The organism is Halalkalibacter suaedae (assembly GCF_017939705.1).
In the GTDB taxonomy this organism is placed as follows: domain Bacteria; phylum Bacillota; class Bacilli; order Bacillales; family Bacillaceae_D; genus Halalkalibacter; species Halalkalibacter suaedae.
This window is the reverse complement of the sequence record NZ_JAGKSQ010000003.1, coordinates 173,014-228,230: the sequence shown is the minus strand read 5'-3', so window position 1 is coordinate 228,230 and position 55,217 is coordinate 173,014. Positions and strand designations below refer to the sequence as shown.

72 protein-coding genes, 2 pseudogenes and 1 other annotated feature (2 of these 75 only partly in view) are annotated in these 55,217 nt (G+C 37.6%); of the genes and pseudogenes, 54 read left to right on the top strand and 20 right to left on the bottom strand.

Annotated features, from left to right (window positions below):
* A protein-coding gene (namA, locus tag J7W16_RS08595) for an NADPH dehydrogenase NamA (protein WP_210596889.1) crosses the window boundary here: on the bottom strand, window positions 1-122 show its 5' end (the start). The gene continues 898 nt to the left of window position 1, outside the view; 122 of the gene's 1,020 nt are visible here — the first part of the coding sequence; its start codon is at window positions 120-122; its stop codon lies beyond the left edge, outside the window.
* 110 nt (window positions 123-232) lie between these two features.
* Here namA and J7W16_RS08590 point away from each other — a divergent pair, with 110 nt between their 5' ends.
* The 5 genes from J7W16_RS08590 (at window position 233) to cysC (ending at window position 4,009) form a co-directional block, all read left to right on the top strand.
* Window positions 233-484, top strand: a complete 252-nt coding sequence (locus J7W16_RS08590; protein WP_210596888.1) for a hypothetical protein — start codon at window positions 233-235, stop codon at window positions 482-484.
* Between the two features lie 74 nt (window positions 485-558).
* A complete protein-coding gene (locus J7W16_RS08585; protein ID WP_210596887.1) occupies window positions 559-1,326 on the top strand; it encodes a DUF4097 family beta strand repeat-containing protein in 768 nt (255 codons plus the stop codon).
* Window positions 1,327-1,502: 176 nt separating this feature from the next.
* Window positions 1,503-2,225, top strand: a complete 723-nt coding sequence (locus J7W16_RS08580) for a phosphoadenylyl-sulfate reductase (protein ID WP_210596886.1) — start codon at window positions 1,503-1,505, stop codon at window positions 2,223-2,225.
* A gap of 30 nt (window positions 2,226-2,255) precedes the next feature.
* The gene (gene sat / locus J7W16_RS08575) at window positions 2,256-3,401 is read left to right on the top strand and encodes a sulfate adenylyltransferase (protein WP_210596885.1); all 1,146 of its coding nucleotides are present in this window, start codon (window positions 2,256-2,258) and stop codon (window positions 3,399-3,401) included.
* A 14-nt stretch (window positions 3,402-3,415) separates the two neighbouring features.
* The gene (gene cysC, locus J7W16_RS08570; protein ID WP_210596884.1) at window positions 3,416-4,009 is read left to right on the top strand and encodes an adenylyl-sulfate kinase; all 594 of its coding nucleotides are present in this window, start codon (window positions 3,416-3,418) and stop codon (window positions 4,007-4,009) included.
* A 746-nt stretch (window positions 4,010-4,755) separates the two neighbouring features.
* Here the strand turns inward: cysC and J7W16_RS08565 are convergent.
* From J7W16_RS08565 to J7W16_RS08550, 4 genes are all read right to left on the bottom strand, one after another.
* Window positions 4,756-6,582 carry a S8 family peptidase gene (locus J7W16_RS08565; protein WP_210596883.1) on the bottom strand — a complete coding sequence of 609 codons (1,827 nt, stop codon included), beginning with the start codon at window positions 6,580-6,582 and terminating at the stop codon, window positions 4,756-4,758.
* Window positions 6,579-7,145 carry a GNAT family N-acetyltransferase gene (locus tag J7W16_RS08560; RefSeq protein WP_210596882.1) on the bottom strand — a complete coding sequence of 189 codons (567 nt, stop codon included), beginning with the start codon at window positions 7,143-7,145 and terminating at the stop codon, window positions 6,579-6,581. The genes J7W16_RS08565 and J7W16_RS08560 overlap by 4 nt, the downstream gene beginning before the upstream one ends.
* A gap of 15 nt (window positions 7,146-7,160) precedes the next feature.
* Window positions 7,161-7,967: a divergent polysaccharide deacetylase family protein gene (locus tag J7W16_RS08555; RefSeq protein ID WP_210596881.1), complete on the bottom strand. Its 807-nt coding sequence runs from the start codon at window positions 7,965-7,967 to the stop codon at window positions 7,161-7,163.
* A gap of 122 nt (window positions 7,968-8,089) precedes the next feature.
* Entirely contained in the window at window positions 8,090-8,395 is a 306-nt protein-coding gene (locus J7W16_RS08550; RefSeq protein WP_210596880.1) for a MerR family transcriptional regulator, read from the bottom strand.
* Between the two features lie 272 nt (window positions 8,396-8,667).
* Here J7W16_RS08550 and cobA point away from each other — a divergent pair, with 272 nt between their 5' ends.
* From cobA to J7W16_RS08530, 4 genes are all read left to right on the top strand, one after another.
* Window positions 8,668-10,128, top strand: coding sequence for a uroporphyrinogen-III C-methyltransferase (gene cobA / locus J7W16_RS08545; protein WP_210596879.1), 1,461 nt, complete (start codon window positions 8,668-8,670; stop codon window positions 10,126-10,128).
* 4 nt (window positions 10,129-10,132) lie between these two features.
* The gene (locus J7W16_RS08540) at window positions 10,133-10,966 is read left to right on the top strand and encodes a sirohydrochlorin chelatase (protein WP_210596878.1); all 834 of its coding nucleotides are present in this window, start codon (window positions 10,133-10,135) and stop codon (window positions 10,964-10,966) included.
* Window positions 10,967-11,587: a precorrin-2 dehydrogenase/sirohydrochlorin ferrochelatase family protein gene (locus J7W16_RS08535; RefSeq protein ID WP_210596877.1), complete on the top strand. Its 621-nt coding sequence runs from the start codon at window positions 10,967-10,969 to the stop codon at window positions 11,585-11,587.
* A 179-nt stretch (window positions 11,588-11,766) separates the two neighbouring features.
* Entirely contained in the window at window positions 11,767-12,333 is a 567-nt protein-coding gene (locus J7W16_RS08530) for an MOSC domain-containing protein (protein WP_246879921.1), read from the top strand.
* 55 nt (window positions 12,334-12,388) lie between these two features.
* Here the strand turns inward: J7W16_RS08530 and J7W16_RS08525 are convergent, their stop codons facing one another.
* The 3 genes from J7W16_RS08525 to folE2 all read right to left on the bottom strand — a co-directional run bounded on the left by J7W16_RS08525 (window position 12,389) and on the right by folE2 (window position 14,307).
* Window positions 12,389-12,748 (bottom strand): DnaJ family domain-containing protein, encoded by a 360-nt coding sequence (locus J7W16_RS08525; protein WP_210596876.1) that lies wholly within the window; start codon window positions 12,746-12,748, stop codon window positions 12,389-12,391.
* Between the two features lie 204 nt (window positions 12,749-12,952).
* Window positions 12,953-13,087, bottom strand: coding sequence for a hypothetical protein (locus J7W16_RS22170; RefSeq protein ID WP_283246034.1), 135 nt, complete (start codon window positions 13,085-13,087; stop codon window positions 12,953-12,955).
* A 338-nt stretch (window positions 13,088-13,425) separates the two neighbouring features.
* Window positions 13,426-14,307: a GTP cyclohydrolase FolE2 gene (gene folE2, locus J7W16_RS08520; RefSeq protein ID WP_210596875.1), complete on the bottom strand. Its 882-nt coding sequence runs from the start codon at window positions 14,305-14,307 to the stop codon at window positions 13,426-13,428.
* A gap of 214 nt (window positions 14,308-14,521) precedes the next feature.
* On the opposite strand from folE2, the gene J7W16_RS08515 reads away from it, so the two are divergent.
* From J7W16_RS08515 to J7W16_RS08500, 4 genes are all read left to right on the top strand, one after another.
* A complete protein-coding gene (locus J7W16_RS08515) occupies window positions 14,522-14,809 on the top strand; it encodes a hypothetical protein (protein ID WP_210596874.1) in 288 nt (95 codons plus the stop codon).
* Window positions 14,810-15,161: 352 nt separating this feature from the next.
* Window positions 15,162-16,532 (top strand): aspartate kinase, encoded by a 1,371-nt coding sequence (locus J7W16_RS08510; RefSeq protein WP_210596873.1) that lies wholly within the window; start codon window positions 15,162-15,164, stop codon window positions 16,530-16,532.
* A 125-nt stretch (window positions 16,533-16,657) separates the two neighbouring features.
* Window positions 16,658-16,885 carry a hypothetical protein gene (locus J7W16_RS08505; RefSeq protein ID WP_210596872.1) on the top strand — a complete coding sequence of 76 codons (228 nt, stop codon included), beginning with the start codon at window positions 16,658-16,660 and terminating at the stop codon, window positions 16,883-16,885.
* 41 nt (window positions 16,886-16,926) lie between these two features.
* The gene (locus tag J7W16_RS08500) at window positions 16,927-17,919 is read left to right on the top strand and encodes an NAD(P)/FAD-dependent oxidoreductase (protein ID WP_210596871.1); all 993 of its coding nucleotides are present in this window, start codon (window positions 16,927-16,929) and stop codon (window positions 17,917-17,919) included.
* Between the two features lie 70 nt (window positions 17,920-17,989).
* Here the strand turns inward: J7W16_RS08500 and proC are convergent, their stop codons facing one another.
* Genes proC through proB form a run of 3 tightly spaced genes read right to left on the bottom strand, consistent with a single transcriptional unit; the run spans window position 17,990 to window position 21,185 of the window.
* Window positions 17,990-18,826: a pyrroline-5-carboxylate reductase gene (proC, locus tag J7W16_RS08495; protein WP_210596870.1), complete on the bottom strand. Its 837-nt coding sequence runs from the start codon at window positions 18,824-18,826 to the stop codon at window positions 17,990-17,992.
* A complete protein-coding gene (locus J7W16_RS08490; RefSeq protein WP_210596869.1) occupies window positions 18,826-20,070 on the bottom strand; it encodes a glutamate-5-semialdehyde dehydrogenase in 1,245 nt (414 codons plus the stop codon). The genes proC and J7W16_RS08490 overlap by 1 nt, the downstream gene beginning before the upstream one ends.
* Window positions 20,067-21,185, bottom strand: a complete 1,119-nt coding sequence (gene proB / locus J7W16_RS08485; RefSeq protein WP_210596868.1) for a glutamate 5-kinase — start codon at window positions 21,183-21,185, stop codon at window positions 20,067-20,069. The genes J7W16_RS08490 and proB overlap by 4 nt, the downstream gene beginning before the upstream one ends.
* A 46-nt stretch (window positions 21,186-21,231) precedes the next feature.
* Window positions 21,232-21,430 (bottom strand) — a binding site (T-box leader).
* Window positions 21,431-21,541: 111 nt separating this feature from the next.
* On the opposite strand from proB, the gene J7W16_RS08480 reads away from it, so the two are divergent.
* From J7W16_RS08480 to J7W16_RS08470, 3 genes are all read left to right on the top strand, one after another.
* Window positions 21,542-22,321, top strand: a complete 780-nt coding sequence (locus J7W16_RS08480; RefSeq protein WP_210596867.1) for an SDR family NAD(P)-dependent oxidoreductase — start codon at window positions 21,542-21,544, stop codon at window positions 22,319-22,321.
* 11 nt (window positions 22,322-22,332) lie between these two features.
* Window positions 22,333-22,521, top strand: a complete 189-nt coding sequence (locus J7W16_RS08475; protein ID WP_210596866.1) for a hypothetical protein — start codon at window positions 22,333-22,335, stop codon at window positions 22,519-22,521.
* A gap of 246 nt (window positions 22,522-22,767) precedes the next feature.
* A complete protein-coding gene (locus J7W16_RS08470; protein WP_210596865.1) occupies window positions 22,768-23,676 on the top strand; it encodes an EamA family transporter in 909 nt (302 codons plus the stop codon).
* A 649-nt stretch (window positions 23,677-24,325) separates the two neighbouring features.
* Here J7W16_RS08470 and J7W16_RS08465 read toward each other — a convergent pair.
* Window positions 24,326-25,012 carry a polyphosphate kinase 2 family protein gene (locus tag J7W16_RS08465; RefSeq protein WP_210596864.1) on the bottom strand — a complete coding sequence of 229 codons (687 nt, stop codon included), beginning with the start codon at window positions 25,010-25,012 and terminating at the stop codon, window positions 24,326-24,328.
* A 203-nt stretch (window positions 25,013-25,215) separates the two neighbouring features.
* Between J7W16_RS08465 and asnB the strand changes: the two are divergent.
* Window positions 25,216-26,439: pseudogene (gene asnB / locus J7W16_RS08460) on the top strand (asparagine synthase (glutamine-hydrolyzing)); the annotation flags it as partial.
* On the opposite strand, the gene J7W16_RS08455 reads toward asnB, so the two are convergent.
* The 7 genes and pseudogenes from J7W16_RS08455 to J7W16_RS22420 form a co-directional block, all read right to left on the bottom strand.
* A complete protein-coding gene (locus tag J7W16_RS08455) occupies window positions 26,430-27,818 on the bottom strand; it encodes a recombinase family protein (RefSeq protein ID WP_210596863.1) in 1,389 nt (462 codons plus the stop codon). The pseudogene asnB and the gene J7W16_RS08455 sit on opposite strands and share 10 nt — an antisense overlap.
* A 99-nt stretch (window positions 27,819-27,917) precedes the next feature.
* Window positions 27,918-28,280 carry a hypothetical protein gene (locus tag J7W16_RS08450; protein WP_210596862.1) on the bottom strand — a complete coding sequence of 121 codons (363 nt, stop codon included), beginning with the start codon at window positions 28,278-28,280 and terminating at the stop codon, window positions 27,918-27,920.
* On the bottom strand, window positions 28,258-28,863 hold the full coding sequence (locus J7W16_RS08445) for an ImmA/IrrE family metallo-endopeptidase (RefSeq protein ID WP_246879942.1): 606 nt from the start codon (window positions 28,861-28,863) through the stop codon (window positions 28,258-28,260). The genes J7W16_RS08450 and J7W16_RS08445 overlap by 23 nt, the downstream gene beginning before the upstream one ends.
* Before the next feature lie 98 nt (window positions 28,864-28,961).
* Window positions 28,962-30,053 carry a hypothetical protein gene (locus J7W16_RS08440; RefSeq protein WP_210596860.1) on the bottom strand — a complete coding sequence of 364 codons (1,092 nt, stop codon included), beginning with the start codon at window positions 30,051-30,053 and terminating at the stop codon, window positions 28,962-28,964.
* Window positions 30,043-30,675, bottom strand: a complete 633-nt coding sequence (locus tag J7W16_RS08435) for a hypothetical protein (RefSeq protein WP_210596859.1) — start codon at window positions 30,673-30,675, stop codon at window positions 30,043-30,045. The genes J7W16_RS08440 and J7W16_RS08435 overlap by 11 nt, the downstream gene beginning before the upstream one ends.
* Before the next feature lie 19 nt (window positions 30,676-30,694).
* Window positions 30,695-32,044: a hypothetical protein gene (locus tag J7W16_RS08430; protein WP_210596858.1), complete on the bottom strand. Its 1,350-nt coding sequence runs from the start codon at window positions 32,042-32,044 to the stop codon at window positions 30,695-30,697.
* Between the two features lie 256 nt (window positions 32,045-32,300).
* Window positions 32,301-32,493: pseudogene (locus J7W16_RS22420) on the bottom strand (helix-turn-helix domain-containing protein); the annotation flags it as partial.
* 132 nt (window positions 32,494-32,625) lie between these two features.
* Here J7W16_RS22420 and J7W16_RS08420 point away from each other — a divergent pair.
* The 16 genes from J7W16_RS08420 to J7W16_RS08350 all read left to right on the top strand — a co-directional run bounded on the left by J7W16_RS08420 (window position 32,626) and on the right by J7W16_RS08350 (window position 39,098).
* Window positions 32,626-32,859, top strand: a complete 234-nt coding sequence (locus tag J7W16_RS08420; protein WP_210596856.1) for a helix-turn-helix transcriptional regulator — start codon at window positions 32,626-32,628, stop codon at window positions 32,857-32,859.
* Window positions 32,860-32,873: 14 nt separating this feature from the next.
* Complete coding sequence (locus J7W16_RS08415) at window positions 32,874-33,029, top strand: hypothetical protein (RefSeq protein ID WP_210596855.1); 156 nt, start codon at window positions 32,874-32,876, stop codon at window positions 33,027-33,029.
* A gap of 78 nt (window positions 33,030-33,107) precedes the next feature.
* Complete coding sequence (locus tag J7W16_RS08410; protein WP_210596854.1) at window positions 33,108-33,269, top strand: hypothetical protein; 162 nt, start codon at window positions 33,108-33,110, stop codon at window positions 33,267-33,269.
* A gap of 84 nt (window positions 33,270-33,353) precedes the next feature.
* A complete protein-coding gene (locus J7W16_RS08405) occupies window positions 33,354-33,884 on the top strand; it encodes a helix-turn-helix domain-containing protein (RefSeq protein WP_210596853.1) in 531 nt (176 codons plus the stop codon).
* Window positions 33,884-34,195: a hypothetical protein gene (locus J7W16_RS08400; RefSeq protein WP_210596852.1), complete on the top strand. Its 312-nt coding sequence runs from the start codon at window positions 33,884-33,886 to the stop codon at window positions 34,193-34,195. Before J7W16_RS08405 ends, J7W16_RS08400 begins: the two co-directional genes overlap by 1 nt.
* Before the next feature lie 17 nt (window positions 34,196-34,212).
* Window positions 34,213-34,590 carry a hypothetical protein gene (locus tag J7W16_RS08395; protein WP_210596851.1) on the top strand — a complete coding sequence of 126 codons (378 nt, stop codon included), beginning with the start codon at window positions 34,213-34,215 and terminating at the stop codon, window positions 34,588-34,590.
* A 174-nt stretch (window positions 34,591-34,764) separates the two neighbouring features.
* Complete coding sequence (locus J7W16_RS08390) at window positions 34,765-35,124, top strand: zinc-finger domain-containing protein (protein ID WP_210596850.1); 360 nt, start codon at window positions 34,765-34,767, stop codon at window positions 35,122-35,124.
* A 60-nt stretch (window positions 35,125-35,184) separates the two neighbouring features.
* On the top strand, window positions 35,185-35,394 hold the full coding sequence (locus J7W16_RS08385; protein ID WP_210596849.1) for a hypothetical protein: 210 nt from the start codon (window positions 35,185-35,187) through the stop codon (window positions 35,392-35,394).
* Between the two features lie 14 nt (window positions 35,395-35,408).
* Window positions 35,409-35,984: a Rha family transcriptional regulator gene (locus J7W16_RS08380; protein WP_210596848.1), complete on the top strand. Its 576-nt coding sequence runs from the start codon at window positions 35,409-35,411 to the stop codon at window positions 35,982-35,984.
* Window positions 35,981-36,856 carry a hypothetical protein gene (locus J7W16_RS21910; RefSeq protein WP_246879920.1) on the top strand — a complete coding sequence of 292 codons (876 nt, stop codon included), beginning with the start codon at window positions 35,981-35,983 and terminating at the stop codon, window positions 36,854-36,856. Before J7W16_RS08380 ends, J7W16_RS21910 begins: the two co-directional genes overlap by 4 nt.
* Window positions 36,777-37,673, top strand: coding sequence for an ATP-binding protein (locus tag J7W16_RS08375; protein ID WP_346726918.1), 897 nt, complete (start codon window positions 36,777-36,779; stop codon window positions 37,671-37,673). Before J7W16_RS21910 ends, J7W16_RS08375 begins: the two co-directional genes overlap by 80 nt.
* Window positions 37,674-37,684: 11 nt before the next feature.
* Complete coding sequence (locus tag J7W16_RS08370; RefSeq protein ID WP_210596846.1) at window positions 37,685-37,876, top strand: hypothetical protein; 192 nt, start codon at window positions 37,685-37,687, stop codon at window positions 37,874-37,876.
* Complete coding sequence (gene fbpA / locus J7W16_RS08365; protein WP_210596845.1) at window positions 37,845-38,024, top strand: Fur-regulated basic protein FbpA; 180 nt, start codon at window positions 37,845-37,847, stop codon at window positions 38,022-38,024. The genes J7W16_RS08370 and fbpA overlap by 32 nt, the downstream gene beginning before the upstream one ends.
* A 146-nt stretch (window positions 38,025-38,170) precedes the next feature.
* Complete coding sequence (locus J7W16_RS08360; protein ID WP_210596844.1) at window positions 38,171-38,671, top strand: dUTP diphosphatase; 501 nt, start codon at window positions 38,171-38,173, stop codon at window positions 38,669-38,671.
* Window positions 38,671-38,826 (top strand): hypothetical protein, encoded by a 156-nt coding sequence (locus J7W16_RS08355; protein WP_210596843.1) that lies wholly within the window; start codon window positions 38,671-38,673, stop codon window positions 38,824-38,826. The genes J7W16_RS08360 and J7W16_RS08355 overlap by 1 nt, the downstream gene beginning before the upstream one ends.
* A gap of 74 nt (window positions 38,827-38,900) precedes the next feature.
* Window positions 38,901-39,098 carry a DUF3954 domain-containing protein gene (locus tag J7W16_RS08350; protein ID WP_419095822.1) on the top strand — a complete coding sequence of 66 codons (198 nt, stop codon included), beginning with the start codon at window positions 38,901-38,903 and terminating at the stop codon, window positions 39,096-39,098.
* A 77-nt stretch (window positions 39,099-39,175) separates the two neighbouring features.
* Here J7W16_RS08350 and J7W16_RS08345 read toward each other — a convergent pair whose 3' ends face one another.
* On the bottom strand, window positions 39,176-39,634 hold the full coding sequence (locus J7W16_RS08345) for a hypothetical protein (RefSeq protein WP_210596842.1): 459 nt from the start codon (window positions 39,632-39,634) through the stop codon (window positions 39,176-39,178).
* Between the two features lie 270 nt (window positions 39,635-39,904).
* Here J7W16_RS08345 and J7W16_RS08340 point away from each other — a divergent pair, with 270 nt between their 5' ends.
* The 21 genes from J7W16_RS08340 to J7W16_RS08240 form a co-directional block, all read left to right on the top strand.
* On the top strand, window positions 39,905-40,054 hold the full coding sequence (locus J7W16_RS08340; protein WP_210597242.1) for a hypothetical protein: 150 nt from the start codon (window positions 39,905-39,907) through the stop codon (window positions 40,052-40,054).
* A 14-nt stretch (window positions 40,055-40,068) separates the two neighbouring features.
* Window positions 40,069-40,551, top strand: coding sequence for a sigma factor-like helix-turn-helix DNA-binding protein (locus J7W16_RS08335; protein WP_210596841.1), 483 nt, complete (start codon window positions 40,069-40,071; stop codon window positions 40,549-40,551).
* 76 nt (window positions 40,552-40,627) lie between these two features.
* The gene (locus J7W16_RS08330; protein WP_210596840.1) at window positions 40,628-41,173 is read left to right on the top strand and encodes a site-specific integrase; all 546 of its coding nucleotides are present in this window, start codon (window positions 40,628-40,630) and stop codon (window positions 41,171-41,173) included.
* A gap of 224 nt (window positions 41,174-41,397) precedes the next feature.
* The gene (locus tag J7W16_RS08325; RefSeq protein WP_210596839.1) at window positions 41,398-42,141 is read left to right on the top strand and encodes a coiled-coil domain-containing protein; all 744 of its coding nucleotides are present in this window, start codon (window positions 41,398-41,400) and stop codon (window positions 42,139-42,141) included.
* Between the two features lie 154 nt (window positions 42,142-42,295).
* Window positions 42,296-42,835: an Ltp family lipoprotein gene (locus J7W16_RS08320; protein ID WP_210596838.1), complete on the top strand. Its 540-nt coding sequence runs from the start codon at window positions 42,296-42,298 to the stop codon at window positions 42,833-42,835.
* 130 nt (window positions 42,836-42,965) lie between these two features.
* Complete coding sequence (locus J7W16_RS08315) at window positions 42,966-43,622, top strand: hypothetical protein (RefSeq protein WP_210596837.1); 657 nt, start codon at window positions 42,966-42,968, stop codon at window positions 43,620-43,622.
* A 56-nt stretch (window positions 43,623-43,678) separates the two neighbouring features.
* A complete protein-coding gene (locus J7W16_RS08310; protein WP_210596836.1) occupies window positions 43,679-43,987 on the top strand; it encodes an HNH endonuclease in 309 nt (102 codons plus the stop codon).
* 200 nt (window positions 43,988-44,187) lie between these two features.
* The gene (locus J7W16_RS08305; protein ID WP_210596835.1) at window positions 44,188-44,709 is read left to right on the top strand and encodes a P27 family phage terminase small subunit; all 522 of its coding nucleotides are present in this window, start codon (window positions 44,188-44,190) and stop codon (window positions 44,707-44,709) included.
* Window positions 44,693-46,357 (top strand): terminase TerL endonuclease subunit, encoded by a 1,665-nt coding sequence (locus J7W16_RS08300; RefSeq protein ID WP_419095821.1) that lies wholly within the window; start codon window positions 44,693-44,695, stop codon window positions 46,355-46,357. The genes J7W16_RS08305 and J7W16_RS08300 overlap by 17 nt, the downstream gene beginning before the upstream one ends.
* Window positions 46,358-46,376: 19 nt before the next feature.
* Entirely contained in the window at window positions 46,377-47,534 is a 1,158-nt protein-coding gene (locus J7W16_RS08295; RefSeq protein ID WP_210596834.1) for a phage portal protein, read from the top strand.
* Window positions 47,531-48,238: a head maturation protease, ClpP-related gene (locus J7W16_RS08290; protein WP_210596833.1), complete on the top strand. Its 708-nt coding sequence runs from the start codon at window positions 47,531-47,533 to the stop codon at window positions 48,236-48,238. The genes J7W16_RS08295 and J7W16_RS08290 overlap by 4 nt, the downstream gene beginning before the upstream one ends.
* A gap of 34 nt (window positions 48,239-48,272) precedes the next feature.
* Entirely contained in the window at window positions 48,273-49,508 is a 1,236-nt protein-coding gene (locus J7W16_RS08285) for a phage major capsid protein (RefSeq protein ID WP_246879919.1), read from the top strand.
* 31 nt (window positions 49,509-49,539) lie between these two features.
* Window positions 49,540-49,869 carry a hypothetical protein gene (locus J7W16_RS08280; RefSeq protein ID WP_210596832.1) on the top strand — a complete coding sequence of 110 codons (330 nt, stop codon included), beginning with the start codon at window positions 49,540-49,542 and terminating at the stop codon, window positions 49,867-49,869.
* A 1-nt stretch (window position 49,870) separates the two neighbouring features.
* On the top strand, window positions 49,871-50,188 hold the full coding sequence (locus J7W16_RS08275; protein ID WP_210596831.1) for a hypothetical protein: 318 nt from the start codon (window positions 49,871-49,873) through the stop codon (window positions 50,186-50,188).
* Window positions 50,163-50,504 (top strand): head-tail adaptor protein, encoded by a 342-nt coding sequence (locus J7W16_RS08270; protein WP_210596830.1) that lies wholly within the window; start codon window positions 50,163-50,165, stop codon window positions 50,502-50,504. The genes J7W16_RS08275 and J7W16_RS08270 overlap by 26 nt, the downstream gene beginning before the upstream one ends.
* A complete protein-coding gene (locus tag J7W16_RS08265) occupies window positions 50,505-50,900 on the top strand; it encodes a hypothetical protein (protein WP_210596829.1) in 396 nt (131 codons plus the stop codon). It abuts the gene before it with no gap.
* Window positions 50,884-51,285 carry a hypothetical protein gene (locus tag J7W16_RS08260; RefSeq protein ID WP_210596828.1) on the top strand — a complete coding sequence of 134 codons (402 nt, stop codon included), beginning with the start codon at window positions 50,884-50,886 and terminating at the stop codon, window positions 51,283-51,285. The genes J7W16_RS08265 and J7W16_RS08260 overlap by 17 nt, the downstream gene beginning before the upstream one ends.
* Window positions 51,285-51,872 carry a phage tail protein gene (locus J7W16_RS08255; RefSeq protein ID WP_210596827.1) on the top strand — a complete coding sequence of 196 codons (588 nt, stop codon included), beginning with the start codon at window positions 51,285-51,287 and terminating at the stop codon, window positions 51,870-51,872. The genes J7W16_RS08260 and J7W16_RS08255 overlap by 1 nt, the downstream gene beginning before the upstream one ends.
* A gap of 52 nt (window positions 51,873-51,924) precedes the next feature.
* Window positions 51,925-52,413, top strand: coding sequence for a hypothetical protein (locus J7W16_RS08250; protein WP_210596826.1), 489 nt, complete (start codon window positions 51,925-51,927; stop codon window positions 52,411-52,413).
* A 185-nt stretch (window positions 52,414-52,598) separates the two neighbouring features.
* Window positions 52,599-55,055 carry a phage tail tape measure protein gene (locus J7W16_RS08245; RefSeq protein ID WP_210596825.1) on the top strand — a complete coding sequence of 819 codons (2,457 nt, stop codon included), beginning with the start codon at window positions 52,599-52,601 and terminating at the stop codon, window positions 55,053-55,055.
* Between the two features lie 5 nt (window positions 55,056-55,060).
* Window positions 55,061-55,217: the 5' portion of a phage distal tail protein gene (locus J7W16_RS08240; protein ID WP_246879939.1), read on the top strand. Its footprint extends 1,298 nt past the window's final position; only the first 157 of its 1,455 coding nucleotides appear in the window; its start codon is at window positions 55,061-55,063; the stop codon falls past the right edge of the window.

The window sequence follows — 55,217 nt, the reverse complement described above, 5'->3', positions numbered from 1 at the left end:
TGGAAAGGACGGACTGTTCCATCTTTTGTCTCAGAGGAGTACATACACATTGGCGACATGACAATGCGGTTCTTTAAGGTGACCCCTTTAACGGTGTATGGTGAAAATAGTTTATTTGTCATCGAAATACCTCCCTTATTTTCTTAGTTAATAGTTTACCATGCTTATTTTTTAATCTCGAATTTTAGGATTTGTGAAAGACGGAAAGGATAAGGAGGAAAGGAGTTTTTTTATGCATTCAAAACAGACAGTGAAATATATATGTCATTTGTATTCTTCCGGAAACCAGTATTTTTATAAGACTGAGTTAATTACATACGATTCTTGGGAGGATATTGATTCACTTGGATGGACTACACCAAGACCGATCTCGGAAATGACTTTTCGCAAAAGGGAAAAGGAAGGATACAAAGTGGAATACAAAACCTTGAAAAAAGAACCAGCAGAAGTAATTCCATTCGTAAAAAAGCAATTGTCACAATAATGGCATGCATTCTGGTTGCTTCTTGATAGACATTCTGTAAACTAGACTTAGACAGATGGACAGGAGCGGAGAATATGAAAACTAAATGGTTGATAGGATTTTTATTAATGATGCTGACGGTTTTAAGTGGGTGTAATATTCTGACAGTCGAAGAAACAGAAACAATACAATTAGAAGCAAGCGGTCTTGAAACATTTTTCATTCAACATGATGAAGGTGATGTCACAATTACTGGTGTTGAAGGACTTGACCAGATTGAGGTTGAGGCAACACTCTCAGTAATGAGTGAAGAAGAAGAGCAAGCGAGGACCTTTTTAGAAGAGCATTTAAGTATGAGTTTGACAGAAGTAGATGAAGGTGCACTTTTAACAACAGCAGTCACAAGAGGTGCAGAGATTGAGCAAGGCAATATTCATTTAGAGATTAAAGTACCGAATGATTTAAAAATTGACTACAAACAGAATGAAGGACAATTGAAAGTTAATTCAATGGCTAGTGATCTGGTTATTGAACATGGTTCAGATCATTTGTTTCTTGATCAAATTAATGGAACAGTCAAAATTACAGATGGTGCTGGAAAAGTAATGTTAACAAATGTATCTGGGGATACAACAATAAATAATGCATCAGGAGAGACTAGTGTAACTAAGTCATCGGGGAATTTATTTAGTACTAATGGATCTGGTGCTCTGACGATTGAGGATTATCAAGGTGAGGTTACAGTTAGGAATGGATATGGAAATATTAAAATAACAGGTGTTAATGGTAATGTAACAGTCGTTGAAAGCCAGCAAGGATCCGTCACAATTGAAGATGTAAGTGGTCAAATTACTCAACCATAAATCATCATATTTAAGGTATCTCGAAAATATTCCATTTTTGAGATACCTTTTCTAGGTAAATGAGTATATTGACATCATGGATGGTGTTGGATTACTATTAAACTAATAAATCATATAAAAATACAAGGGATTAAAAATCATTCATATGAAAAAGTAATAAAAGGGGTGAAATCATCATGACTGTGACATTTGAGTCAGTCCTAGAAAAGGACTATGAGCATTACAATAAATTATTGGAACGAAAAGATACACTTGAGGTACTAAAATGGGCGTACGCTACATTTGAAGATAAACTAGTTTATTCCTGTAGTTTTGGTGCTGAAGGAATGGTTTTAATTGATTTAATTAGTAAGGTCAAAAAGGATGCCACAATTGTTTTTTTGGATACTGATTTTCATTTCAAAGAAACCTATGAATTGATTGATAAGGTCAAAGCTAGATATCCGACATTGAACATTGAGATTGCAAAGCCCGAAATTACTCCTGAAGAACAAGCTGAGAAGTATGGAGATAAGCTTTGGGAAAAACAACCGGATGCTTGCTGTGGTGTTCGTAAACTCGTTCCTTTGCAACGGGAATTAGATAAGTATGACGCATGGATTTCAGGGCTTCGTCGTGAGCAATCACCTACACGAGCTAATACGCAGTTTGTGAATAAGGATAACCGTTTCAAATCAATTAAGATATGCCCATTAATTCATTGGACAGAAGAAGAAATCTGGATGTATATTCGACTTCATAAACTTGATTATAATGAATTACATGACAAAAACTACCCAAGTATTGGTTGCGAGTACTGTACCAAGCCCGTCGCTGAAGGCGAAGATCCTCGAAGTGGCAGATGGGCAAACACATCGAAAACAGAGTGTGGATTGCATATCAACGGAAGTGGCATTTAATTAACTATTATCTAGGAGGATTTAAAAACAATGACAACAATTAAAGCACACGGTGGCACATTGATTCAACGCTTCGAACCAACTTATGATGTATCAGGAATTAACAAGGAAATTGAACTAGACGCGTTTGCATTATCAGACCTTGAATTGATTGGGATTGGTGCATTTAGTCCTTTAACAGGTTTCCTTGGCAAGAATGATTATGAATCTGTTGTTAAAAATATGCGATTAGCTGATGGGACGATTTGGAGCATTCCAATTACATTACCTGTAGATGGAGACATTGCAAACTCACTTGAAACAGGTGAAAAGGTGAAACTTGTTCATCAAGGTGATGTGTATGGTGTGATTGAGGTTACTGAAGTATTTGAACCAAATAAAGAAGAAGAAGCTGCAAATGTTTATCGAACTACAGATCAAGCCCATCCTGGGGTAAATAAGTTATTTGAGCGTGCAATTGTATATGTTGCCGGTCCAATTACTTTAACAAAGCGTTTAGAGCGTGATCGTTTTGCTGAATATCATTTAGATCCTGCCGAAACTCGTGCGAAATTCGAGGAGCTTGGCTGGAAGAGAATTGTTGGATTCCAAACACGTAATCCTGTTCACCGTGCACATGAATATATTCAAAAATCAGCATTAGAAATTGTTGATGGATTATTTTTAAATCCGCTAGTTGGAGAAACGAAATCGGATGATATCCCGGCTGACGTGAGAATGGAAAGCTATGAAGTATTACTTGATAAATATTACCCGAAAGATCGTGTCTTCTTAGCAGTATTCCCAGCAGCAATGCGCTATGCCGGTCCACGTGAAGCTGTTTTCCACGCAATCGTTCGCCAAAACTTTGGTTGTACTCACTTTATAGTTGGACGCGATCATGCCGGTGTTGGTGATTATTATGGAACGTACGATGCTCAACTTATTTTCTCGGAATTCGAGAAGGATGAACTTGGAATTGAACCATTGTTTTTTGAACACAGCTTTTTCTGTAAGGCTTGTGGAAACATGGCTTCAACGAAAACATGCCCACATAGTAAAGAAGATCGTGTGATTTTATCTGGAACTAAGGTTCGTCAAATGCTTTCTGAAGGTGTTACACCACCACCTGAGTTTAGCCGTAAAGAAGTAGTAGAAGTACTTATTCGTGGCATGAAACAAAAAGTTCAATCGTAAGAGGGGGATTTAATGTGGCAGAGAACCTAGTCTGGCATGAAACAACAATCAAAAAAGAAGAGCGTCAAAAGCGAAATGGACATCGTAGTTGCATCCTATGGTTTACAGGATTATCTGGTGCGGGGAAATCTACACTAGCGAATGCCCTTGAGCATCGATTATTCGAACAAGGAACTAAAAGCTATATCCTTGATGGAGACAATGTCCGTCTTGGTTTAAATAAAGGTCTCGGTTTTAGTGATGATGACCGTAAAGAAAATATTAGACGAATTGGCGAAGTTGCAAAGTTATTTGTCGACTCAGGTACAGTGGTTTGTACAGCGTTTATTTCACCATTTAAAGAAGATCGCGATCGTGTTCGTGAGCTTGTTGAAGAGGGAGAATTTATTGAGGTATATGTTCGATGTTCTCTAGAGGCATGCGAACAGAGAGATCCAAAAGGTCTTTATAAAAAGGCTAGATCAGGCGAGATCCCTGCTTTTACGGGAATTAGTTCCCCGTACGAAGAACCAGAGGCTCCTGAGATCGTTGTTGATTCTGATAAGCAAACTGTTGAAGAATCAGTTGAGACGATTTTGGCATATTTAAAAGAGAAGAATATTTTATAAAAAAAAGGAAAAACGTTGATGAGGCGTTTTTCCTTTTTCCTTGTCGACAAAGTCATTATGTGGTTAGTCGACAAGCTTTTTTAGTGATTCTGGTCATGAAAAGACGCTTCGCATTCGCTACCGGGATGGGGGGCAGCACCCGCCGGAGGGCGTTGAACTAACCGGCTATGCCGGTGGATTTCAACCTGCCCTTTTCTTCCTGCAGGAGTCGGCCCTCCCATCCCGTCCGCTTAAATAGAGGAAAATGGAATATTACTTACTTCTTAAAACCGATTTAAAAGACATCAAATAACTCGACCTTCCTATTTTTAGATATCATAAAGTTTTCTATTAAATATTAAGAATGTTACATCTGTCGAAATGCTCAACCTCTTCGGTATGGAACCATGAGCTGAGAAGGCTAATGAGTACTCGTAAATGTTGGAGTAGATAGGCCCCCACAATGAGACAAATAACGGACAATGATATTGAAATCATTGTCCGTTAGACTTTTGGAGCCTCTGAAGTTTACCTTTGTGGTTTGAGAAAAGGCTGGGAACTAAAGTTACTAACTGATATACCGAACAACGTAATCACGTAGCGGATGAAATATACGTAGACTCCTGCGGGACACAAAAGCCAAAGGTGAGACCCCACAGTGCCGAGGCACGAGGAGGCTCACCGGCTTCCCGCGGAAAGCGAAGTATATTTCAGTAGCGGTGTTCATCCACTATCTGGCCTTTTCCATTTATTCACTTTTGAAAATTTTACTTTAATGAGCGTAGTGCAGCTTCAACATCGATTTCACCAAAGCCATAGTAGGGATCATAGCCTCTTGTACCTAAATCAGTTGCTGTTGAAGTGATCACTTCATATACTTGTTTATTTGTTAATTCAGGACTAAATGAGCGAATCAACCCGGCTAGTCCAGCAACATGGGGAGCTGCCATTGATGTTCCAGACATAACGACGTAGTTATTATCAGGAAATAGACTAGGAATATGCTCGCCAGGTGCCGCAACATCAACATGATTACCGAAATTAGAGAAGAAGGCACGGTTCCTAGCGTCATTCACAGCAGACACGGTCAGTACTTCCTTATAGTTAGAAGGGTACATTGGATCTGCAACATTGTCATTTCCTGATGCGGCTATTAGAACGACATCTTCTTCATATGCATAGCGGATGGCATCATATAGGATGTCTGATGAATGATAATCACCGAGACTCATGTTAATGACATCAGCTCCATGTTGAACGGCCCAGTAGATTCCTTTTGCAACTTCATAAGATGATCCCTCACCATTTTCATTCAGAACTTTTACAGGGAGAATACGGCTTTGTGCCGATACACCGGCAATACCAGTCACATTATTTGTTAGAGCAGCGGCGATGCCAGCGACATGTGTTCCATGTCCATGTTGATCGGTGAAATCTAAAGAATCATCAAACGCATTATAACCATGGACAAGCTTTCCTTTTAAGTCTAAGTGGTTTGGATCAACACCGGTATCAAGTACAGCAATAACCACATCATCACCACTAGATAAACTCCAGCCCTTATCTGTTTCAATTTGATTTAAATTCCATTGATATGGCCGGAAAAATTCATCGTTAGGTTTGATAGAACTTAAAGGTGTCATGTCTTTTTGTTTTTCCTGTTCTTGTTTTGGAACAGTTGTTAGAAAACCAACTTGTTTACTAAGAGTATAGTTCGGTTCAACAATGGCTAGATCATAATCTCTTTTCAACCGCTGAATGAGCTCAATTGTATTTTCATTTGCTGACTCAACGAGAAACAAAGGACTTTTGTTTTCGATAATGGTTAAATCAGGCTGGTCGGCAAACCAAACAGACGCTGTCTCAGGGTGCTTAAATTTTATTACAGCTTGTTTTTCAATATATTCACGGTCCAATGATTGGATAGATTGCCCTTCTGAATGGACAACAATTTGCCATCCGAGTTCTGGAACGACCTCAGATTCAAGATTTTCGGGAAGGTCATCGGTTGTTTTCCAATTCACACTTGGATAATCTCCAGAGACGAAAAATGTCCCATTCGCGTCAGCAACAGAGGCAAGTCCTTTTACAAAATCTTTAACAAATGATAGTTTTACTTCTCCTAGAACAACAAGTCCATTGTCAAGGCGTTCACCCATTAACATATATTGATGACCATCAATTTGGTATGGATCAGAAAACTGACTGTTCATATGTCGATGTGTTAGGTTATCAGGATTAATTTCTTTTATATGACCTGCTTCAACAATCACTTTGTCATTTTTCAATATGGCAAAGCCGTTGAAATGAGCATGTTCTTTCAGCTCTTCTTCAAATTCTTCTTGTAATTGTCCTGTACTTAGGTCACGTTCAGCCCAGCGTTGCATTTGAACGGAAAGTTGCTTTAAGAACATTGAAGTTGTCATTGATAAATCTTCAGCCATTAAGTGATCCATAGCTGATACTTCCAAATTCTTTGGAATATCAACGTTTTGGACGGCAAATTGATTGTCATCAATTAAGGTTTCTCCAATTAATAATAGACCTAAACCAACGATCGCTATGAAGAGAGCAACTTTTATTCCACGAATCATCTAATTTCACCTTCTTTTTTAAAGAAATAAGCCATCCATATTTCATCAGCAAACTGAGTGTTGAAGATAACTTGGTCCTTTTGAACACCTTCAATAATAAACCCAGCTCGCTCGTACAGCTTTAGAGCAATGTCATTCGTTGAAAAGACGGTTAAACAGAGCTTATGGAGTCCTTCACTTTGGCACCAATCAAGGGTGTACTTCATGATCTGTTTCCCGATCCCCTTGCCTTGAGCATCTTCATGAAGCCATGTTCTAAAAAGACCTGTATGTCTTTTCATATTTAAATCCCCTCGAAGAACTCTAGCTATACCGCGTACAATACCATTCACCTCAGCTACGATATACATATGACCATTATCGATCATGTCTCTTATAAATTGCTGTTCCTCGGTTACACTACGAACCTTTTTCTTTTGAATGAACACACCTTTGTCGATAATACTTTTGGCTGCTTCGACAATTTCGCTAGCGTCTTCTATCCTTACAGGTCGCAACCTGATGGGAGTACCATCCTTGGACTGAAATGTATGAACAGTTTGACTGAATTGGGTTGCAAGCAAGTGATCTCCTCCCCTTTAGTTTGGTTGCCAAAATCGACTATGGTCTTTCTCAACTGAGGTATTAAATAAATAGGACATTGGTACAATCTCGACATTATTATCCTTGAATTGTTTGAGGGCATTGGAAATGCCTGCAAATGTTTCTTCCCCTTTTATACCAACATGACCGATGGCGATAGCCTGTCCATTTTTTTGAGCCATTTTTAGCAATGCCATCATTTGTTTAGTAACATACTGTCTTGAAGAAAGGGTATCATCAAGGAAAATATCCCTTGAGGAAGTAGGAATGTTCATTTCAGAAGAAAGTTCTGGAATGACCGATTTGGAACTTGTCCCGCTATCAATGACATATAACCCATGCTCTTTTGCCACTTCTAAAACAACCCTAATGATTCGTTCGTCCTCGACTATTTTTGAACCCATATGATTATTAATCCCTTTTGCGTGAGGAACATTTTCAATTGCTTGGATTACTCTTCTTCTGACCTCATCATTTGAAAGATCACTGGTAATCGCATTTGGCCCAAGCCAGGATGCTTTCCCTTGTCTAGGCTCCATCGGTAAATGAATGATAATTTCAAATCCGGCAGCGTGGGCTCGTTTTGCTTGCTCCTCTGACTGTTCTAGAAAAGGCATAATGGCAACTGTAATAGGAATGTTGCTATTCAAAAATGAATCAACGCCTTTTACCTCACCACCAAAGTCATCAATGATGATTGCAGCATGTGTTATATCAGCTGCTTCTATTTTTGAGTCACATGTCGAGAAAAAGAAAACAGTCATTGTTATCATCATAAACAACCCCAAACAAACACGACGCATCGTGGCACCTTCTTTCAATTAGCTTATCGTTAGTTTGTCATTTGTCTGATTAATTATGAGGATTACAAAAAAAACAAACAAAAAACACATGCACAACGAGAATAAATCTCGTTACACATGTGTTATTTGCGGATATTAAATGCGGCATTCAACTGACCACGTAACATGCGGTCGCGAACCTCTTTTTTCTGAAGTTGCTTTTGTTCCATTTTCCTAATTTCAAAGGTTTGCATGCCGTCTTCCATTTTGTTTGCAATATCGAGTAATCTTTCAACGTCTAGAAACGAGTACTTTCTCGTTCCACCTTTAGAGCGTTCTGGATAAATTAACTTTCTTTCTTCATAGTAGCGGATTTTACGTTCGGAAAGTCCTGTCAACTCACTTACAATCCCAATGGTTATCACTTTTTTATCTTTATATGACGACACCCATTCCACCCCACAGCCTTTTAAGTTAGAATGTTCAATCTTTTTTCTATCATAGCATAGGTTATGGAAGAAAAGGGTTTTTGATGTCAGATAATCTAACGTCTTTTATTAATATCATTGTTTTCAATTAGTTAGAGTACCCATTGCTCTGTCGTGTTATTCTATTTACAACAGGGGTAAGAGGGTATACTAGGATTAGTTTGAGCAATTAGATGGCTTATATTATAATTGATAATACAGATATAAATAGTCGGATATTGAGGAGCGTTTATATGAGAGAAGGGTATGTTTATTTAGTTGGTGCAGGGCCTGGGGATATTCGCTTAATGACAGTGAAAGGCCAACAATGTTTAAGGATTGCTGATGTTGTTCTTTATGACAGGTTAGTTAATCCTTTATTGCTAGAAGAAACCAAGCCAGGTGCAGAGCTTGTCTATTGCGGAAAACTGCCAGACAGACATCTTCTAAGGCAGGAAGCAATTAATGATTTGCTCGTAAAGTATGCATTGGAAGGCAAAGTTGTCGTTCGTCTAAAAGGGGGGGACCCGAGTGTATTTGGGCGAGTTGGGGAGGAAGCAGAGGCACTTGAAGCAGTAGGAATATCCTATGAGATTGTACCAGGTATTACAGCAGGGATAGGAGCAGCAACCTATGCTGGTATACCAGTTACTCATCGAGAGCATGGGGCCTCTTTTGCTATTATTACGGGGCATGACAAATCACCTAATGGTCAGCCACTTATCGACTGGGCAGGAGTTGCTACTGGTGTAGATACAATTGCCTTTTATATGGGTGTGAAAAACCTTCCATATATTTGTGAACAACTAATTGCACATGGGCGCAAACCGGACACCCCAGTCATACTGATTCAATGGGGAACGCTAGGCAAGCAAAAAACATTAAGTGGAACTCTAGAAACGATTGCCGAGATCGTTCGTGAAAAGAAGTTTTCGAATCCAGCTATTACTTTAGTCGGTGATGTAGCTAAACTTCGCACAAAGGAAAGTTGGTTTGAAAGGCAACTATTGTTTGGGAAACAGCTGCTATTTGGACGAACATCAGAAGGAGCAAGTTCAATTGCTGAACATCTTCGTCAGTCTGGAGCTGATGTATTTGAATTTCCACGTTTCCAAACAACTGAGATGGAATTGGAATTAAGCGAAGATATTCGTGACTATGATGAAATAGTGTTTCACTCTCCTACGAGTGTTAGTTGGTTCTTTAAGCAATTAAGTAAACAAAAAATTGATGTTCGCTCGTTAAAAGCAACCTTTTACGGAGCTTCTATTAAATCAAGAAGGGCGATAGAGTCTTTTGCTTGTCTTGCATTTCCGAATAATGAGATGATAAAAGAAGGGAAATGTCTAGTTGTTGGTCCGCAATCCCTGACTATGAACGAAGATAGAACAAAGATATATGGTGAACATGATTTTCTGATTTCACATGAGGAAAAAGTCGTCAAACAATCCAATTGGACCTGTAGACGTCTTCTTGATGAGGATCGCATTGACACGATTATATTTCCAAGTGCAGAATCGGTTTATGTCATTACAGAACAAATGAAAGACTGTGAGCAAACCCCACTTCAGCTATCAGAAAGGGCAAAGATTATCTGTTTTGGCCCACTTTCTAAAAAGGCTGCCGAAAAGTGTGGCTATAAGGTTGATTTATGTTTAACAGAACCTTCTGAAGAAGCATTAATGGAAGCATTACAAACGAATGAAAGTAGGTGAATGAATGCAAGCAATATTGTATATTGGTCATGGAAGTCGTGTTCAAGAGGGCAATGATGAATTATTTGGATTTGTAGAGAAAGCTAAGGCCGCTCATCCGGAAATTATGATACAAGAATGCTGTTTTCTCGAATTAGCTGAACCAACAATTGAAGAAGGTATCGCTGCCTGTGTTCAGCAAGGGGCAACTAAAATTGCAGTTTTGCCCGTGTTACTTTTAACAGCTGGACATGCCAAAGTTGATATCCCAGAAGCTGTTGATGAAGTTAAAGCCAATTACCCTGAAATTGATTTCTCCTATGGTCGACCGATCGGGGTCGAACAAAATGTTGTCGAGATTATTCAAGATCGTTTGCTAACAGCTGGCCTTGATATCCCTGAAGGTCGTCCAGTTTATGAAGAGCGTAAGCCAATTTCAATTCTCTTGGTAGGACGGGGTAGCAGTGATCCAGATAATACAAGTGATTTAATGAAGATCTCTCGTTTAGTTTGGGAGTTTACACCGGTCTCAGATGTTGAGGTTTGTTTTATTGCTGCAACAAGACCAAATGTTGATGAAGGCTTAGAAAGAGTTCATAGATTGCCGAATGATACAATTTATGTTGTGCCATACCTCTTATTTACTGGTGTTCTAATGAAAGGACTACAGAAGAAACTTGATGAATGGTCTGAAAATACAAATAAGACCTTTATTCTAACTGACTATCTGGGCTTTGATGATCAGTTAGTCGATGTGTTAGCGAGAAGAGTACAAGAGGTATTAGATGATAATGTCCAAGTGAATTGTGATACATGCCAATTTCGTTTGGCATACTCTAACAAGGTAGAGGCGAAGTAAATGAAGCGTCTCCCAATCATGCTAAAACTTGAAGGGAAAACAGCTGCTGTTGTTGGTGCAGGAAAAGTTGCTGCTCGGCATATCCCAAAGCTATTGAGTGCAGGTATAAAAGAAGTGATGGTATATTCCCCGTCTCTAGATCAAAGTCTCGCAGGCTATCATGATCATTCACAGATTATCTGGATAAAAGGGGAGATAAGTGAGAGGCATTCATTTGATACTGATCTATTATTACTGACATCAACGAATCATGAACTCCATCAAAGATTGTTAGAGCAGCGTAAGCCAGGACAGCTGATTTATCTTGCTGATGATCCTGTCGCTAGTGATATCCATTTTCCAATAACGATTACCCGGGGAGAACTTTCTGTCGCTTTGTCGACGAATGGAAGTAGTCCGACGTATGCTAAGCAGTTAAAGGAAAAGATTGAAGAGTGTTTAACAGATGAAATTGAGGGAGATTTAATTTTTCTAGATAAGGTAAGAAGACAAGTACAAGAGGCTGTCTCCGAGCCGTCACAACGGAAGCAACTGCTACGTCAAGCAACTTCTGAAAAGGTTCTTAGAAATAAGGATCGCGATACACTCATGAAGCAAATGATTGATGACGTCATTCATTAGGGTGTAAAAGGGTAATAATCTTATACATGACCGCTGAAAAAGATGAGCTTTACTATTTTCAGCGGTCTCCTTTTTTATTCCGGCCCGAAATCGTCTATAATAAGGCATATCTGAGTTGCTCGAATGAACAAAAGTGAGTAAACAATTGATGACTATGATAAGTGAAAAGAGGGAAAGGATTGAAAAAAGAAAGAGCAAAAGTGAATGCGATCTTGCTTGCAGATACCCCCGGGTCTTTTATCACTAGAAGGATACCGATGGCGAATCTTGAGTTTGGAGGAATTGCCGGAGATCGTCATTTTGGTGTAACCTCATTAGCTGATGCTAGACAGCCAATGTATCCAAGAGGAACAGAAAAATTAAATCTGCGTCAGATCACGATTGTTTCTGAAGAGGAATTATCGCTAATCGCTGAGGAGCTAGGGATTGAATATGTTTTACCAGAGTGGCTCGGAGCGAACCTGCTCGTAAATGGGTACCCAGAATTAACGACGTTAATGATTGGCTCACGCCTACTATTCCCTGATGGAACAGGGCTAATTTGTATGGGAGAAAACAAACCATGTAACCTTCCTGGTCAGGAAATTCAAAAGCATTACGAAATGGAGCCTAAGCTTGCTACTCGCTTCATTCGTGCAGCATTAAAAAGAAGAGGTATTGTTTGTGCTGTTGAATGTCCTGGAAAGGTTTATGAAGGAGATGAAGTGCAAATCTTCGTCAATAACTTAGACAATCCAATGCAGTAATGAAACCGGTGTTCTTTTGGACAAGTTCGATCATGGTAGTGAATCAATAGTTGTTTTATAGCCACTGATTCAGATGTGCTTCAATGCGGTCCGGGAACACCTTCATTTTCTGCATAGGCGGTGGACAAATGGTATTGTATTTTCTTATTTGCTGATTAATTGCTTCAACTTGGAGAAGAATCTCTTCAGTTGGTCGCCCATCTTTCTGAGTGATTAGGAGTTTGGAGAGCTGGTCACGAATTCGATGCTGTAAGGCTATCCATTCAGGTAGATAATTCGCATTTTTGATCGTTCGGTCTAAAACGTTTCCATTTAACACTTCACTTGAGAGCGGTTCACCAAATCCTTTTAGTCTATTTGATTTATTATCTTTTCCGTAATCAGAAACTATATCACCAAGCCAATCTCTAGACATATGCAATCCACCCTTTGTTATTATGTGTGTTAATAATAGTATAACAAAATATGGGATTTATTTAAGGTCAAAAGTGTGAACATATTTGATATATGTTGGGTAATCAATTGCTGTTTGTGTGGAATATTGAAAAACGCCTTTTTCCAAAGGCGTTTTAGTGAAGGGATGAATGCTGGCAACTAGCTAGCCGTTTCTTCGTTTGTATTATTTCGCATTTCTTGGAGGTTTGTTAGTAGGATGGATGGCTTTTTCTAGCTCTTCTGCTGCAATAACTGGGTCAATTGTGTTGCTAGAAGGCTTGCCTTTCTGGCTGTATCCTTTATCACGTTTTTGGCTCATTTTTGCTCCTCCTTTTTCTGTTTTCTTGATTAAGATGAGTTAAATGAGCAAAGGTTATTCATATAGGATACAAAGAAAGACTTGGACAAAAGTGATTTAACCAATAGAAAACCCGAACAATGGTAGTGGTGGAAGAAAACCGCTCCTGAAATATACTTCGCTTTCCGCGGGAAGCCGGTGAGCCTCCTCGGCTACGCCTGTGGGGTCTCACCTTTGGCTTTTGCATCCCGCAGGAGTCTACGTATATTTCATCCGCTACGTAATTGCTTTGTTCGGTATTTCAGTTAAACACTTTAGTTATGTCCAAGCCTCTTTAATAATGTTTATAATATAAGACCTTATTTCGTATAAGATAGACGTGCGATAGCATCATGCTGATGAATCGATTCCTCATTGCGGCATTCAATTTCAAATGAACGTACTCCTTCATTTTCATAAAGATCAGCAGCAACAAGGCGCACGAGATCTTCAACAAAACGAGGGTTTTCGTAGGCACGTTCTGTAACTGCCTTTTCATCAGGGCGCTTTAACACTGGATAGAGGATGGAGCTCGCATTGCTCTCTGCTGCTTCAAGTAAAACAGCTTTCCAATCAATATCAATGCTATCATCAACTGTTACACTCATTGTCACGAATCCACGTTGATTATGGGCACTATATTCACTAATTTCCTTTGAACATGGGCAAAGGGTTGTGACAGCACCTGTTAAAGTAATAACTGACGTATAGCCTTGCTTCTCATCAAAAGAAACATCATAGATAACTTCAGCATGTGCCATTCCTTCTTTTTGCATGGCTGGGCTGGTTTTAGTAAAGAACCAAGGGAATGAAACCCGAACATTTGAAGCCTTTTGTTTCATTTCGCGTGCGAGTATTGCTGTGAACTCTCTTAATGTTTCAATAGATAATAGATGTGTTTGGAAAAACAAATGAAGCTGCTCAGTTAAACGGCTCATATTTATTCCTTTGAAATCCTGCTCAAGACTAGTTGTCATCGCGAAAGTCGCTGTCGTGGTTTGTGTTGTTGGTGCTAATACTGATTCAATCATGACAGGGTACTTAACATCAGAGATTCCCACCTGTTGGATTGGGAAATAAAAATCAGCTGGTTTATTTTGAAGGTCAGGCATCTTTTCTTTATCAGTTGGTTTTGTCCCAAGTATTGGATCGACAGTACCAAAGTGACGGTGACGCTCAGCCTTAGGTGGTAAACGTTTCATTGTTGAATCACTCCTGAATTATATATTAATAAAGTTGATTTCATCCTAGCATATCTTCATTCATCTGACATAAAAAAAGCTCGCATAAACGAATAATTAAATTGTAAAGGTAACTAGTTGCACACTTAACTTCTCCATATTACACTACAAAGGGAAAAAGAGACAAGAAAAGTGTAGCCTCTTGTCAGTTACTTTAGCGAAAAGAGGGAAAATAATGAAAAAAGGTACTTTAATATGGATTGCATTAGCAAGTCTGCTAGTCATAATTGGATTTGTCATACCTGTAAATGTATCTCCGCCAGACGATACTAGGATTATCCTTGATCATACTCTTAAGGTTTACAGTTCGCCTGCATGCTTTGATCAGGCCGACCTCACTAATAATTTAGAAGAAGCTACATATGCAGATGCATTATCCCTAGGCTATGAAGGTGAATCGGCTTGCACAAATGATGAGCTTTTAGATGAACAGAAGTCTTTCTGGTTTTCACTGTTTCAATAGAATGATACAAGCATCTATAGTCGGATGCTTCTTTTTTTTGGAGGGAAATGAGTAGAATTCTGGAAAAGAGAAATGAAAAGGGGGACTTTGACTCAAGAATTATAGATAAGCCCTTTAAGTGAGGATTGAAAATAAGAAGAATTCATTGAAAACAAGAGTGTATGTTACGATTCAGTACGAATGATATGGAAGCATGAACTGAGGAGTGGAGAGCTAAGGAAACCGTATGAGATCAAGGTTAAATGGCGATAGAAGCTTTTGCAGAATACGAATGATTATGATATAGTTGGAATGTTCTAATAACTTATATAATAGTAGAGAGAATGTAAATTGAGGGAGCTGGAGATTAAAAATGAAAGTAGCAAAATTTGGGGGATCGTCTGTCGCTAGTGCTGAGCAAATTAAAAAGGTGGCAGCTATTGTCACTGCCGATTCAGAACGGAAAATTATCGTCGTATCAGCACCTGGTAAGAGAAGCAGTGAGGACACAAAGGTAACTGACCTATTAATCACTTTGGGCGAGACTTACTTGCAAGAAGGAGAAGCCGAGGCAGAATTACAAGCTGTTGTGGCAAGATACGAGGACATTGCGAAGGGACTTAACTTAGGTCAAGATATTGTTGCAACAATTGAAGCTGATCTTCGTGAACGTTTGGCATTTGACCGTAATCGTCCTGAATCACTAATGGACTTAATTAAGGCAAGTGGCGAGGATAATAACGCTAAACTAATTGCTGCTTATTTTCAGAGCATTGGCTTAAAAGCAACATACTTGAACCCACAGGATGCTGGGTTACTCGTAAGTAATGAGCCTGGTAATGCTCAAGTTTTGCCAGAGGCATTTGAGCAGCTTGCAAAATTACGAGGTTCAGAAGAGATTATTGTCTTCCCGGGTTTCTTTGGATATTCAGAAGATGGAACATTAGTCACATTCCCACGTGGAGGGTCTGATATCACAGGTTCTATATTGGCTGCAGGAACAAAGGCTGATTTATATGAAAACTTTACAGATGTTGATTCTGTATTTGCAGCAAATCCAAATGTTGTTGATAACCCTGTTAAAATTAAAAAGATGACGTACCGGGAAATGCGTGAATTATCATATGCAGGTTTTTCTGTATTTCATGATGAAGCATTAATTCCAGCATTTAGAAACCGTATTCCGGTTTGCGTAAAAAATACGAACAATCCTTCTTCATCTGGAACGATGATTATTTCTGAAAGAGAATATTTCTTAAGTCCAGTGATCGGGATTGCAGCAGATAAAGGCTTTGCAACACTTTATGTTCGAAAATACTTAATGAACCGTGAAATTGGGTTTGGACGTAGATTACTTCAAATTCTTGAAGATGAAGGTCTCTCGTACGAACATATTCCTTCAGGGATCGACGATACTTCTGTAATTCTTCGCCAAGGTCAGTTGACATCAGCGATAGAGGAACGGATTGTGGATCGTATCCGCAAAGAGCTAGCGGTTGATGATGTTAATATCGAGCGAGATTTTGCTATGGTTATGATCGTTGGTGAAGGGATGCATAATACTGTTGGTGTTTCTGCTCGAGCAACGGCAGCATTGGCGAGAGCAAATGTTAATATTGAAATGATCAATCAAGGTTCTTCAGAAGTAAGCTTAGTACTCGGCATTCATTCTGAAGATGCTGATCGTGCAGTGCGTGAACTATACCATGAATTCTTTAGTGGTGCAGACGAAACAATTGAATAGATGAATCAAGAGAAAAACAAGCCAAATGAAACTCATTTGGTTTGTTTTTTATGATCTTTCTTACACTTGAATAAGAACTCATGTTCGTATATAATGGTTAAAAACACCATGATGGAGGAACAGAGATGAGTATCTATTTTGAGCGAAGTATAGCCGGGGAGTTTCTTGAGATCATTTACCTTTCGGGAGATGGAGTGATCACTCAACGCAAAATCAAGGTAAGATCCTACAATGAAACTCATATCATCGCCTATTGTCTTACTCGTAAACAATCTAGAATGTTCCGGATTGAACACATTCTCTCAATTGCTTATGTGAAATCAAAAAGTTTCGATACAATAGAAAATGTCTAACGCTAATAATTAATCCTAGTAATTACCGAGGAGCTGAATCGATGAGTTATTCAGATGTGTTAGTGATTGGTGCCGGTCTATCTGGTTTAATGGCGGCGAATCACTTACAAAATAATGGAGTAACAACCGTTGTTATTGATAAAGGGAAAAGTGTTGGTGGACGAATGGCAACGAGACGAATTCATGATGGTAAAGCAGATCATGGGGCTCAATTCTTTACTGCCCGTTCTAAGGAAATGAAATCATTTGTTTCTAGCTGGGAACGTGCTGGAATGGTAAGGGAATGGACTCGAGGATTTCATCAAATGTCTGAGAGTGGAGACATCTCTTTACAGGCAGATGGCTATCCACGCTATTATCCTTTGAATGGTATGAATAGACTAACAAAAGAAATAGCTAAGCCTCTTTCAGTTACTTTAAATAAAGAAGTGACCTCATTTGAATACAATCAAGATGAATGGATCATTTCTTGCTCTGATTCGAGTAGTTTGCGTGCAAAGGGCTTAATATCAACTGTTCCCATCCCTCAACTATTAACATGGATGAATACACGAATTTTGCAAGAGAGCGTTCTAGATCAATTGCGAAAGATAGACTATGAACCCTGTCTTGCTGTGTTATTAATACTCGATCGACCAAGTGAGATCCCGAAAAATGGTGGAATCCAAGGAGAGGGTATTGTTTCATTTATAGGAGATAACCAGCAAAAGGGTATTTCAAAATCCCCTATCGTCACTGTGCATGCATCTGGTTCATGGAGTGAGCTTCACTATCAAGACGGTGATGAAGAAATCATTGCAGAACTAACAAGAGAGGTGCAGCCTGTTCTTGGTAAAGCAACGATTGTTGAAGCACAAGTGAAACGCTGGAGGTATGCTAAGCCCAAAAATCTTCATCCAGAATTAGTACTTGCGACAACCACGCCTGGATTACTTGCATTTGCAGGGGATTGCTTTTTAGAAGGAAAGGTAGAAGGCGCGATTTTATCTGGGTTAGAGGCCGGGAAATGGATGGAGAATAAATTAACTACGTAAAAGAAAAAGGAAGAGATGTCTTAGACAAAATTGTCTTTGCATATCTCTTCCTAATGAATCCTAAGTTAGATTAACTATTAAATTCAATTCCTAATTCCTTCGATCTGGTGATAGCTCTGTTAACAGCCTTTTTCATTATACCTTGCCCATCATGTTCCCTTAGAACATTTATTCCGGCTTCAGTTGTTCCGTTTGGACTCATTACTTCCTGGTAAAGCTCTCTAGCAGTCTTAGTCGTTGACTCGAGACGCTTTCCGACTCCAAGAATTGTTTGAGTAATTAGCGCCGATGCCTCTTCATGTGATAAGCCAGACTCTATGGCCGCATCCTCCATAGCCTCAACGAGAAAGTAGAAATAAGCAGGACCGCTTCCTGCGAGTCCAGTAACAGCGTCAAGTTTCTCTTCAGCAACAACCGTAACGGTTCCCACTGCTTCAAACAGTTCACTAACCTGAGCTATTTGAATGTTGCTTGAGGTCGTACCTTTACTAAGTGCTGTTGCTGAAGCACCTACTTTTGCGGACGTATTAGGCATAGTGCGAATCACTCCTGCCTCATGTCCAAGTAAATTCTCAATATATGAAGTTGAGATGCCTGCAAGCACAGAAACAAAAAGTTGTGAGGGATTAGTAAAAATACGAATATCACTAATGGCTTCTTTTACTTGCTTAGGCTTCATTGCAAGAATAACAATATCTGCTGCCTTCACTGCTGCCCCGCGGTCACTCATTGTACGAATTCCATATGTTTGTTTCAGTGATTCTAATTTTGCATGATTACTAAAGTTGGTAGCAATAATCTGCTCAGGTTTGACAATTTTTTTACTGACAAGTCCAGCAATAATTGCTTCAGCCATTGATCCAGCACCTAAGAAAGTGATCGTTTGTTCATTAAGTAAACTACTCATTATTTCACCTGCCCATTTCCACGTACAAGATATTTTGTTGATGTTAGTGCTTCTAGACCCATTGGGCCCCTTGCATGTAATTTCTGAGTACTAATCCCAATCTCAGCCCCAAAGCCAAATTCAAACCCATCTGTAAAGCGAGTAGAAGCATTGTGATAAACAGCTGCAGCATCAATTTCATTTAGAAAAGTAGTAACATTATTTGCGTCCTCACTAATGATTGCTTCTGAGTGCTTCGTTCCATATTTATAAATATGCTCAATTGCTTCCTCTAATGAATCAACGATTTTAATTGCTACTTTTAAATCCAGGAATTCATTAGCCCAATCCTCTTCAGTTGCCTGAACAATAGTTTGATTATACGTTTGTGCTTTTTGATCACCAACAAATGATACATTTTTTTCAGAGAGTGCCTTTACTAATTGTTCAAAATGTTGATCTGCCCATTTTTGATGGATGACTATGGTTTCAGCAGCATTACAAACTGATGGGCGTTGAGTCTTAGCATTCACCGAAATGGAAATGGCCATCTCAGGATTTGCAGTTTCATCTATGAAAAGATGGCAGTTACCTACACCTGTTTCAAGGACCGGAACGGAGGCGTTCTTTACAACTGATTGGATTAATGAAGCCCCACCTCTTGGAATTAAAACATCTAAGTAGTCGTTTAATGTGAACATTTCCGTCGCGGTTTCACGTCGAGTATCTTCAAGCAACTGAATTGCTTCACTTGGAATGGCTGTTTGTTTTAGAGCATCTTGTACGACTTTTACTAGGGCTATATTTGAATGAATGGCTGAAGAACTGCCACGCAAAAGTACCGCATTTCCTGACTTTAAACAGAGGCTTGACGCATCGATCGTAACATTAGGACGGGCTTCATAGATCATGCCAATGACACCAAGAGGGACACGGATTTTTTCAATTCCTAATCCGTTAGGTCTTTGATACTCAGTTAGTGACTCTCCAACCGGGTCTGGCAAATCAGCGACCTGTTTGAGTCCTTCCGCCATATCACTTAGTCTTTCTGCTGTTAAAGTTAGGCGATCAATAATTCCCTCATTTGTGCCATTGTTGCGAGCTACCTCTAAGTCCTTCTCGTTCTCTCTTATTAGAAAGTCAGTTTCATTTAAAAGGAAGTCTGCAATTTTAAGTAACGCTGTGTTTTTTTCTTCAGTTGTTTTAGATGAAAGGACACGTGCACATTCTTTAGCTTTCTTGGCTTTTTGTAAGAGCTCACTCATTTTTTTATCTTCTCCTTTGTCTCCGGAACCCAATCATTACGATGAATGACAACAGGTTGTTTTAGTTTGGACGTATCCTCGTTTTGTTTGTTCTGTAAATTTAGTAGTTCATCAGATGACATATTTGCTTTGCCCTTACCGATTAAATGTCCAGATAGATTCTTTACCCCAATGACATTTCCTTTAGTAAAGGGGGCATCAATACTAACAATTCCAACAGGTAATAAACTTTTTCCGCGTGAACGAATTGCTTGTTCAGCTCCTTGGTCGATCGTTAAGTATGACGTAATCGTTGAGTGAAGGGCGATCCATTGTTTTGTAGTAGGCATCACCTGTTCGTGTGTGAAAGTGCCTATGTACGTACCGTCTCCCTTTCCTTCAACAATATCTAAGAGCATTTCAGGGTAATTCCCTTTTCCGATAAAGACATTAACTCCAAGTGTTAATGCAGTTTGTGCGGCACTAACCTTTGATTTCATTCCACCAGTACCGACTTTGGAGTTCGATTCACCAGCGAGTGCAAGTAAATCAGCTGTCAGTTGAGGGAGGTAATAGATTTTTTTTGCTTCTGGATTAATTTGTGGGTTTGCATCATACAATCCATTTACATCAGTCATAATACATAACGTATTCGCATGAACTAGGCCACTAACGAGAGCTGATAGCATGTCGTTATCACCAAAGGTCAATTCTTCAATTGATGTTGAATCATTTTCGTTAATAATTGGTATAGCTCCACGCTTAAGAAGTTCTGTTAATGTAGAGTACGCATTGCCATAACGTATCTCATCTGAGAAATCCTGGCGTGTAAGTAAAAGCTGAGCAGGGATTAGATTATGGCTAGCAAATTGCTCAATATAGGCTTGCATTAATAAGCCTTGACCAACCGCAGCAGCTGCTTGCTTTCCTGCAATCGTTACTGGTCTTGTTGGATAGCCAATTGCTGAAAATCCTGCTGCCACAGCGCCTGATGAAATAACGATGACTTCGTGTCCTGCTTTTTTTAATTTAGAAATGGCTGTTACGAACATTTTGACCTTCTCGATACTTAATGCTCCTTGCCTTGTTGTTAGCGAACTACTGCCAATTTTAATGACAAGACGCTGTCGACTCATACAATCTCCTCATTCCATAGTAAATAAAAAAGTCCCTCCATCCTTAGAAAAGGACGGAAAGACTAAAATCCGCGGTACCACCTTAATTGGCCAAATGCCCACTCTACCCGTAACGTGGGAAACGGTCATCAAATGACTAGCTCTTGGGCAGGTTCAACAAAATCAGTGGTGATGACCCTTTCAGCCTCTGGGGTCACTCTCTTTTCACATCATTTTTGTTTACTAATCCCTTTCTTCGCCTTTACATATTGTTTCGTTTATTATAAAAGAGGAAGAGCAGGAACGTCAACAGGACTTAGTATATATTCTCGGAATTATTAGTCTTTTTCATGAAATGTATAAGGGGGAAGTAAGATATGAAGGGGAAAACGATATGGATAACCGGAGCTTCTGGGGGACTAGGACGAGATCTAGCGTTACTAGCAGCAGAACAAGAAGCAACTGTTGTCTTACTTGGACGAGACATCAATAAACTTAAACTAGTGCAAGATGAGATTCATGGACTTGGAGGAAATGCATTTTCTTATCAACTTAATATAGGTAATAGTAATGATATTTGTGAAATAACAGAGAGGATTTTCCTGGAGATTGGAAACGTGGATGTCTTAATTAATAATGCTGGGTTTGGTATCTTTGACAAAGTCGAGGTAGCGAAAATGGAAGAGATTAAAGAGATGTTCGCTGTTAATGTTATTGGCCTTATTGCGTTGACTCAGGCAGTATTGCCAACAATGTATAAACGAAATCAAGGACATATTATTAATATTGCCTCACAAGCTGGCAAGCTAGCAACACCGAAGTCGAGTGTATATTCTGCAACAAAGCATGCTGTTCTTGGGTTTACTAACAGCCTACGAATGGAAGTAGCAAATACAAATATTAATATAAGCGCAGTCAATCCAGGTCCGATTCGAACGGCATTTTTTGAACAGGCTGATAAAGAAGGTACATATGTCAAAAATGTTGATAAATGGATGCTTGAATCCAAGGAGGTTGCAAAAGCGACGATTCAACTAATTAATAAACCAAAAAGGGAATTAAATCTTCCCAGATGGATGGGAATCGGAACGAGCATCTATCATTTAATGCCTGGAGTATTCGAGCGAATCGCCGGGAACAAGCTTAATCAAAAATAAGGGGTTGTATGATGAGTACTCGGTTTCATTGCTGTGCGACCTGTGAGCATTTCCAAGCGGAAAAGAAACAGAATGGTATGTACTATGGGTGCAAAAGATTAGGATTTGAAACAAAGCCGAGCTATCAGTTCGATTGTTGGAATCCGAAAGAGCATATTAAGTCATTAATTGCCAAGGAGACGAGTAAGCGTATTGAGTAATTTAGATCCTTGTTTCCTTCTTGTAGAAATTTGGTTTATTGTTGTACCTTCTGAATTATTTTGCAGTATGGGTTGACATAGGGCAATCTCTGTTCTACTATTTGAATGACAAATCAATTGAAGATAAACCATTTTAAGAATGTAAAATGGAAGTGGACTTTTCTAGGGGTAACCTATTTTCACCACGCATCCGTCTTTTAGGCGAATGTGTGGTGTTTTTTGTGTTTTGAAGGGAGAGAGAATAGAATGAAATCATTATGGCCTTTTGCATTACTCGTCTTTTTAGGTGGTTGTTGTTTTGGGATATTATCTACATTTGTTAAGCTTGCCTATTCAGCTGGCTTCTCGCTTGCTAGTGTCACAGGGAGTCAGTTTCTATGTGGATTTCTGTTAATATGGCTTGTTATTCCTTTTACAAAGAGAAAAAAGCTGTCTCGGAAGTTGATACTTTTTTTAGTAGGTTCAGGAATCCCGATGGGGTTGACCGGCGTTCTATATTATCAATCACTCCAGACAGTAGATGCTTCACTTGCAATTATCTTTCTTTTTCAGTTTGTTTGGATCGGAAGCTTACTTGAATGGATCATTGATAAGAAAAAGCCTTCTATGAAAAATGTGACAGCTATTATCATTTTACTATTTGGATCAATCCTTGCTGGGGGCTTTTTACTTGAATCAACGACCTTTAACTGGAATGGTTTGTTGTTTGGATTGATGGCTGCATTTACTTTTTCAATGTTTATTTATTTGAGTGGGAAAATCGGAGTAGATGTACCGCCGATTCAAAAGAGTGCTTTACTGACAACCGGTGGCTTTGTTACAGTCATACTAATTTTCAGCTCTCAAGTTAATTTATCTCTATCCATGGACACGGTTCTCGGTGTCGCACCTTTTGGCTTGATTTTAGGTTTCTTTGGGGTTTTCTTGCCACCGATTCTATTTTCGATTGGCATGCCACGTGTTGGCGGGGGAGTTGGCACTATTTTAACATCATCTGAATTACCAGTTGCTGTTGTGATGTCAACATTGGTCCTAAAAGAAGTCGTCTATGTATCACAGTGGCTTGGCGTAATCCTCATCTTACTCGGTATTGCAGTTGGAAATGGTTTGCTACAATTTAACAGAAGAAGAACGAGAGAACATCAACCTATTTAAAAGTTGATTCAGTCTATTGGCAAAGCTATATAATGAGGTTGATTTTTATATTATTGAGAATTGCCTTAATAAGATGCTTCGCCTTCGCTACCGGGATGGGGGGCACGCTTTCCGCAGGAGGGCGTGGAACTAACCGGCTCTGCCGGTGGATTTCCACCTGCCCTTTCTATCCTGCAGGAGTCGGCCCTCCCATCCCGTCCGCTTAATTAGAGGGTGAATGGGAATTTACTTAACCACGGGACAAATGCAAGACAGCTTAAATCTCCTATCTAGATATAGTTGATTATAAGACTTGAATGGAAATAACTCCTATGAAGACGAAGCTTTTTTTCCGTTGCTATAAACTTGAAAGAGTTGCGAATCGAATAACATTTATCCCTAGTCTCACCGATAAAAGTAAGTTTATGTGTAAGAGGCAGGGACATAGCTAAAGTGGCTGACTGAAATACCGAAAGAAAGCAATTCCTTAGCGGATGAAATATACGTAGACTCCTGCGGGATGCAAAAGCCAGGGGTGAGACCCCGCAGTGCAAGGCACGAGGAGGCTCACCGGCTTCCCGCGGAAAGCGAAGTATATTTCAGTAGCGGCGTCTACAAGTCATCTAATTAGTCGGTAAAGACACTTTCGTCCACGTCTAAGAACATCAACCTACTTAAAGGTTGATGTTCTTTTTTTTATCTCATCATTAATTTTCTCAATAATCGACAGCCGTGCTTGCTGTTTATTGTTGGCATCAATTACATACCAAGGAGCGAATTCTGTATTGGTTTTTTCGAACATTTCATTAATCGCTTCTTCATAGTCATCCCATTTCTCACGATTTCGCCAGTCCTCATCTGTTAACTTCCAACTTTTAAAAGGATTATTTTCTCTTGCTTTAAAGCGATCATACTGCTCATCCTTTGAAATTTGTAGCCAGAATTTCATGATAATAGTTGGCTGTGCTGCCAGCATTTTTTCGAAATCATTAATCTCTTCATACGACCGTTGCCACTCATCCTCATCCGCAAATCCTTCTACTCGTTCAACTAGGACCCGACCGTACCAAGAGCGGTCAAAGATCGCCATTTGACCTTTTTCAGGTAGCTTTGACCAAAAACGATGTAAATAGTGATAACGAAGTTCGTGTTCATCTGGTGCAGCAATAGCGTGTACCTGGAATCCACGAGGGTCAAGGCGTTCCGTCACTCTACGAATCGATCCACCTTTGCCAGCAGCATCCCATCCTTCAAAAACAATAATTATGGGTACCTTTAGTTCATATAATTCATGTTGTAATCGTAATAAGGATAATTGGGCTTCTTTTAGTTTTTTTTTATAACTTTTTGAACTCATTGAAAGTCGCCTCCCTTCTATTAGTTATACCATCATTTGGATAATATTAAACAAGTCTGTAAATCACCATTTTGTTATGACTGAATAGGATATTTAATGGTTATATGTCCTAGCAGTAAATGAATACAGTAGAGAGTACGTCACAAGAAAGTGACATGATTTAAAAGGAAAAGTAGAAATTTCCCAAAAGGGGCTGATGATACGTGTGTGGAATTACAGGCTGGATTGATTGGCGTCAAGATTTACGAAATGAAGAACAACAAGTAAGGGAGATGGCAGAAACATTAAACCGCCGGGGACCAGATGATCTAAATGTTTGGACATCACCCCATGCTGCATTTGGTCATGCTCGTCTAGTAGTCGTTGATCCTGAGAATGGAATTCAACCGATGAGTCGTACTTATGATGGAAAGACATATACCATGGTTTATAACGGAGAATTATACAATACAGAGGATTTAAGAAAGGAACTTCTTGCCCGAGGTCATGATTTCAAAGGACATTCAGATACTGAAGTACTTCTTAAATCATACATCGAATGGGGCTATCAAAGTCTGGAGAAGTTAAATGGTATCTTTGCTTTTGCGATTTGGAATGATCAAGATCAAAGCTTGTTTATGGCGAGAGATCGACTCGGTGTGAAGCCATTGTTCTATACAGTCCGAAATGGGTGTCTGATGTTTGGTTCAGAATTAAAGGCCTTATTAGCCCATCGAAGTATTGATCCAGTTGTCAAAGCAGAGGGGCTAGCAGAAATCATGGGGCTAGCACCTTCAAGAACACCAGGAAATGGTGTATATGATGATATTCAAGAACTAAGACCCGCGCATGCACTGATTTACGATCGTAATGGTGCAAAGATTAGCCGGTATTGGACACTTAAAAGCAAAAAGCATACTGATAACGTAGATGAAACAGCTGCTCATATTCGTTATTTAATGGAAGATATAGTTGAAAGACAATTAGTTGCAGATGTTCCTGTTGGTATGTTTCTCTCTGGTGGGGTCGATTCAAGTGCATTAACAGCACTAGCTGCAAAGGTCTATGAGAAGCAGGGTAAAGGACAAATTCGAAGCTACTCAGTCGATTATGATGAAAATGATAAGTATTTCAAAGCAAATGATTTTCAACCAAATGAAGATGCCCCATGGGTAAAGGTTGTATCAGATGCGGTTGGAACTCAACATTTTAATAAGGTAATTTCAATTGATGAATTAGCTAATCGTCTAAAGGAAGCGGTCGACGTAAGGGATTTACCAGGAATGGCCGACATCGATTCATCTCTTCTTTGGTTCTGTCACGAAATAAAAAAGGACGTAACGGTAGGATTGTCTGGTGAATGTGCAGATGAAATTTTCGGTGGTTATCCTTGGTTTCATAAGCCTGAAGTCTTACAATACAAAAAGCAGGGTGAACCCTACTTGAGGAAATACTCAAGGTTAACGGGTGCATGCCTGCCTTTTTTTTCGCGTATATAGATAATCTTCTCAAAAAGACTCTCCAGTAATTCCTTCTTAATCATTAGGTCCGCCTTATGAAATTCTTCAACAATGCCAGTTAGATTCTTAATTTTATCATAACGCGATTCAGGGGATTCAAGTTCAATATCCATACCATCGATCTGCAACATGAGCTCTTGTTCTCTCTCGTTTAATTTCAACGTTCGCTTATACAAATCCTCTTTGCTAAAGGGACTATTTTCATCCATATAGAGGTCCAGCAGTTTATTCTTTTGATTTGTTACAGTTTCAAGTTCATCCTTTAATTCACGGAAGGCCTCTTCATTCTCTTTTGTATCAGAAACAAGCGAGAGGAAGTATTCTCTAGACGTAATCATTTTCTCTAATTCTTTTAGGATTAAATCAATGATTTTGTTCTCGCTAGCGGATCGATTACACTTCACACATCGATAATAAACCAATTGATCTCGTTTATCATAATTCCCATTCATCCCGTGTTCATTGCAATTACCACATTTGAGTAAACCAGTAAGAGCTAATTTACCTTTTCTAGAATCACTCAACTGTTTTGAACCCATTCGTTTCTGTACTTGATGAAACAAAACTTCACTGATAATAGGTGGGTGAGTGTTGTACCTCACCTTGTCGCCGTAACGAAAAACTCCTATGTACATATCATTTTTTAGAATTAAGCGTACAGAAGAGTCACCCCATTTTCCAGCTGTTCGTTGAGGTCCAATGCCACGTTCATTCAGTTTATCAGCTATGGCCCTATATCCATATCCATCAGCATAGAGCTGAAACATCCACCGAACGATCTCTGCTTCTTCTTCAATAATCTCACAGTTGAAATCAACATCAAAACGATAACCATATAACACTTGAGCTCCAGGCTTCTTTCCTTCATCAACCATTTGTTCAAGTCCGACTTTCACACGTTCAACTAGTTGCTCTCGTTCCCATTGGGCGAGTGCAGCAACTAAGGTAACAAATAAACGCCCCATAGCTGTGCTAGTGTCATAAACTTCTGTAGCAGAACGAAAGGCAACCGCATTATCCTCAAACTCTTTCAATAGCGTATAGAGATCAATAACAGAACGCGTTAAACGATCGAGCTTGTACACTAGAATAACGTTAAATTCCTTGTTTTTCATATCTTGAAGCATTTTCTGTAGTTGGGGACGTTTTATGTTCTTTGCACTCCAACCTTCTTCTTTATATTCATGTGTCACATTCCAACCTTGAGAGGTAGCGAAGGCCCGTAACCGTTCAATTTGAGCAGCGATTGAGAAACCTTCTTTGACCTGCTCTTCTGTTGATACACGTACGTAAATTGCACAAGACATATTATCAACCTCCATTGTCTATAAGTATGCGATAAGTAGAAAGGTTATGAGATAACGATAGCTTGTTACGTGTAACAATTAAATTCCTTGGAAGGTACATTATCTAGCGAAACGAAAGACAACATCATAAGCCAGTAACTCTTGAAGATCATCGACCATGACAGCGAAATAATCTGTCTCATAAATTGCATCGGGATCATGTTGCATTCTAGCAATATCTTTTTTTAGTTGCTCCACATCTAGATCAAACTGATGCTCATAGAAAGGACATTGTCTTAAAGCCCCCTGTGAAACAGAAACAACTTTTAATTCGTCGTGATAATCCTCTGGATAAAAACGTTCAAATGGTGATTGTAGGGTGTAAGAAGTAAGCTCTTGCTCTTCTTTCAGCATGTTTGGAAGTAAAACAGTTTTAGGATGCAATGCTCCGTCAATTTCATCAAAGTAAACGCGTAACGTCATAGCTCATTCGTTCCTCTCCAACTTGTTTTTTTAATTGATCTAATACAGTAATAGTAGATTCATAGACTTTTCCTTTTTGAAGCGTTCGATTAATTAAAATTTCTTCACGTTGCTTCAATTTCTTGTAGTGATCCCTGGTGGTATTTTGCTGGCGGATGATACGAATACGCTCCCTAATATGTACTTCAGGAAGCTGAAATGCATCTATAAGCTCTTGCAAAGAGTGAACGCTGTTCATGTATGGTTCAAACAAATAACGAGGCATAGAAGCATACAGAGCGAATGAAGATGCTTGTCTCTCTTGAAGGCGGACAAATTCCTTATTCGCTTGTCGTTGATCGTTGCAATGCTCGAAGAAATGAGCCATTTCATGGAAGAAATCATACCGAATATGTTCATAAGGTTGATTTTGATCCAAGTAAATTAGAGCCATGTCCTCATCGTAGATGCAGCGACTTCTTAAGTCGTAATACTCAACTTGAATGTTAAATAATAGCGCAAGATTTTCAATACTTAAGTCTGAGATGAAGTTAATATCATTTTCCTTATATAGTTTCTGTATCTTTTCTTCACGTAAAGGCATAAAACGCAATCACATCACCACCAAATGTTTGTTCTCTTTATTATAAGAATGTATGTTCGTATTGTAAAGAAAAAGAAACAGCCCAGATGTTGAGCTGTTTAATTGGTAATTTCTAATTCTATTGGTTTGTTTTCTTGGTTTAAAAAAATACCTTTATCCAGAATCTTACCTGTAATTTCAATTTTTCTTTCCATAGTGTAACAAAAATTACCTTCACTAAGTTTTGTTTTCTTTAGAAAAAACCTTGCAACAGGTTGGAATTGATCATTGTAAATAAATAACTCGCCATACGAATTGTTTGAGAGTAAACTTTTGTATAAATCCTTTTCAAAATTAGTTGTTATATTCGTTGTATAATCTTTTCCAATATTGTTATATTCAACAACATCTTCAAGTACTCCGTAACATTTAGCAACCACTTTTTGATTCTGATAAACTTTTATTAAGAATCTTAAGTTGTTGAGACCCAGTGGGAGTTCTATATTTAATTCGTAGGAGGGATTTTCAACAGGTGGATTTTGGTAAAATATTAATTTAGGGTAGTTAATTGAGAAAAACTCAGGTATGTCAATTTCTTGACTAATTAAAAAATCAACATCAGTTATTTTTTTGATACCAGGAAGGTTACCTTTCGAAAAGGGGTTTTTGTTAAATCTAATTTGATGGATTACGAGTCCAATTAAGAAAAATAAAAAGATTAATATTACCCAGAATACATAAATTCCAAAAACAAACATCGATGTAAGTGTCAGATCTAGCTCAAAAGATAACCTAAATTGAGTGTAAAAACCTACTACAACACCCCAAATAGTTGAAACAATTATACCTATTGCAATAAAGCTATAAAACAATCCATTTAAAATTCGGTCTTCTAAAGTGAGAGTGTCGTAGTTTATATATGCATTCTTTAGGTCTTTAATGTTAAAAGTATAGGGAAAATAAATTCTTTTTAAGGTGTTTGCCGCTACAACTAATTTATTTTCAAATATTAGAGCAATAAATAAGGAAGTAAATGAAATAAAACCAATAATCCCTGTAAACAACCAACTAAGTAATGTAGCATGTTCATTCAATTGCTGAATAAGTGTCTCATCCATAGGTGAATTATATGATACTCGGCTTAATACGAAAAATGGAATAATAAAAGAAGATAACAAAATCCCTATTGATAATACTTTCCTAAAATTCACTTAGCACCTCATTTAAGACTAATACAATTTCATCTATTTCAATCGTGTCAGGAAAGGATATAACTGAATTAATATCCATATAATAGTATGTCTTATTATACAAAAAAGTTAAATTAGCAATAAGATCAAGTTTATTATTTAAGTAAGTCTTGATATTTTCCGGTCCGAGTACATCAACTGGTAATTTTTTTATTAAGTCTTCATCGTAGGGAATAATTTCATTTTTAATATGAACACTAATCAGTTTTGCAAACCAATTAATGTTATTGTTATATTTATTTTTCCAAGTAGAAAATATATCAAGCTTAGTTAAAGAATTACCAAGTGAACTCTCTAGTTTTGTTTTCAAGAAATTAATATCGCTTTCTGAATTCCCAAAGAATATTATATTACTCGATTTTGTAAAGAACCAAGCTTTTAATGTTTTTGGTTTTTTGGTTATTATTTTATCTCTTATTTTTATTGAATCCAACCAAGTATACTCGATTTCTGTTATTTGGTTAGTGATAATCGTAAATCTATATTTGTCAAAAGAACCTGGAGTGAGATTACTCTCAAGTTGCTGTGTAGTTATATTCATATTGCTTCTATATAAAACACAATCTTTAACCCAAATAAGCATAGTCTCACCCCATAGTTAATTATTCTTTATCTTCAGGTATCTCTTTTTCAGATACTGAATCATCATCTTCATTTTCATTATCTGAATCATCCTCATCCAGATCAGAGAAATTACTTTCAAGAATTTCCTTTATTTTCTCCAAACCATCATCAATACCATTATAACCAGCAGCGTCAAGTATTATCTTGTTATTATATACAATGTCGTTAATTATTTCATAGAAATCGTCCTCAATATCTGTATTGCGAAGTAAATTAGATAAGTGACTATTTACTTTAACCATACTATCCTGAATAACTTGGAATACAAATTTATCACCTTCAGTATACTTATCGTAGATAGTCTCTAAAATTCTTTTAGTAGTGTCCATATCTTTAATACCTTCGATACACATTGCAATGTAGTGCTCTTGAATGAGTTCTAGAATCTCTTCTTTAAGATCAGTATCATCAATATCAACAATTACTATTTTCATTAAGTCTGAATCTTTTCCTTTTAATGAAAAAATGGCAGAAAAGTCTTGTTCTCCGTATGAAATACTTAGTTTGAAAGACGCTATTCCACTGCCCATAGTTATATATTGACAAGCTAACTGTGAAGATAGGATATCCCTACCATTTATAGTCACGTTTCTGATGCCCTCATTTTGGTGTACTTTTCCTTTAGTATCGAACTTAATCTCTTTAAACTTCGATTTTATACCATTTTGACTAAGTCTATTCTCAATAAAGTCTAAGAGTATTGCTGTTTTAAAATTTGCATTACCAATTTGGTAACTTTGACTAGCCTTTTCAATTATACGGTAGGCGGAAATGGGCCATTTTAATTTTTCGCTTACAAATCTACGTGTTACTTCATGAATTGCATCATTACCAGCATTAAAGGTGACTTTTTTCTTTTCTTTATCCAAACTAATGTTTATTTTATAAACGGCAGTTAAGCTGTTTCTGTCTAACACGCCGCCGTGTCGCCAATGAGCTTTATACTCTTTAATCCTAAGCTGAAGTGTGAAAAGGTCATCCCGGTCGACTGCTTCTTCAACAGATACACTGAAGTTTTCTAAAAAAGGATAATCTTTAATTGTGTTGTAATCCTTTTCATCAAGGCTATCTAAAAAAGTTATGCTGTTTATTTTGTAAGTGAATGCAGGTAAACCAATCTGCTTTGTCATAACTGCCATTTCAACAAAGTCCTCAATACTTTCGTCATTGATCAGATCAGCTAAGTTTAAGAAATCTGCTAAAAGTTCCTTTTTTATTCTTCTTTGCTTTTTAGTTGGTTCCCATGACTTATTCATTGTTTGGATAACTTCAATTACAGTTTCTTTATTAAGCCTTTCAAAAACCCGTCTTAAAATAGCTGATTTCATGTCAAAACTCCCCTTTTTCTTAATAGTAGTTTTATAGGAAATGGTAATCTGCAAAACTGGTGTCTAAATTTAGGCTATTCTTACAAAACAAGACACCCAAATAATAAACGAGTGTCTTGTTGTTATTTATCTTGTTGTTCAAACTTCTTCCGTAAATTCCTAAACTCCTCAAGCTGTCGCTCTAGGAACGCTTCTTCTTCTTCCGTAAGCGGATCATCCCCATGAGAAAAAGCAATATGTATTGGTTTCTTATCTTCACTTCTTCCAAGAAGGTAGTCAGTGGATACATCAAAGAATTCAGCTAGAGTTTTTAACGTTTCATAATCTGGTTGTCTCGATCCTTGTTCATAGTTAGAAAGCTTTCCTCTAGAGAAACCAAGCTTATCAGCTAGTTGATATTGACTTAATCCTCTTGCTTTTCGCAACTCAGAAATTTTTTCACCAAGCATAGACGCCACTCTCCTATAGTCACATTATAAAACAGAAACTAGCCGTTTCAAATTTAAGACACAAAAAGTTTCTGAAAGTTGTTGACAGAAACGAAATGTTTCTGTATATTAGGGTTATGAGGAGGAAACGAAATGTTTCTTCGAGAAGGAGGTAAAAAATTGGAAAGGAAAACCCTAGTGGATTTAAGAGGCACTGAATCTCGTCCTGAAGTAGCTAAAAAACTCTCAATCACCCCTCAAATGTTGGGAGCTATTGAGAGGGGTGATCGAACACCGTCGCTCACTTTAGCCAAGAAGATAGCTGATTATTATAAGAAAAGTGTAGATGAAATTTTTTTTGACAATAAAGAAACGAAATGTTTCTAGTTAGGGGTTATTAAATGAACATCACAGATCTACATCTATTCTCAGCTTATTATGCAAAAGTCATTGAGATTGCATTCAATCTTCAAGAGTTTGATTGTTCTAAAGATGAAGCAGTACAGCAGTTACTGGAGCTCGCTCATGACTTAAGTCCATATCCAATTCAACCCTAAGAAAGGAGGATAAAAATTAATATGGTTGTCCCACTACGTCCTTCGCATATATCTCCTAATAAGGAGGCGATTCGCAATATGAGCAAAGACACCATTGTTAATGCAGGTAGAAAACACCCAAGCCAAGAGGCTCTTGAACGGTTTGCAGCCACTTATAAACGTATGGTTAAGGAAAACCAAGAGCGAGAAGCCATGTTGGCACAAAGTCAGGCATCAGCAACAAGCGAAGACTCTCACTGAGTCTTGGCCTATAGGACGAGCTATTTATTATTAATTCTAGAATAAGCCTTGTCACAAAAAAACTGAATAATTGGTACAAAGGAGATGGTTACAATAAATGGTCAACTAATCGCAGAATCGCGAAAACGACAAGGCATCTCTCAAAACGAGCTAGCATCTAAAGTGCCGACATCTAGAGAAAGCATCGCAAAGTATGAGACAAATGCAAGAAAAACACCAAAAGAAATGCAACCTTTTCTTACTCAAGCATTAGATGATCCTCTATTTATTTTGAAGCAACAGGATGAGATTACTGGTGGAGTGACGATCCCATATTTAGATGGTGAATTAATTGATCATCATTATGCTTCATTAACCTTCTTAGCCATTAAAGAATTAAGGGAAGCGGAAACACACTTAGAGGATATAGATCTTAGTAAACCTGTAGCATTCATGAGATGTCATGAAGCCGATCATATACAAAGGACAATTCGTGAATTGCTTGATAGTGCAGCAGCCGCACAAACACTTGCCATTGATCTTATGAATAATTTTGATTTCTCGTATGTAGAAGAGATTAAACAATGGAAAGCTTCACTGATGGCAAGGGGTTACATACAAAGGAGGAACAAATAATGTCAGCAACAATTCCAAGCAGTTTATACCGTGATCGTTATTGGAGACCTGTTTTGCATCTTTTTAAAGAGCACCCAAAGTTAAACCAGTGTTTCACAACAAAGTTTTTCGATTTTTCGGATAACACAATTAAAGTCCAATCTTTACAACGAAATGCGGGTCCTTGGTCAAACTCTGAAAAAATCATGTTGAAATTAGCATTTCATTTATTTAATGAAAGATACAAATTCAACTTATCCGATCTAGATTATTTAGATGATTACAATAAGAAACTTGCGTTTGATGCAATGAAAATGCGTTTTACCAATTAAATAAAGGAGGAAATTTCATGAAAACAAAGCCACTTCAATCATTTAATCGTGCTGAAATTGCACTAGTTGCTGATTCGATGAGACGTTACATGTTCCAGGTTAGCAAGTTATCCGCTCGTATGATCTTGTCAGAGTACATCAAGGTGATCCAGAAGGGGAAAGACGTTGAATTAGATGGTATGGGAATGGAGTACATCTTTAGTTCTCTACAAGCTAAAGCAAATGAGATATCAGATCGTTTTGGTGATAAGAAGAAAGAAATATCAATGATTAGGCAGTTAGCTGAAGAGGTCAGGTCGAAACGAGTCTATTTTCAACAAAGTTTTTACTCAAACCCCATAAAAAAAGAAGCACCAACTGCTGGCACAGTTAGTACTTCAATCCTAATATATTAAATAGATAAATCTATTATAGTTCAAGAATGTTACAAAGGCAAGACCTCTAGTCAAGGTCTTGCCACCCTATTAATCGCAAAGAAGCTTTGCCGTGGAGATCATAACTCACTCTATGCCTCCGGTTTGTTGTTATGATTTCCACGGTGCAGCTTGCACAGGAAAGTAGGTGAAAAAATGAGAAAGCTAATTTTACATCAGATTGATGAAATCGAAAGAAAACACTGTCGATCTTGTGATCAAATGAAAGAAAGCTCCTATGGAAGACAAATGGAACGCATCTATCGAACAGTTTGCTCTAATTGTCCCTTTGGTCAAAGAATTTCTGAACTAGGTGAAATGTTGAGTCAATCAAATGTAACACCACACTGGTGGAATAAAGAAGAATCATTTTATGCGATTAATCACATTGAGGTTCTTGGACTAGAACGAGGTATTAGGCAAGTGGCAAGACGCTTAGGGCTTAAAGAATCTCAAGTGGAGTGTTTTTACTTCGATAAAACAGAAAAAGCGTACCACACCACAAAAGCGGTATAATACGCGACCCAAGCTTGATTATACCAAAACTTTCAGAAGACTCCAAGGTGGTGATTGTGTATGCAATTTAGAACAACATTACCAGCGTTCTATTACTCTCTTAATACGGAGCAATACGCAAGAGGATATATCAAAAAATACTTTCCTGAATTAACTTTTATTCGCATAGATGGCAAAGAGGCTGTCTGTGAGAAAAAGGATGAATATCCTGTTCCAGTAAGTAAGAACATCAGAAAGCCATTAGGGAAGAAGGCTGCATTGTTTAGTTGAAAGGAGCCAGAAAGATGATTCCAACTATAATTGAAAATCTTGTGTATGTCGATGAGAGTAAACCTGTCACGACATCATTAATGATTGCAAAAACCTTTGAGAAAGAGCATGGAAAAGTTCTTAGAGATATACGTTCATTAGAATGTTCGGAGAATTTCAAGTATGCCAATTTTGGAGAGTCCTCTTATGAAAATCAGCAAGGACGATCTATGCCGATGTTTATTGTTTCCTTTGACGGCTTCGCCATGCTAGCTATGGGTTATACAGGAAAGAAAGCTATTGAATTTAAAGAACTATACATCAATGAGTTTAATCGCACTAGGTTGATTTTGGCTAGTCGAAATGAAACGTTGCTATCAATAGAACAAAGGCAGTTGCAAAGTGCTATCCGATGCACGATCAATTCACTTTTTCCTAGCGTATCGACAAGAGCAAAAATGAAGTATTATTCATTGATTTACGGACAGTTGAAGAAAAAGTTTAATGTTTCATCTTATCGAGATATAACACGCTTAGATCTTCCAGAAGCAATCGCGTTTGTGGAAAAATGGGACAAGCCAGTTTTGGATAGTCGCAGGTGTATATCATGAAGAGTCACTACTTACTAGACGAATACCCTCTTCTTGTACTACCTTCTCTAGCAGTTTCGGTTGGATTAAATAAGGCCATCATCCTGCAACAAGCACATTACTGGTTACAGCGAAGTGAGAAGACAGATCAACGAGGAATGAGATGGTTTTACAAGACTCATGAAGATTGGCAAACAGAGTTACCTTTTTGGAGTATAAGCACAATTCGCAGAGCAATTAGTGAATTGGAAAAAGAAGAGTTGTTCCTAGTCGACAACTTTAACAAAAAGGGGTACGACAAAACAAAATGGTACACAATCAACTATTCTAAGTTACGAAAATCAGTGAACAGTCCATGTGTTCAAAATGAACAGTCCGTGTGTTCAGATCGAACAGATCGATATGGTCAAAATGAACAGATGGATGTGTTCAAAATGAACAGACCAATACCAGATATTACTACAGATAATACAACTACTACAGAAGATAACGTGGACAAGCTTGGAAATCGTTTTTTGGAGTTACGTGGGAAAGGACTTATTTTAAAAGCAAATGATTACCAAGCTATTGGACGTGTATTGAATGTGGTTCCGCTAGCAGAAGCCATAATTTTGCTAGAAGGATGTTTCTCAGACAGACCGAGTACAAATATTCACACTTTCAGCTACTGTGAGAAATACATTGTTGAACAGTATCAAGCTTTAATGGAACGACAGAAAGTGGTGGCTGAGGAGAAAGAGAGGGGAAGACATGATCAGCATTCAGGAAGTATTCAAGGAGCTTCTCAACGAACGTCCACAACTGGCAGATCGGATGCAACAGATCGAGGAAATGAGAGACAACGTCTTATCGGGGAAGACGGAGAGATTCCGGACACTGAATGCGACTTCTGATTGTCCTTTTACCACTTGTGATGGTTCGGGTTGGATTCATCGAGAAGATACACATTATCACTTTCTCCCGCCGGAAGAAAAAAGGAAGACCTTTCACATTCAATACCTTGAATGCGATTGTCATGAGGTTAGACAAGAAAAAAGAAAACTTGAACAAACCCTTAAGCAAGCACAAATACCAGAAAAGTTTCTTGATGCTGGCATTAAAAACTTTGATCTAACTAAGTACCAACTAGACGAATCGAGAAGTGCGGCTGCATATGCAAAAAGAATGGCCGCTAATTTTGTGGAAAAGTTTGAGAATATCAAAAGTACGGGAAAGGGAATTTATTTTTACAGCAGAAAAAAAGGTAGCGGTAAGACAAGACTCGCCATCTCAATCGGGAATGCATTATTAAAAAAACACGGTGTTGTTCCCTTGTACACATCTGCTACAAATATTTTTAGTGAGATACAGTCAACCTTTGAGTCAGATAAAAGCACAGTTCAAGTAAAGGAAGCTTTTATGAAGGCTAAAGTGTTAATCATTGATGATATGGGTGTCGAGAAGTCTAGCGGTAGCAAAAAGGGCTCAAGCAATTGGAACGAGAGAACGATGAATGACATCTTAGAATACAGGATGAACAACAATCTCATTACATTCTTTACAGCTAACCTTCCAATTAGCGAGCTAACTTCTCCTACTCTTTATCCAGAGGGACGAGTACAAAGCCGAGTCAATAAAATGGCCTACGAATTACATATGCCAGAAGAATCGGTTAGAGACCGTGAAGCTGAGGAGGAAAACTATCAATTTGAGCAATATTTACTTGAATAGGAGGGAAAGCTGTGTGCAGATTATGCCAGTATGATCGATGTGTAGATACAAAGGAAACACCATTCGGATTGATATATGTACCTTGTCAGGTACTTTCTAAGCAAGAATTAGAAAAGTTATATGAACCACGAAAACAGTTCCTTTTAAACCTTTTTGGAATGGAGGTTGACGATGAATATGAGCCAATTGCTAAAAGCATGTGAGCAGAAAAGGCAGCAATACATCAAAAAATTAAACAAACGAGGTATTACCCAGAGTGGAGAACAAATGTTGGATACGTTGACACTCTCAGAATTGATAGGCGTATGGAAATGGTCTGAAGCAGCGAAGAGGGAAAAGTTTCATGGTTAAATGTCCATTCTGTTCATCCACAGTAAAGATTTTGTTGGAAACTTCGTTAACAACTTTAGATCTAACTACTGGAGAGCCAATAAGCATAAAAATGTGCACAGATTGCGTAAAAGCAACTGTGGAATTACTTGAAAGGGAGAAAAAAGATGAACTTAAGAAAGTTATTTGAATTACAACGAGATCTTGATATCAGTATCGCTCTTGATAAGAATTTAGATCCATCAACTTTATTTACAGATAAATTAATTGGTTTATTGGTTGAAATTAGTGAGGCACTAAACGAATGGAAAGGGTTTAAGTATTGGAGACACAATACGATTCCTAATAAGGACGAGCTGTTAGAAGAATTGATTGACTCTTTTCACCTTACCTTATCACTTGGTATTGATATGAATTATGAGCAAAAAGCGATTGATTCAATTGAATTTCGTGATAATGATTTTGATCTAAATATAAAATCAACTGTTCTTGCACTGTTCCATCGCGTCAGTACATTTGGGTTAACAAGAAGCGTAGGTAATTACTTATATATGTTACAAACACTTGTTGATCTAATTCAGGATCTTGGTTTTGAGTGGGAAGAAGTAGAAGCTGCATATGAAAATAAAAATCGCATCAATCATCTTAGGCAAGTGGAGGGGTACTAATGAAAAGTCTTAAAATTATTGTGGGTATATTTGAACAAGTTAGTGGTTTGGTTGAGACGATCAAGGAAGTTAAGGAGGGTAACGGAGCAAAACATGTTGGTGGTAATTTGATTTCAAATAAAGCAAGTAAGAAGCTTTCTAAAATTTTTAAATAAAAAAGCCACCCTCTCGAGCAGGATGACCAATAAATATTCGCACATTTATTATATCACGCTCGGGAGGGAATGGCATGGTACAAAATGCAATTCTAGTTGACCTTGAAAAGATGACAGTGGAGATCGATGTTAGCACAAATCAAATACTTGTAGTAAAGGATGGACAAGTGATTCCTATTGCACCTCCAACAAGCGGATTTGGTAGTCAAGCAGCTATCTGGGTAAAAGGTAAAGTGGATCGGGTTGAAAGTTTGGAACAGAAGAAGATTTGAGGAAAAATGCGAATTAAGAAAGGGTGAATGTATTGAAATATTATGTACTTTAGAAACAGGCAGAATGATTGAAGTAATTATTCTTCACGAATTATTACAGAATCCAACCATTTTTGAAAACTATAAATCAAGATAGCGACAACTATGGTTAACAAATAAACACCGAGAGAATTAATGTTAATTAATTTATAGATGCCTAAATGTTCATACCATTTACTAATTCCAAAAGATAGAAGGGCATCGATTATAAGGTTAGTTAACATGAAGAACAGAAAACTATGATAGGTAAAATATAAAATTATAATGGTGCCTACAAGAAAAACTCCATAAACAAATGGTGTGATATTTGAAAGTAAAATTATATTTTCAGTTATCTCCCACCAACTAAATTTGTCCGCAATTTGGAAAATGAAAGTTAATAAAAGTGCACCAAACAGAGATGATGGGATAAAACTTTTAACAATATTTTTATTTAAGGGGATAAGCGCTAACCAAGGAATAATTAGTGTGGACCATAAAAGAAATTGATTGAACAAATATATCACCGCCCTAAAAGCTTGTTTAATTGTTATTTTATCCTTCTGGTAAAAATATATCCAAATTAATGCGTAGTTCGAGTAAATCTTTCATTAAAGGGAGGGTGTTTAGCAATTGATTCCTTATTGTGAAAAGGAAATACATTTTGGTGTTCCACTTTATTAATAAAATAATTGTCTGACCGAAAAACGGAGGACACAAACAGTTAACGACTTAATCGTTTTCTGTTTGTGTCCTCTTTTTTTATTTCTAAAAGGATGGTGTTAGGGATGGATAGCAAGAATTACAAAAACCAAATTAAACAAAATAATCCAAAGCCTATTAAAGAAAACCTTACTACTCGTGAAATTAAAGACATGATGGGAAGTAATAGACCTACTTATGGCCGTCATCGTGGTGCTGTGAGACAAAAAAATTAGGGAGGCGATTTAAGATGCAACTACTTATTCAGGAATACAAAGAATCATTGAGAAGAATAGAAAAAGCAAAACCTACAGCGACTGAAGAAGATAGAATTCATTTAGGAAGCATGGCAAGCGATTTAAGATATGCAATTGAATGGATGCAGAGTGGTCGTCGTCCTGGTCACAGAAGAGGAATCGAGAGAAGGGCAGCATATCAAAATGAGCAACCTCTAGATCCATTATTAATGCAATCCTTTGTTGCTGAGAGCAGCACAAGCCATACTGGAATATCTGAATACGAAAAGGAACGAATTGAGGATGCTCTTAGTATTCTAACAGGAAGAGAAAAAGAGGTTTACTTACTTGTTCGTGGTGAAGCGTATACCAGAACTGAAGCAGCTAGATTGCTAGGGATATGCAAAGGGACAATAAATAATATTATGAAAAGATGCGATGAAAAGATAAAAATTAAGAAATCAACTTCTCTTTTCTGTGCTCCACTAGCTAATTAGTGGAGTTTTTTATTTCTTTGTCGCCCGTTTGCCACCTCTATATGAAAGGAATTTTTTGAAAGGAGTGTGATGGTATGTGAATTTCGTCCAACCAATACGAGACACCAAGAAGATTCAAGAAATTGCGGAGTTTTTACGTAAGGAAAACGAGCGTAATTATATGATTTTTTTTCTTGGAATTAATACCGGACTTAGGATAAAAGATATTCTTAATTTGAAGGTTAGAGACGTCAGCGGTCATTATCTTAGTTTGAGAGAGTTCAAAACAAAGAAGCAAAAGCGCCAACGGGTTACTCCTGGTCTTCATAGAGAGTTGGAGAAATATTGTGCTGGCATGAAATCAGATGATTACCTCTTTCAATCACGTAAAGGCAGAAATAAGCCGATTGTTAGAGAAACAGCTTATCGGATATTACGCGAAGCAGCTGAAGTTCATGGGTTGGATGCAATCGGATGCCATACACTTCGTAAAACGTTCGGATATCATTTTTACACACAAACGAAGAATATTGCACTGCTCCAGAAGCTACTGAATCATACTGATCAAGCAGAGACTCTTCGTTATATAGGCATTGATCAAGATGCAATGGATAACGCCATGAGGAAATTTAAAATAGTCTAATTGATGGCTATTGATAGATTCTTTTTATACCTACAATGTCACATAATTTAGAAGTTGTGACATTGGTTTATGTAAGCAGGGCGAAGATATATAGGGCAAGGGTTTTGAGATTTCGGTGAATATAACTCCCTCTAAGATATGTGACATTGAGAATGATAAAAATAGTAGTGAGAATTAAAATTTGTTAATATATAGTTAAATTGGTCGAAAGGTGGTTTAATTATATGTTCTCAAAAGCATTTATCCATTCTATAAAAGATAGACTAGTAGGTAGATTTGTAGAAGCTGAAGACTTCTCAATTACTTACCGAAAAGGTGAGGATGAGACTGTAATGCTCAATATTTCTTACACATATAAAGAAGATATTTTTTTTAGGTTTAAAAGTACGAGTACTTTAGAATTTGACATAACGTATTCACCGGGAGAGGTTTATGAAACGGAACAATACAGTAATATTGATGAAGTATCCGCTTTGTTAAAGGAAATAAAAACTTGGATCGGAAATGTTGATAAAGAAATACAGTCATCGCCTGAAATGAGGCGTGCAGAAGAAAATAAAAGGCACATTGATGAGATCACAAATAAATTAAGTAGTTATCAAGATGAAACCGAATTTACCAATTCGGAGGTAGAAGAACTAAAAAATAAGTTGGATCAGTTAGAAAAAAGCCTTATTGAAAAAATACAAAATGATATAGAGAAAGAGGGAGATTTTAATTCTGAAATTAGCAGCTTAAAAAGGGACATTTCAAAGTTGAAACTGCAATCAGAACATTTAACAAAAAAGAATTGGTTGTTATTGTTTGGAACTAAAACATACATGTGGACACAAAAGCATCCGAAATTAGCAACACTTTTAGGAACCACGGCCTATAATTATTTACCAGATGATATAAAAGAGAGAATGCCTACAGAATTTGTACAAGTGTTATTACCTAAACTAAACCAAACCGATCCAGAAAATTAACTTTAGGAAAAAGCAAAGCATCCCAAATTTGAGGTGCTTTTTCTTTTGTCATAAATCAGATATGATGAAGATTGTGTTTAATCAGCAACTTTTCCTTCTCATGTAAACAATAGTATAATAGTTCCTGTATTAAAAAAACAGGGGGCTAATTACTATGAAAAAATTATTATCTTTACCCATAATGGTGTTATTGATTGCCGTTATGACTGCATGCGGAGCAGTTGAAGAGGAGCAAGTACCTGCTGAAACACAAGCAACGGAAGAAACAGAAATAGAAAATGAAGCTGATGCTATTGCTGATGAAGAAACAGAGGTTGAAGAAACAGAAGAAGTAGCAGAAGAAGAAGTAGTAGAGGTCGAACCAGCTGAGCAAGAACCAGCTGAAGTCCCGCGTGAATTTCAAAATGCTTTAAGGTCTGCTCAAAATTATGTCGATATCATGCCATTTTCAGAAAAAGGACTTTTTGAACAATTGACATCTGAGTATGGGGACCAATATCCAGACGACGCCGCTCAATATGCTATTGAAAATGTAGAAGTTGACTATAACGAAGAAGCTCTTGAAGCAGCAAAAACCTATCAAGAGATTTCGCCAATGTCTGACCAACAATTATTGGACCAACTTGCATCGGAATACGGCGATCAATATACAAAAGAACAAGCCCAATACGCTCTTGAAAATTTACCAAATTAATTAAAAGCATTGAGACACTCTTAACTGTGTGTCTTTTTCTTTAGTCCTGGAAACTTTCAAAAAATACATTACCATAAATGTGGAAGAGTAGTATAATGGTCCCTGTAAACAAAAAGGGGGACATACACAAATGAAGTACTTATTTTACTTTCTTCTGATCTCTTTAGTTTCTGTTAGCTTAGTAGCATGTGGTGCAGAAGAAGAGACCGGAACTTCAGCTTCTGCAGGAGAGAATAATCAAGAAGATGAAATTCGGGAAGAAACAACAGAACCAGAAGAGGTTGTTGAAGAAGAGGGAGATATTGAAGTTGATAAAAACCTTTTAAGTGTTGAGATCACAATGCCAGCTACCATGTTTGAAGAGGAAGATGTAGAATCTTCAATTGCTGAAGCAGAGGCTGAGGGAATCACAGTTACTCCAAATGACGATGGTTCATACACCTACAAGATGTCGAAGGGTACACACGCAGACATGATGGAAGAAATGAAAACAAGTATGACGCAATCGATCGAGAATCTAAAAACAAGTGGAGAATATCCTTCAATTGTTGATGTCGTTGCAAACGGTTCGTTCTCTGAATTTAAAGTTGTTGTAAATCGTGAAGAGTTTGAGAATAGCTTTGATGGTTTTGCTGTGTTAGGTGTAGTATTCGGAGCCCTATACTATCAACTGTTTGATGGAGTTAATCCAGATGATTATAAGGTTATTATAAACTATGAAGATGCAGCTACTGGAGAACAGTTTGATTCGGTTGTTTATCCGGACGCGTTAGAAGAATTAGAATAATATCACAATCATGCATTCCTTTATGGAATGCTTTTTCTTTTGTTAGGAGGTGTTCGATGAGTAGCATTATTCAACACATCATTGAAGGGAATCTATTGAAGTTCTACAAATCAAAAGAATGGTTCCAGATACGTGCTGAAGCATTGAGAAGAGATAACTACGAATGCCAGATGTGTAAAGAGAAAGGCAAGTACCATAAAGCTGAGAACGTTCACCATATCAACGAGGTGAAGCATCGACCTGATCTTTCTTTAACCTTGGACAATTTGTTGTGTCTTTGTATCAGATGTCATAACGACGTGCATGATCGGTTAGATCAACAACAAAAGAAGAAAGATAAATTTATTAATGAGGAGAGATGGTAGCAAAGGAAATAAACACCCCCCGGTCAAAAAAGTCGCAATTTTTTTGGGGACCCATTCAACGGGGAGGGGAGAGCGGTAAAAATATTTTTTGCTCTTTTCACATAACAGGCGGTATGCACCCTATGAAACATAAATTATTTCCCGAAAAAGAGGGTGCATACGTAAAAAAATCAGAACAAAAAGTGGGGTGGTGTATATGAATGAATAATAATTCAGACATACGCAAGCTCGCTCATATCGACTATTTGAACAAAATGAAGTACAGAGAAATTGCTGAAAAATACAACGTTTCTATTAATACCGTCAAGTCCTGGAAAAAAAGGTACAACTGGCAAAGAGACGATGCACCTAAGCCAGAAATTGCACCCGGAATTGAGGAAATGCAACCCGATTCTCAATTAGATTACGTGAACCCTCTTAGAGAAATAATAAAAAACGACCTTTTAAACCAACTTGAAGAGAATGGGACGTTCGGTAGTCACTTTAAGGATTTAGTTTGTGATTACATGTCGATGTGGGATATTAAAAATAGACTAATTGATGATATTGACCGACGCGGCGTTGTTGTTACCTGGTCAAACGGAAAGCAATCAGGCGAAAAAAAGAACGAAAGCATTAATGAGTTGAACAAAACGAGTGCTCAAATGTTGAAGATTCTAGCTGAGCTTGAATTGAGAGCATCTAAGATTGATAAGGATGATGACGATGCCAACGACGTATAAGTATCATCCGTACATCGATGAATACATGCACATGGTTGATAGTGGTACGATCCAAGCTTGCAACGAACAAAAGTTATTAATGGATTTTATACGTTGGAAGTTAGATCAGCCAGGTGTCGTGATCGATGCAGAGGCTATTGAGAAATCTGTAGAGGTTCCAGCAGACTATTTTCCGTTTGAGTTATTTGTGTGGCAAAGATTTTGTAATGCTTTCATTTTTGGTGTTAGGTATGAAGATGGTCGGCTAATGTTTAACCGTTTTTTAATAGAGATTGGTCGTGGAGCTGGTAAGAATGGTTACATTTCTTACAACAGCTTTTTTATGTTGACCGGACATCACGGGATACAGAATTATGACATCGATATTGTCGCTACATCGGAAAAACAAGCAAAGACATCGTTTGAAGATGTATACAATGTACTGGATGAACCGAAGCATTCTAAAAAAATGAAAAAGGTTTTTTACAAATCAAAGGTTCTTATCCAGCACAAAAAAACGAAATCGAAAATGGAATACAATACATCAAACGCAAGGACAAAAGATGGTAAGCGAAGTGGTGTTATCATCTTTGACGAAATACATGAGTATGACAATTATGGAGATGTAAAAGTATTTACGTCCGGTCTTGGTAAGAAACCAGATCCTCGGACATTTTATATTACAACAGATGGTTATATTCGTGGTGGAGTCCTGGATGATCTAAAAGCAGAAGCTAAGATGGTCCTGAACAAAGAACTTCCCGAATCAACGTTGTTCCCTTTCATTTGTAAGTTGGACGATGAAAAAGAAGTTGATGACATTGATATGTGGGAGAAAGCCAATCCTTCATATCGTTATAACAAACATTTACAGACAGAAATGAAGCAAGAATATCATGACATGCAGCTGAATAGTGCTTTGCGAACAGAGTTCATGACGAAACGTATGAATTTACCTGTTGAAGATGCACGAAAAGAAGTTGCAACCTATGAGGAACGATTAGCTACCGATCAGCCACTTCCAGAAGATCTTAAAGGTATTGAAGCAATCGGTGCGGTTGACTTTGCACAAATTAGAGACTTTTGCTCTGTGGGTCTGTTATTTAAAGTTGATGGAAAGCGTTACTGGATGCAGCATACATTCATGCATCATACAGCACCAAAGCTACAGGACATTAATCCAGAGATCATTGCCTTAGCGATAGAGAAAAAGTTATTAACCGTTGTGTATGATGAGTCTATTAATTCTAGTCATGTGTTGAACTGGTTTGTTGAGCAGGCTAAAACGTTCAGAATATTGAAGGTTAGTATGGACTTATACCGTTCAACAATCCTTAAAGAAGCATTCACAACAGCTGGATTTGATGTGGAGATTGTTCGAAGAGGTCCTGCAACACATGCTATGCTGTCTCCTCTGGTTGAAGAGATGTTTGTACAGCAATCCATTGTTTTCGGTGACGATCCCCTTATGCGTTGGTATGTAGGAAATATTTATAAGGAAGAACATCATAATGGAAATGTTGAATATAAGAAGATCGATAAAGAAAAGCGGAAGACCGATGGGTTTTTCGCTTTTTTGCATGCGTTGAATTTTGATTCTGTTTTGAAAGAACAAACAGCAATAACAAAAGATAATGTGAAGAAAATCTTCAAATCGTTCAATTACTAAGCATAAGGGAGGTGAGAACTTGGGCGCGTTTGATTGGTTTCGAACATGGTTTGGTTCAAGCAATACGATTAAGCTGGACGGTTATTTTTTCGAACTAAATGTCAAAGCATATTACAAACGTTTAGCGGTTGAGTCATGTATTGATCTGATTGCCAATACAATCAGCAGGTGTGAATTTCAAACGTTTGAAAAAGGTAAAGAAAAACGAGGAGAGAATTATTATCTCCTTAACGTACAGCCGAATCAAAACCAGAATGCAACAGAATTTATCCATAGTCTAGTGAACAATCTCATTATGAATAATGAAGTGTTGATTATTATGCAAGATGATCAGCTGTATGTGGCTGATGATTATTCAGTGAAAGAATTTGCATTTAAAGAAAATGTGTACAGCGATGTCATCATAGGTGATTTGAAGATTGGAAAAACGTTTTTGGAATCTGATGTGCTAAGTATTAAGCTCAACAATCGAAATGTTATGCACGTCATTAATAGCCTTTATGAAGACTACGGCAAGCTATTGGCATCCGGTATGAATTATTACAAACGGAAAAACAATAAGCGTTACTTAATCAAGGGAGATTTCTTAAGACCTCAAAATAAAGAGACTCAAGAAGCAATTGATGCCATGTTTGAAGGCCAGTTAAAGAATTGGTTTGATCCAGACAAAGAGGGTTCGGCTTTTCAAATACAAGATGGTTATACAATGGAAGACATGAGTGATGGTCAAAAGGGAAACGCAGGGAATAATGGTACTAGCCGTGATATCCGTGAAATAGTTAACGACATTATTGATTTTGTCGCAATGCCACTGCATATTCCTAGAGGTTTAATTAAAGGGGATGTTGCTGATGTTGAAAAGCTTGTTGATAGTTTTATTATGTTTGGAATAAAACCGATTGTCGAGTTGATTATGGATGAATTCAACCGAAAAGTGTACAACAAGGAGCAGTTTTTGGAACGAACTTATATGAAAATTGACACAAATCAAATAAAAGTAGTCGATATTACTCAACTTGCAGCCGCAGCTGACAAGCTATTTGCTATTGGATTCAGTTTTAATGAAATATTAGCTTTAGTCGGAAGAGATCCAATTCAAGAGGATTGGGCAGATAAAAGATATGTCACAAAGAATTATCAAGATATCAAAACTCTGGAAGGAGGTGAGAACACATGAAACCAAAGCGTTTTAAAAATGATAAATTCAACCAACTGCCGAAGATTGATAAGGTATTCAAAGCTGAGGCAATAAGTGAGGATACTAGCAAGATTACAATTTACGGTGACATTGGGGAATCATGGTGGGGCGACTACGTAACAGCAAAAGATGTTGAATCAATGTTGAAGGGAATCAACACTCAAAATATTAAAGTCCATATCAACAGCTATGGTGGTGATGTATTTGATGGAATTGCAATCTACAATCAGTTGAAGAATCACGAGGCGAAAGTAATAGTAGCTGTAGATGGAGTTGCAGCAAGTGCAGCATCTATTATTGCAATGGCAGCTGATGAACTAATCATGAACACTGGTTCTATGATGATGATTCATGAGGGTGCCACAATAGCAATGGGAACTAAGACAGATATTCGCAAGACTTTAAATGCTCTTGAGGGTATTGACAGGTCACTTGCTGATATTTACATGACTCGTTATCAGGGTGATCGTGAAGAAATCGATACATTGATTGTTAATGAGACTTGGTTTACGTCCAACGAAGCTGTGGAAGTGGGATTAGCCGATAAAGTAAGTAATACACCAGCTGTTGAGGATCCAGAAGAATTTAAGAACAGTATTCTCCAAAAATTCCGTATGAACAATCCGGAGCCGATTATGGCATCTGGAAAAAATAATATTATAAGCCGATTCAAACGCCAATAATAGGCGTTTTTATTTTGGCCACAGGAGGATTAACATGACAAAGCATGTTTATAAAGTAGTTACAAAAGAAAGTCCATTAAAAATGCACTTGCAACATTTTGGAGGTACAGGGATCCAAAATTTAGATGACAAGGCAAAAATTCAAAATAAAGATGAGCGAATTAAAGCAATGCAAGAAGTGTTTGAATCTGGAGATGCACATGGTGTCGCTGAGGCGATCATGAATAATTTTGAATCGAATATGGTACACATTCAAGACATGATGAATTCGGTAGTCAAAGAAGCCAAACGTGCTGATGAGGAACAGTGGGATGCACAAGTCTTAGCTTCTCGTGGTGTTCGTGTTCTTACGACAGAAGAGAAGAAATTCTATAACGCTGCTATTGAAGCGAACTCTTTTGATGAAGTTGTCAAGCTTATGCCTCCTACCGTTTTTGAACGTGTGTTTGAAGATTTAGAGAAGGAGCATCCACTCCTCTCTTTAGTAAATTTCCAACGCACAGGAGCTACTACCGCATGGGTTCTTCGTAAGCCAGGTGAACCTGTAGCCTTCTGGGGAGATGTAACTTCTGCCATTCAAGAAATGTTAGACGAGGGCTTCCGTACAATTGAACAGGGTATGTTCAAGTTAAGTGGTTTCCTTGTTGTTTCTAAGGCTATGTTTGAGCTCGGTCCTGAGTGGTTAGACCGTTACGTTCGTATGTTTATGGGAGAAGTTGTTGCTGATGAATTAGAGAATGCAATTGTTAACGGTGATGGTAATAAAAAGCCGATTGGTATGCTAAAGGATTTAGAAGCTGACATTGTTGGAGGAGCATACCAAAATAAGACAGCCACAGTTCTCACAGAGTTCACTCCAAAAGTAATTGGTGAAAAAATCCTTGCTCCTACAACGAAGAACGGAACACGTCGTTATACTGGAGTTACATTAATTATCAATCCTTTAGATTATGCTCTTCGTTTCTTTGCTCTTGGGGCAAAACAAAAGGATGACGGAACTTGGACTTATAATAATTTTGCGGTACCAGGTTTAACAATTGTTGAAACTCCTGCAATGCCACTGGGTCGAATGGTTTCAGGTAAGCCGAAAGATTACTTCATGGGTGTAGCGGCAGAACAAAAGCTAGAAACGACCGATGTACTTCGCATGATCGAGGATCAACGTCTTTACTTGATTCGTCAACTAGCCAACGGACGACCATTAGACGCTGACTCGTTTGAAGTGTTTGATATTAGCAATCTTGGAGTTGAAGAAGTACCAGCTGTTTAGTAACCCAAATATAATTAGGAGGTAATATCAGATGAGATACACAGTATTAAATACGTTTAATGATTTAGAACATAATGTCCTCTATAAAACAGGGGACTCTTACCCTGCAGAAGGCAAGGAAACTAGTGAAGAGCGAGTTTCTGTTCTCCAATCAAAGGATAACAAGTACAATAGAGTCTTTATTGGTGAAGAGGTAAACAATGAACCAGACGGTGAAGATGGCGACCTATCTAAGTTGACTGCAACTGAACTTAAAAAGATCAAGAATGAAGATCTTCAGGCATACCTAAACAGCAAAAACATTGAATATAAATCAGATAACAACAAGGATGAACTTATCAATCTTGTTTTAGGAAAATAATATGGATGCAATTGTACAAGCTGACTTGCTAGAAGAGCTAAAAGGTAAGTTACAGATCACTTGGACAGATGAAGATAATGATTTCAAAAAAATGATACTTAAATCAGAGGCGTACTTGTCGAATTTAACAGGTGCGTCTTTTGATTTTGTTAGGGAACTTGAACCTAAAGAGATTCTTCTCGAGCGTTGTCGCTATGTCTATAATAATACAGCCGATCAATTCGAGGTAAATTACCGTCACGAGCTAGGGCGTCTTATCTTAAATGTGGCTCTTGGGAAAGTCGGTGTGATCGATGGAACAACATCGGGAGACGTTTAATGATGGTTTCTTAGAATATGGAAGAAATGTAACTCGACGTACTGAAAAAGGTAAACGTGCAGGTAAAGAATTTATACCTGAAGGAAAACTTGCATTCCGATTAATGAATGCACGTGATTCTGACTATATGTTTGCTGGTTCAATGGGGAGTAGTCTTGATTTAAAGATCAAAACACGCTTCCCCCCTTCTTTTCTAAACATTAGTAAGAGTGACATGTTGTGCGTAATTGATAACAATGAGTTTGAAGTGATAAAGGTAGACCATGACAGAGAAAAGCGGTATCTATACTTTTATTTGCAAAAAGTAGGTGAGTAAATGAATGTCAAAACAAAACGATTAATGGATAAACAAGTAAAATCAATAAAGAATAACTTAACTACTCACTTTAACCTTCCTGTTTTTCAAGATAATGTGGCCGAAGATGAATTAAAAGAATTATCTAGTCATAATTATTTCATCGTTGTTTATGGTGATATTCAGAGTACAGGTGTCAATAATGTGTACCAAGAAGTTAGTATTGTTTTTATTAGTGAAAATAATGATCTAGTGGATGAGGATACTATTGACATCATTACTTTAATCTCTAATATCTCAGCAATTGAATTTGATCGGACTTTTAAACAAAGTGGTCAGAAAAAAGATACTGATGACTTTATTGATCAAGTGACAACGATTTTTAAAAGGAAGATAACCTATGACTGTACGATTTGAGTTTGATTATAAGGAGTTATCCGCACTTGAAGATAAGTTAAGAAAACTACCTGATAATGTCGAGAAGATAATTAATGATGTACTGCACAAAACAGGTATTGAGTTAGTTACAGATAGTATTATTGAACGTATGCCTCTATCTGACAAAAAAAAGAAACATGCAAAAACTAGCAAACCATTTCGCTCTGAGAAGTTTAATTTAGGTTTCGAGATTAAACCTAAACGCCAATTTTACTATCTTGTCTTCCCAAATGATGCTCTCGGTACATCTCTAGGGAAAAACGAACAGGAATTTATGGAAATAGGTTTAGAACGAAGTATTAATAAAATAGTTGAAGAAATAAATGCAAAAGCAGATGAGAAATTAAAGGAGGAATTGAAATAATGCCCACTATAGTAGAAAATTTTGATGCCGTTTCGATCAAAAATTCAAGTGTTCAATTTAAACAAAATGATGGTTCATTCGCAAATGGAACTAAGTTTGGATGCGTCGGCAGCGTGGAAGGTGAAACGACGCTAAGAGAAATTATTAAAAGATGCGAAGGTGTGGAGGTCGCTAAGAAGTCGAAGCCAGAAAAAATGGATATCACCGTTTCTGGACATATTCCTGTTCAAGTAGTTAGAGATTTATTTGGATTAAAAACAGACAATTTAAAGCCTGGTATTTATTCATATTCAAAGGATTCAAAAGGAAAAGAATTTATTTATACAGCCGATGTCATTGATGAATTTGAAGAAGTGACAAAGTTAATCGCATTTCCAAAAGCTGTTAGTTCCACAGGGTTTAAATTTGCTATTGAAAATGGGGCAGATGAAGTTGCTCAACTTGAAATTGCATTTAGTTGTTATCCGGATGGCCAGGGTCATTTATATTATGAAGCTTTGGTTTCGGAGTTAAATGATCCTACTATTGCCGAAACTTGGCATACTTCTTTTGATTATGCGTTAGTCGAAGCAATACCAACCCCCTAAAAGAGTAGGTTAATTCCTACTCTTTTTTTTATTAATTTGAAAGGAGAAGATCATGAAAATTAGGATGATTGAACTTAAAGAGCTTGAGGTCTATGAAGAAGAAGGTGAACACAAAACACGCTACATTAATTCTAAAAAAGTTCCTGCAGCGTTGACAAATCATGCTCTTATGGTTGGTCGTAATATGGGTTTACTAGAGGGTTCACTGATTAGTGATTTTGCTAAGTTGTTTGGTGTTAATCAGCAAGACATTGATGAAATTCAAAAAAATCCTGAACGTGTAGCTGAATATGCTCACTTGCTAGGTGGAGTGGATGAAATTCAATGTTTGAAAATTATCTACTTAGGTTGTGTGGGGCTTAATAAAAATTTTGAATATACATTTGAAGATTTTTGCTTGCTCTACCATGAAGACTTAGAACAAACAATGACAAGATATGGTGAGCTGATTGGTGACTTGGCGTTGGGACAGCAAAAGAATAACTTTGCTCAAGGATTGGTGAAAAGTACAGGAAAAAAGTCCAAAAGGGGCAAAAAGTAAAAGCCCCAAAAGTTAATATTGAATGTGTAGAAGATAAATATGTTCTTTACTGCACTGTATGTGGAATTGATCCAGATACTTTTTGGTACACCCCTTATGCATCGGTAGAACGCATTTATGAAGGAAAGGTTGCATTTGATTCATGGCAGAACAATCCTCAAACAGAGTAGGAAGGGAGGTTAACTATGGCAAAAAATCCAGAAACCAAAGTAAAGTTTACGGTATTTAACAAAGAGTTTAATGACGGTATTAGAGAAATGAATGCCGAAAGTACCAAATTACGAAAAGAATTTAGACTACAGGAAGAACAATTAAAGCAGAATGGGTCACAGACCGAGCGCTTCGATGCCAAACTAGCTAATTTATCAAAACAGCATGAAGTAGCAAAGAATAAAGTGCAATCTGTGCAAGGCCAACTTTCTAAAGCTAAAGAGGTGTATGGTGAAAACTCTGTCGAAGTAGGAAAGCTTGAGGATAAGCTACTAACCTTTCAGATTGCTGAACAAAAAGTTGAAAATCAAATCGCAAACACAACTAAGCAACAAAATACGTATCAACAATCCCTCAAAAATCTACAAGGCCTATTTACTACAACCGGAACAGATGTTAAAGATTTTACTGATACACTTGGATCTGACTTAGTGAAAGCTATTAACAATGGCACAGCTTCTTCTAAAGATCTAAATGAAGCATTTAACAAGGTATCTAAAGAAGCATTAGGATCATCTGCTGATATTAATAAAGTCCGTCAATCTATTAATAAGATAGATGATGGTTCCTCTATTAAAGAAGTTCGTAAAGATCTAAACAAGCTCTCTAAAGATGCAGACGAGGCAACAAAGTCTGTGGATGGATTAGGTAATGAAATAGGAGCAATAGTAGGTGGTTTAGGTGTAGCGGGACTATCTAGCCAGGCTTTAGACGCAACGTCATTAAAAGCCAAGATAGACATTTCATATGATGTACCCGAATCGGCAAAAGGTACTATTCGGGATGCGATAAAGGATATTGAAGCATATGGAGTAGATGCTGAATCAGCCTTAGAAGGTGTACGTAGACAATGGGCTTTAAATAAAGATGCAAGCAATGCTTCCAATAGTGAAGTTGTAAAGGGTGCTAGTGCAATTGTAACAGCTTATGGTGATGTGGACTTCACAGAGCTAATACAGGAAACAAATGAAATCTCTAATGCACTAGGTATCTCTAATCAAGAAGCACTCGGAATGACAAATTCATTGCTCAAAACGGGTTTTCCACCAGAACAGTTAGATATCATAGCTGAATATGGTACTCAACTTCAAATGGCTGGTTATTCGGCTAAAGAGATTCAAGGGTTATTTGCAGCAGGTGTTGATACAGGTACATGGAATATTGATAACTTAATGGACGGTCTAAAAGAGGGAAGAATTCGTGTAGCTGAATTAGGATACACAGTCCCGGATGCTATTTCGGATATAATTGACGGTACTAAATTGTCTGCTGATCAATTTACTGAGTGGGGAAAAGCTGTTGCTAAAGGTGGAGAAGGTGGCTCTCAAGCGATGAAAGAAATCGCCATAGCCCTTCAAAATATGGATGATGAAACTAAGAAGAATGCTTTGGGTGTTCAAATCTTTGGAACTATGTGGGAAGATCAAGGAGTTAATATCATCGACACCATTCTCAATGCAGACAATGCCATTGTCAATCTGAAGCAGGGACAAGACAACCTTAATAATTCAGTTTCACGACTTGATGAAACTCCTGCTGTGCAAATGAAACAAGCAATTAATGAACTAAAAGTTGCATCCGAACCATTGATACTTATCTTTGCTGGTGTTATCTCCCGTGTAGCCCAGTGGACAAAAAATAATCCAACATTAGTAACATCAATTCTTGCGATTATAACCGTGATCGGTACGATTACTGGTGTTTGTTTGGTTCTGGCCCCTATATTAACCTCTTTAATAGGTTTATCAGGGGCACTAGGTATTTCTATAGGTGCTGTTGCTTCCCCTATTTTAATAGTGATAGGTGTTATTACAGCTTTGATTGCTATTGGTATAGCTCTTTATAAGAATTGGGACACGGTGACATCTAGGGGGGATGCATTTATAAAAAAATTGGGTCCGTTTAAAGGTGTGTTATTAGGTTTAATTAGTCCTATAACAAGTGTTATTGGAGTTGGAGTTAGTCTGTATAAAAATTGGGACACTATCATGGATAAAGCAAGTATTTTAAGAAGTAAGATCAGCAATCTCTTCAAAGGGCTGAATTGGAGTTTACCAAAGATTAAGTTACCTCATTTCAGTATAAAAGGAAAGTTTGACTTGATTCCACCTAATATTAGTATGCCAAAAGTTAATGTATCGTGGCATAAAACTGGTGGTGTTATGACTAAGCCGTTTGTTGCTGGAAATGCTGGCTTTGGAGACGTTGAGGAGGGTATTGTTCCCTTTGAGGGTAGTCATGCTATGAAAATAGCAAAGTTAATAGCACAAGCTCAAAATCATTTATCTGACGGTTTGTTAAACCGTCAAAAAGTCAGTAATGACGTGAATATTTTAATTGAGGCATCAGACGTTATTATGGAAGGCAGATCAGTTGGTAAGATTTTGTGGAAACCTATAAAAGAATTCATAGATCGAGACAAAGGAAGGTGATTGTGATGAAGAGCCAATACAACTTTTATGTTGTAAAAGACAATAAGATTATTGCTGACATGCATGAGATCGGTGTCTGGGTAGAATCTTTTCACATTCTCTCTCCTAATATCTCGAGGGAAAAGTTGAAAACTAAAAACCGTCCAGGAATCCTTTTGGCGA

Coding starts and splice junctions, on each gene's coding strand:
- J7W16_RS08325 (WP_210596839.1), top strand. CDS start 41,398: ATGTTCTCAAAAGCATTTATCCATTCTATAAAAGATAGACTAGTAGGT.
- J7W16_RS08410 (WP_210596854.1), top strand. CDS start 33,108: ATGAGCAAAGACACCATTGTTAATGCAGGTAGAAAACACCCAAGCCAA.
- fbpA (WP_210596845.1), top strand. CDS start 37,845: ATGAATATGAGCCAATTGCTAAAAGCATGTGAGCAGAAAAGGCAGCAA.
- J7W16_RS08350 (WP_419095822.1), top strand. CDS start 38,901: ATGGTACAAAATGCAATTCTAGTTGACCTTGAAAAGATGACAGTGGAG.
- J7W16_RS08300 (WP_419095821.1), top strand. CDS start 44,693: ATGCCAACGACGTATAAGTATCATCCGTACATCGATGAATACATGCAC.
- J7W16_RS08280 (WP_210596832.1), top strand. CDS start 49,540: ATGAGATACACAGTATTAAATACGTTTAATGATTTAGAACATAATGTC.
- J7W16_RS08260 (WP_210596828.1), top strand. CDS start 50,884: ATGACTGTACGATTTGAGTTTGATTATAAGGAGTTATCCGCACTTGAA.
- J7W16_RS08415 (WP_210596855.1), top strand. CDS start 32,874: ATGAACATCACAGATCTACATCTATTCTCAGCTTATTATGCAAAAGTC.
- J7W16_RS08455 (WP_210596863.1), bottom strand. CDS start 27,818: ATGTCTTGTGCAATTTACGTACGTGTATCAACAGAAGAGCAGGTCAAA.
- J7W16_RS08360 (WP_210596844.1), top strand. CDS start 38,171: ATGAACTTAAGAAAGTTATTTGAATTACAACGAGATCTTGATATCAGT.
- sat (WP_210596885.1), top strand. CDS start 2,256: ATGACAACAATTAAAGCACACGGTGGCACATTGATTCAACGCTTCGAA.
- J7W16_RS08470 (WP_210596865.1), top strand. CDS start 22,768: ATGAAATCATTATGGCCTTTTGCATTACTCGTCTTTTTAGGTGGTTGT.
- J7W16_RS08320 (WP_210596838.1), top strand. CDS start 42,296: ATGAAAAAATTATTATCTTTACCCATAATGGTGTTATTGATTGCCGTT.
- J7W16_RS08510 (WP_210596873.1), top strand. CDS start 15,162: ATGAAAGTAGCAAAATTTGGGGGATCGTCTGTCGCTAGTGCTGAGCAA.
- J7W16_RS08340 (WP_210597242.1), top strand. CDS start 39,905: ATGGATAGCAAGAATTACAAAAACCAAATTAAACAAAATAATCCAAAG.
- J7W16_RS08505 (WP_210596872.1), top strand. CDS start 16,658: ATGAGTATCTATTTTGAGCGAAGTATAGCCGGGGAGTTTCTTGAGATC.
- J7W16_RS08525 (WP_210596876.1), bottom strand. CDS start 12,748: ATGTCTAGAGATTGGCTTGGTGATATAGTTTCTGATTACGGAAAAGAT.
- J7W16_RS08515 (WP_210596874.1), top strand. CDS start 14,522: ATGAAAAAAGGTACTTTAATATGGATTGCATTAGCAAGTCTGCTAGTC.
- J7W16_RS08490 (WP_210596869.1), bottom strand. CDS start 20,070: ATGAGTGAGCTCTTACAAAAAGCCAAGAAAGCTAAAGAATGTGCACGT.
- J7W16_RS08380 (WP_210596848.1), top strand. CDS start 35,409: ATGATTCCAACTATAATTGAAAATCTTGTGTATGTCGATGAGAGTAAA.
- J7W16_RS08355 (WP_210596843.1), top strand. CDS start 38,671: ATGAAAAGTCTTAAAATTATTGTGGGTATATTTGAACAAGTTAGTGGT.
- J7W16_RS08250 (WP_210596826.1), top strand. CDS start 51,925: ATGAAAATTAGGATGATTGAACTTAAAGAGCTTGAGGTCTATGAAGAA.
- J7W16_RS08315 (WP_210596837.1), top strand. CDS start 42,966: ATGAAGTACTTATTTTACTTTCTTCTGATCTCTTTAGTTTCTGTTAGC.
- J7W16_RS08375 (WP_346726918.1), top strand. CDS start 36,777: ATGCAACAGATCGAGGAAATGAGAGACAACGTCTTATCGGGGAAGACG.
- J7W16_RS08580 (WP_210596886.1), top strand. CDS start 1,503: ATGACTGTGACATTTGAGTCAGTCCTAGAAAAGGACTATGAGCATTAC.
- J7W16_RS08435 (WP_210596859.1), bottom strand. CDS start 30,675: ATGCTTATTTGGGTTAAAGATTGTGTTTTATATAGAAGCAATATGAAT.
- J7W16_RS08465 (WP_210596864.1), bottom strand. CDS start 25,012: ATGAGTTCAAAAAGTTATAAAAAAAAACTAAAAGAAGCCCAATTATCC.
- J7W16_RS08585 (WP_210596887.1), top strand. CDS start 559: ATGAAAACTAAATGGTTGATAGGATTTTTATTAATGATGCTGACGGTT.
- J7W16_RS08400 (WP_210596852.1), top strand. CDS start 33,884: ATGTCAGCAACAATTCCAAGCAGTTTATACCGTGATCGTTATTGGAGA.
- J7W16_RS08565 (WP_210596883.1), bottom strand. CDS start 6,582: ATGATTCGTGGAATAAAAGTTGCTCTCTTCATAGCGATCGTTGGTTTA.
- J7W16_RS08480 (WP_210596867.1), top strand. CDS start 21,542: ATGAAGGGGAAAACGATATGGATAACCGGAGCTTCTGGGGGACTAGGA.
- J7W16_RS08535 (WP_210596877.1), top strand. CDS start 10,967: ATGAAGCGTCTCCCAATCATGCTAAAACTTGAAGGGAAAACAGCTGCT.
- J7W16_RS08475 (WP_210596866.1), top strand. CDS start 22,333: ATGAGTACTCGGTTTCATTGCTGTGCGACCTGTGAGCATTTCCAAGCG.
- proC (WP_210596870.1), bottom strand. CDS start 18,826: ATGAGTAGTTTACTTAATGAACAAACGATCACTTTCTTAGGTGCTGGA.
- cobA (WP_210596879.1), top strand. CDS start 8,668: ATGAGAGAAGGGTATGTTTATTTAGTTGGTGCAGGGCCTGGGGATATT.
- J7W16_RS08255 (WP_210596827.1), top strand. CDS start 51,285: ATGCCCACTATAGTAGAAAATTTTGATGCCGTTTCGATCAAAAATTCA.
- J7W16_RS08285 (WP_246879919.1), top strand. CDS start 48,273: ATGACAAAGCATGTTTATAAAGTAGTTACAAAAGAAAGTCCATTAAAA.
- J7W16_RS08590 (WP_210596888.1), top strand. CDS start 233: ATGCATTCAAAACAGACAGTGAAATATATATGTCATTTGTATTCTTCC.
- J7W16_RS08290 (WP_210596833.1), top strand. CDS start 47,531: ATGAAACCAAAGCGTTTTAAAAATGATAAATTCAACCAACTGCCGAAG.
- J7W16_RS08405 (WP_210596853.1), top strand. CDS start 33,354: ATGGTTACAATAAATGGTCAACTAATCGCAGAATCGCGAAAACGACAA.
- J7W16_RS08540 (WP_210596878.1), top strand. CDS start 10,133: ATGCAAGCAATATTGTATATTGGTCATGGAAGTCGTGTTCAAGAGGGC.
- J7W16_RS08555 (WP_210596881.1), bottom strand. CDS start 7,967: ATGCGTCGTGTTTGTTTGGGGTTGTTTATGATGATAACAATGACTGTT.
- J7W16_RS08395 (WP_210596851.1), top strand. CDS start 34,213: ATGAAAACAAAGCCACTTCAATCATTTAATCGTGCTGAAATTGCACTA.
- J7W16_RS21910 (WP_246879920.1), top strand. CDS start 35,981: ATGAAGAGTCACTACTTACTAGACGAATACCCTCTTCTTGTACTACCT.
- J7W16_RS22170 (WP_283246034.1), bottom strand. CDS start 13,087: ATGAGCCAAAAACGTGATAAAGGATACAGCCAGAAAGGCAAGCCTTCT.
- J7W16_RS08265 (WP_210596829.1), top strand. CDS start 50,505: ATGAATGTCAAAACAAAACGATTAATGGATAAACAAGTAAAATCAATA.
- J7W16_RS08335 (WP_210596841.1), top strand. CDS start 40,069: ATGCAACTACTTATTCAGGAATACAAAGAATCATTGAGAAGAATAGAA.
- J7W16_RS08310 (WP_210596836.1), top strand. CDS start 43,679: ATGAGTAGCATTATTCAACACATCATTGAAGGGAATCTATTGAAGTTC.
- J7W16_RS08500 (WP_210596871.1), top strand. CDS start 16,927: ATGAGTTATTCAGATGTGTTAGTGATTGGTGCCGGTCTATCTGGTTTA.
- J7W16_RS08450 (WP_210596862.1), bottom strand. CDS start 28,280: ATGACGTTACGCGTTTACTTTGATGAAATTGACGGAGCATTGCATCCT.
- J7W16_RS08445 (WP_246879942.1), bottom strand. CDS start 28,863: ATGCCTTTACGTGAAGAAAAGATACAGAAACTATATAAGGAAAATGAT.
- J7W16_RS08430 (WP_210596858.1), bottom strand. CDS start 32,044: ATGAAATCAGCTATTTTAAGACGGGTTTTTGAAAGGCTTAATAAAGAA.
- J7W16_RS08245 (WP_210596825.1), top strand. CDS start 52,599: ATGGCAAAAAATCCAGAAACCAAAGTAAAGTTTACGGTATTTAACAAA.
- J7W16_RS08390 (WP_210596850.1), top strand. CDS start 34,765: ATGAGAAAGCTAATTTTACATCAGATTGATGAAATCGAAAGAAAACAC.
- J7W16_RS08305 (WP_210596835.1), top strand. CDS start 44,188: ATGAATAATAATTCAGACATACGCAAGCTCGCTCATATCGACTATTTG.
- J7W16_RS08385 (WP_210596849.1), top strand. CDS start 35,185: ATGCAATTTAGAACAACATTACCAGCGTTCTATTACTCTCTTAATACG.
- J7W16_RS08420 (WP_210596856.1), top strand. CDS start 32,626: ATGTTTCTTCGAGAAGGAGGTAAAAAATTGGAAAGGAAAACCCTAGTG.
- J7W16_RS08270 (WP_210596830.1), top strand. CDS start 50,163: ATGGAACAACATCGGGAGACGTTTAATGATGGTTTCTTAGAATATGGA.
- folE2 (WP_210596875.1), bottom strand. CDS start 14,307: ATGAAACGTTTACCACCTAAGGCTGAGCGTCACCGTCACTTTGGTACT.
- J7W16_RS08275 (WP_210596831.1), top strand. CDS start 49,871: ATGGATGCAATTGTACAAGCTGACTTGCTAGAAGAGCTAAAAGGTAAG.
- proB (WP_210596868.1), bottom strand. CDS start 21,185: ATGAGTCGACAGCGTCTTGTCATTAAAATTGGCAGTAGTTCGCTAACA.